Below are 57,274 nucleotides of genomic sequence, written 5' to 3' on the forward strand. Positions count from 1 at the left end.
GTCCTGATGTCGGCCGGCGGCCTCGCCACCCGGTTGCTGCCCAAGCTCCCGCCGCGGGCGCTGATCGTGCCCGGCATGCTCATCAGCTGCTGCGGCATGCTATGGATGCTCACCCTCGACGCCGGCACCGGCTACGCCGGCGGCATACTGGTCGCGCAGCTTCTGCTCGGCTTCGGCGCGGGCATGATCATGCCGGTGGCCCTCAACTACGCCACCCACGGCATCGACCAGGGCGACTCGGGCGTGGCCTCGGCCAGCTTCAACACCGCGCAGCAGATCGGCAGTTCGATCGGCACCGCGCTGCTCAACACCATCGCCACCGGCGTGACCGTGGACTACCTGGCCTCGCACGGCTCGGGCCCGGCCGTCGCCAGGCAGGCCATGGTGGAGGGCTTCGGGGCGGCCAGCGCCTGGGCCGCGGGGATCATCGCGGTTGGCGCGCTGATCGTCGCCGTGCTGATGAACGCCACACGCCCCGGTCGCCACGCAGCCACCGAAGGCGCCGGGAGCGCCGAGCCGCTGCTCGTATCCGCCTGAGGGCCCATCCGGGTCGCCCCGCGTGCCGGCGCCGCACGAGCTGGGGAGGTAGCGGGGCTCGCCGGTGCTGGGGATGCGCAGCACGCGGGCCAGCGCGTCGAGGGCGGCCGGATAGGCGTGCGAGGGCGGGGTGGCGTAGCCGACGACCAGGCCCTGCGGGTGCTCCCCGGGGGCGTGCCGGTGCCGGCCGAGGGCATCCAGCGCCAGTCCGTGGCGGGCGGCCTCGGCCAGCACCTCCGCCTCGGCCGGCCCGCGTCCCGCAGCACGGCGACCAGCAGGACGAGCGCCTGCGCGTACCCGGTGGTGACCACGATCCGGTCAGGGTCGGCCAGGACGCCCCGGGCGCGGCCCAGGTAACCGGCGGGCGCGGTGCGCAGCTCGACCCGCCCGCGCGGGTCGCCGTAGCCGTAGGCGCTGACCGTGCCCCGGGACAGGCCGAGCTGCGCGGCGAGCGCCCGGGTGGCGGGCAGCCGGGTCGACGGGCCCAGCCGCCCGTCCCGGACCGCGTCGCGCAGCGCCCGCTCCAGCCCGGCCCGGCGGCCGGTCGACGCGTCCAGCTCCAGGTGCAGGTCGACGCCGAAAGCGGCCCAGTCCATCGGCACGGGATTGGAGCTTAGAGCCGGGCCACCGCCGGCCGAGAATGGGCGCATGATCGACACCCTCGCCGGCCGGGCGGCGGCGCTGCGCGCGCTGCACCGGCCCGGAGACCCGCTGGTCCTGCCCAACGCCTGGGACGCCGGCTCCGCCCGCCGGGTCGCCGCCGCGGGCTTCCCGGCCGTCGCCACCAGCAGCAGCGCCGTCGCCGAGTCGCTGGGCCACGCCGACGGCGAGGCCACCCCGCCCGGGGAGATGTTCGCCGCCGTGGCCCGCGTCGCCCGCGCGGTCGCCGTCCCGGTCACCGCCGACCTGGAGCGGGGGTACGGGCTGCGCCCGGCCGAGCTGGTCGAGCGGCTGCTCGACGCCGGGGCGGTGGGGCTCAACCTGGAGGACTCCGACCCGCGCACCGGCGGGCTGGTCGACGCCGGGGAACAGGCCGACCTGCTGGCCGCGGTCCGGGCGGCGGCCGACGTGATCGGGGTCCCGGTGGTGCTCAACGCCCGGATCGACGTCTTCCTCCGCCCCGCGGAGGACCTCGCCGGCCCGCTCGACGAGGCGGCGCGCCGTGCCGCGCGCTACCTGGCCGCCGGCGCGGACTGCGTCTACCCGATCCTGCTCGCCGACCCGGCGGCGCTGTCCTCGCTGGTGGAGGCCGTGCCCGGCCCGCTGAACGCGTTGGCCCGCCCCGGCGCGCCGGCGGTGTCGGAGCTGGCCGCGCTCGGGGTCGCCCGGGTCAGCTACGGCGGTGGCGTGTACGACGCCGCCCGCGCACACACGGCCCGGCTGCTCGACGTCGTCCGGGCCGGCGGCGACCCGTTCGTCGGGGATCACCCCGCCGCGTCCGGTTGACCGCCGGCCGCCGGGCCGGGAAAGTAATCGGATGAGTCGCGCTGACGAGACCCGGGACGGCGTGTCGCTGACCAACCTCGACCAGCCGCTGTCCGATGGCGACGACGCGACCAAGCGGGACCTGGTCGACTACCTCGACGCCGTCCACGAGCGGATCCTGCCGCCGCTGCGGGGCCGGCCGCTGTCGGTGATCCGGGTCCGGCCCGGGCAGCCCGCGTTCATGCAGAAGAACCTGCCGAAGTACACCCCGGACTGGGTCCGCCGCACCTCCGTCTGGGCCGAGGCGTCCCACCGCGAGGTCTCGTACGCGCTCTGCGACGACCGGCGCACCCTGCTCTGGTTCGCCAACCAGCGAGCCGTGGAGTACCACCCCACCCTCGCCACGGTGGACGATCTGCACCGCCCCACCCATCTGGTGCTCGACCTCGACCCGCCCGAGGGAGACTCGTTCGGGCTGGCGGTGGCCGCCGCCCTGCTGGTCCGGCAGGCGCTCGCCGACGCCGGGCTCACCGGCGCGGTCAAGACCAGCGGCGCCAAGGGCGTGCACGTCTTCGTGCCGGTCGCGGCGGGCGCCGCCGTGGAGGACATGGCCGCCGCCACCCGGGCGGTCGCCGCCCGCGCCGAACGGCTGGACCCGGCGCTGGCCACCACCGCCTTCATCCGGGAGGACCGGGGCGGCAAGGTGTTCGTGGACTCGACGCGGGCCGGCGGGGCGACCGTGGTGGCCGCCTACAGTCCCCGGCTGCGGCCGGGCGTGCCGGTGTCCTTCCCGGTGGACTGGGCCGACCTGGGCGACGTCTCCCCGGCGGACTTCACGATCCGCACCGTCCCGGCGCTGGTCGCCGACCGCGACCCGTGGGCCGAGCGGATGCCCGCGCCGCAGCAGCTCCCGGCGGACCTGGTCGCGGAGGGGCACACCATCCCGATCGCGCGGGTGCAGGCCATGCACGAGGGCAAGCGCCGGGCCCGCGCCCGCCGCGCCGCCGGCTGACGTACGCGTGCATCCCCGGCGGCTGACGTGCGGCCGCCGCGCCGGCGGCTGACGTGCGTGCGTTTCCCCGGCGGCTGACGTGCGGCCGCCGCGCCGCCGGGGCCTGTGGGCCCGCCGGGGCGCCTCCGCCCGCGCTACCGCTCGCCGGGTCGGACGAGCCCGCTCTCGTAGGCGATCACGACGAGCTGGGACCGGTCCCGGGCGTGCAGCTTGGCGAGCAGGCGACTGACGTAGGTGCGGGCGGTGTCCGGGCTGAGGTGCAGGGCGGCACCGATCTCCGCGTTGGACCGCCCGGCGCCGACCTGGGCGAGGACGTCGCGTTCCCGCTCGGTGAGCCCGGCGAGCCGGGTGCCGTCGGGCACGGGGGAGCGGGCGGCGGCGGCGAGGACCCGGCGGGTGACGGCGGGCGACAGCAGCGCGTCCCCGCCGGCCACGGTGCGTACGGCGGCGCGCAGGGCGTCGGGCGCGGTGTCCTTGAGCAGGAATCCGGCCGCCCCGGCGCGGATGGCGTCGAAGAGGTACTCGTCGTCGTCGAAGGTGGTCAGCATGACCACCTGTACGTCGGCGAGGCCGGGGTCGGTCAGGATGCGCCGGGTGGCCTCGATGCCGTCGGTGCCCGGCATGCGGACGTCCATGAGGACGACGTGCGGCCGGTAGGCCCGGACGGCGGCCAGGCCGGCGGCGCCGTCGGTGGCCTCGGCGACGACGGTGATGTCCGGGTCGCGTTCGAGCAACGCGCGAAGCCCGGCGCGGATGAGATGCTGGTCGTCGACGAGGACGACGCGGAGGGTCGTCACGGCGGGGGCCCGGACAGGGGCAGGCGGACGGACACCCGGAAGCCGCCCGTCCCGGCGGTGCCGGTGTGGACGGTCCCGCCGAGCAGGGCGACCCGCTCGGACATCCCGCGCAGCCCCTGGCTCCCGCCGCCCCGCTGGCTCAAGCCGCCCGGTGCCAGCCCCCCGCCGCACAGCCCTTGGCTGCCACCGCTCCGCACCGGGCCCCCGCCGCCCGGTGCCTGGCTCCCACCGCCCTCCCCGGGCGGCGCGGCGGCGCCCCGGCCGTCGTCGACGACCTCCAGCGCCAGGTGGGAGCCGGTCGCCCGGACGGTGACGTCGACCCTCGTGGCCCGCGCGTGTCGCAGCGCGTTTGTCAACGCCTCCTGCACGACCCGGTAGGCGGTCGTGCCCACGACCGCCGGCAGCGCGCCGACGTCGCCGTCGACGCGCAGGTCGACGGCGAGCCCGCTGCGGCGGACGCCCTCCGCCAGGGCGGCGAGCTGGTCGACCCCCGGCGGTGGCCGGCGGACGCCGGTGTCGCCGCGCAGGGTGCCCAGCGTCGCGCGCAGCTCGGCCATCGCGCTGCCGCCCGCCGACCGGATCGCCGCCAGCGCCGCGTCCACCCGCTCCGGTGCCCGGTCGGCGAGCGCCTCCTGCGCCACCGCCGACTGGAGTGTGACCACGGACATCGTGTGCCCGAGGGTGTCGTGCACCTCCCTGGCGATGCGCAGCCGCTCGGCCTCGACCTGCCGGGCGGCCTCCCGCCGCCGCTCCTCGGCGGCCGCGACCACCTGCCGGGCCAGCTCGGCCCGCAGCGAGCCGCGGTGACGGACGGCGTCGCCCAGCGCGACGACGGCCAGCATCAGCGCCGCCTCGGACCCGAGGCCGAAGCCCAGGACGATGCCGGCGTCGTCGCCCTCGGCCAGCCGCGATGCCACCGACGCCGCCAACAACGCCCCGCCGACCACCGCCGCCCACAGCGCCCGGCCCCGTTCCGCCGCCGCGTACAGGACGGCGGCGGCCGGCGCGGCCAGGCCGATCGGCGGCAGGTCCAGCGTGTAGTACGCCGTGATGCCGAGCGCGGTCGCCAGCAGCGCCGGCACGGGCCGGGCCCGGGCGGCGAGCAGCAGAGCCCCGAAGCCGACCGCGAATCCGTACGCCGCCGGGGCACCCGGCGCGTCGCCGGTGGCCACGGCCGCCGCGACCAGGCAGAAGGTGGACAGGCCGAGCAGGGCGTCGGTGCGGTTGGGGCGGGATACCGGCACGCCACGAGCGTAGGACCAACCGGGCGCCGGCACTGTCGCCCGGGCGCGTCCGATCGCGGCCGCCGGCTACGTCGGGAAGCGACCGCGATCGCGCGGACGGGCGACCGGCCGGCGCCGGCGCACGCCGGGAAGCGACCCGGATTCGCGCTTCCGGGCGGCAGACCGGTGGCGGCAGCCGGCCTAGCGTCGACGACGACCACGCGGACGGCGCCGGGACGGCGCGGCGGATCGGCAGGAGGAACCATGACCCGCAACAGGCTGACCTGGACGGTGCTCGTCGCTCTGGTGTGGGCGTCGATGCTGTCGTTCGGCGGCGTCGCCGCCGAGACCGTGATGCTCTACCCGAACATCTTCGACGACCCGCCGGCGTCGCTGGACCGTGCCCGCGAGTTCCTCGTGGCGGGCGGGCCGAGTGACTACTTCCCGCCGCTCGGCGCCGCCGTCGTCCTCACCTGTCTCGCCGCGGTGGTGCTCACCTGGCGGAACCCCCGGCTGCGGTGGTGGATCGGCGGCGCGGCGGCGGTGTTCGTCGGCTGTGAGTTCCTGTTCTCCGTGTTCTTCTTCTGGCCGCGCAACGAGATCATGTTCGTCGACCCGGTCGGCACGCATTCCCCGGAGTACCTGCGCCAGGTCGCCGCGGAGTTCGTCGCCGGGCACCGCGTGCGTCTCGTGGGCGGCGCGGTGACGTCCGCGTTGGCCTTCACCGCGCTGCTGCGCTGGGCTCGGGACACCGCGCCACGGACCTGAGCGGGACGACCACCGGGGCGGACGCGTAAGCGTCCGCCCCGTTCGTGTTCGCGTGCCCCGGCAGGATCCGAACCGGCCTCCCCGTACGGCCGGCACGTGTCCTGTGTCGACCATGATCCGTTAGGTAATGTCCCGCTCATGATCGCGCGGCCCCTCGCTTCGCGTTCATGGCGATTCCGCGCCGCAGCGGCCCTCGCCGCCGTCGTGTCACGCCTCGCGGACCCGGTCGGGCGCGGGCGGCGAGCCCGATCTTGAGGAGGATTTTGGTGACCAGAGCCAGTGCGAGGATTCTCGCCTTGATCGTTGGTGTGCTCTTCGTCCCGTTGAGCCTGGTCGGATGCGCGGGGAACGAGGATTCGGGGGAGACCAGGATCTTCGAGATCGAGAACACGGAAGAGGTCTTCGGCAGAGCGGATGAGAAAGAGGTGACCGTCAGGAAGCACTACATGATCCTGAACCCACCCGAAGACCTGACCGAACTGAAGGAGTTGGTGGACAAGTACGGTGAGGAGCACCCGATCGAAGAGGGAATCAAATCAGCAGAGGGAAAGACCCGGTTCTTCCACATGTACTTCTACCGGGAGAGCGACGACTTGCCGAGGGACTGGCAGCCCGATGAAGGTTATATGAGCACGGACCGGCTGGAACATCACAGGAACGATCTCATAGCGGCAACGAAGTGGTCGGACACCGACCCGCAGAAAAAGTACGACATCTACGACAAGAGCAAGGAAGGAAAGGTGCTCAAGAGGCTGCAGTTCGTCGAGGATCGGCTTGTCGAGTGAGGCCCGTGCCCGCCTCCCGGGCGCCGGCATCGCGGCGCCATGCCGGCCTCGGCTTCCCTGGGATCGCCTGATGTTCCGGCCGACGTACCCGATTCGTACCGCGCGGCTCACCCTCCGCCCGGTCACGCTGGACGACCTCGACGACGTGTACGCGTATCAGCGCCGACCCGACGTCGTCCGCTGGATGCTCGGCGCCGAGCCGCGTACCCGCGAGCAGTCGCGGGCGTCGGTGCTCGCCATGGCGGGCGAGGACGCGCTGCGCGCGGAGGGAGACTGCCTGACTCTGGCCGTGGCCACCGATGGCGGGGTGATCGGGACCGTGGAACTGGTCTGGCGCAGCCGGCGCGACCGCACGGCGGAACTCGGGTACGTCTTCCACCCCGACCACGGGGGTCGCGGGCTGGCCACGGAAGCCGCTACGGCTCTCGTGGACTGTGGTTTCAACGAGTTCGGGCTGCACCGGATCTACGCCCAGTGCCACGGCCGGAACGAGGCGTCCGCCCGCCTGACGATCCGGCTCGGCATGCGCCAGGAGGCGCACCACGTCGACAGCTACCTCTTCCGGGGAGAGTGGGCCGACCGGCTCGTCTTCGCCGTCCTGGCCCGCGAATGGCGGTCACGCGCCGCGAATCCAGGCGGCTGAGGCCGTCATCTGGGCGGCGCCGTCATAGCCCCCCGCATGCGTCCTCAGCGGATCATGATCCGATCGTTAGTCTCGGCGCATGATCGCGCTGCCCCTTGCCTCGCGTTCCTGGCGACTCCGCGCCGCTGTGGCCGCTGCAGCCGTCCTGACGCAAGGGGCGTAACCCCTGAGGTTCTCGACCTGGAGGTCCGTAAGCTGCTTCCGCGCCTCGCTGAGACGACCGACTACCATGTGCGGAATGATGCTCCGTAGCGCGTAGACGTGGCGGGGGAATGCGATAGCGGCGGCATTGTTTGTTGCTGCCGCCGCAGTCGCGTTTCTCTCTTGGGTCGTGCCCGTCGTGGTGTGGCCCGAGAATCGGCAGATTGCGGCCGAGGATTTACTTGTTCCGGCGGAGACCATCGACGAGTTCGTGCCGGAGGCGCTGACGCGGGAGGAAATTTCGATCTGCCGACTGACGCCGACACGCAGGTTCGGCGGTGGCAGGTCGGTGACAGGAGTGTCAGTGTCCGGCTCGAAATCACCAAGGCAAGGAACCCGTTTTGGGGCCGAGTCGCGTGGTTGCAGGACAGTCCGGAAAGCGGCTACCGGGATGACTTCCCTCATACTTCCTCATCTATGATCCAGCTGGTTGACGCCGATGATGCGGCCTCTATCTGCGTTCATGGTCGAGGCGCTGATTGCAGAATTTCTTCCTACTGGCTCAGATTCGGTCAGTATCTCGTTCAGATGGCCATCACCAACCAGGGCTCCGGGGCCTCTCACGCCGATTTTCGGAAGGATGAGATGCTGGTGGCGGTTGCGCGCCACCTGCGGGGCAAGCTGGAATCCTGAGACGATCCGCAGACGTACTGCCGCAGGCGAGGTCTGCGACCGGACGTCCGACGCCATCCGGCACCGTTCGTGAGCTGCGGCGAAGCCCTTGTAAGGACGCAGGCGAACGCCGCACGACCTGCGGCACGCCGCCGTGTCGACGTGGCTCAACGGGGGTTTGCCGCCGACCGGGTAGCCGAGTGGGCCGGGCAGTCCGTCGAGGTGCTGTTTGAGGAGCTACGCCAAGTGCCTGGACGGCGGTGACGCAGCTCTCCGGCAGCGCATCGAGCGAGCCCTAGGCCACGACCGACCCGCGCCGAGACTTCGGCACGCATGTGGCACAGACGCCTGCCACGGGCCGCTGACGGCCGGACATGGCCGGACATACGATGAAGGCCGCTGACCGGGTTTTCCTGGTCAACGGCCTTTTCGTGCTGGTCGCGGCTTCCTTAGCAAGTGTGCCCCCGGCAGGATTCGAACCTGCGCCCCCGCCTCCGGAGGGCGGTGCTCTATCCCCTGAGCTACGGGGGCTCAGCGACTTGAGAAGACTAGCAAATGCCTCCCCGGAACGCCGAATCGGTATCCGGTGATCGTCCTCGTGTCGCCGACCCGGGTGGGAGCGGGACCGAAAGGCCTGGCCGGCGCGGGTCAGGCGGCGACGGCGCGGCCGCAGCTGGGCAGCGGGTGCAGCACGATGCGGCGGGGCAGCCGGCGGGGCCACTCGTTGCGGGGCCAGGAGCCGTCGACGATCAGGTGCACCGTCCGCTGCTCCTCGCCGCTGAGCCGCAGCACGAAGTCGCGGGGGAGCGGCGGGTCGACCGACGGCGTGGTGATCATGAAGCGCACCCGGCCGCGGGACGAGACGGCGGAGATGACGTCCGCCGCCGGCATGGTGCCGCGCAGGCGTACCCGGCCGATCCAGTAGACCTCGGCGAGGTGCTCCTGGGCGGCCCGGGTGATGGCCGGGTACTCGCTGCGCACCCAGCGCTCCACCGCGCCCACGCAGAGCCCGCAGGCCCGCTCCCGGGGCTCCCGCGGGCCCAACCCCCAGGCCCGCAGGTACGCCCCGACCGCCCCGGCGTCCATCGGCAGCTCGAAGCGGCGCTGGATGAGGGTGTGCAGGCTCTGCCGCGTCCACAGTTCCTCGTCCAGGCCCAGCTCGTCGGGGTAGACGCCCCGCAGGGCGTCGATCAGTTCGAGTTCCTGTTCGCGGCTGAGCGTTCCCGGCTCGCCCTGCCGCTGTCCGCGACGGACGGCTGCCACCGCCCCGTCACCGCCGATGGTGTGGCGTCGGCACCAACTGGTGACCGAACGCCGTGCGTCTCTCAGTGCAACCCCCACGTCCTGCGCAACGAGCCCGAATCGCAACTGGTCACGATATGTGTGGAGAAAACTCCCTTAGTGAGGCAATCGGTCATGCCGGTCGCTAGTTCGCGTATAATGCCAAACCGGGCACGGGCTCCGGCGGGAACGGCGAGAGGTCCGGGTCGGCCGGGTGAACCGGCGCGACGCGGACCTCTCGACGGATGAGCGGTGCGGCGGGGGCGGGTCAGCCGCCCAGGCGCTTCAGCGCGTTCTGCAGGTTGGTCAGGTCCTTGCGCTGGGTGTTCTTCATGGTCTGGGCCGTCCGGACGACGTCGGGCTCGTCGCTGGCGTCGAGCACGCCGTCGATCATGTGGATGCCGCCCAGGTGGTGCTTGATCATCATCTGCAGGAACAGGACGTCCAGTTCCCGGCCGTCGGCCGCGCGCAGCTTCGCCATCTCCTCGGGGGTGGCCATGCCCGGCATCAGCCCGTTCTTGACCAGGCCGGCGCCGTCGGACATCCAGGACATCGGCGGCTCGCTGCCCGCCGGGTCGAGCCCCCACGAGCGCAGCCACGCCTGCATGATGCCGAGCTCGCCCTGCTGGGCGGTGGCGATGTCGCCGCCGATGCTGCGGACCTCCGGGTCCGTGCCCCTGTCGAAGGCGATCAGGCCCATCTCCACCGCCTGCGCGTGGTGGGTCGTCATGTCCCGGGCGAAGCCCGCCTCCGCCGAGGTCTCGCCCGGCCGGGTGAGCCCGGGCGTCAGCAGGCCGCCGGCGTACCCGAGGAGCAACCCGACCACGACGGCGAGAGCCAGCGCGGCGGTGCCCCAGCGGCGCGCGGACGGCCGCCGCTCCTCCGGCGCGGCCGGCTCGGCGGTATCGATCATGGTCGGGGTGCTCATCGTTCTCCTCAGCCCATCTGGTTGCCGTCGCGCGGCGCGGTGCCGGTGGCGGTGATGCCCTGGCTGCACAGCGCGGTCGGCCCCTCGACCGAGGCGTTGACCCGCAGCGCCTTGATGAAGTCGTCGATCCGGCTGTCGCCGGCGTTGTCGACCTTGAGCTGGTAGCCCCAGGCCTGCAGGGAGATCGGCTTGTCCAGCCCCTCGAACGGGCTGAGCATCATCTTCTCCTTGCCCTGCACCTTCTCGGTCAGCTTCGCCACCTGGTCGGCGGGCAGGTCGGGACGGTAGGTGATCCACACCGTGCCGTGCTCCAGGCTGTGCACCGCGTGCTCGTTGGCGACCGGGGCGTCGTAGACGTCACCCATGCAGTTCTGCCAAGCCGCGTTGTGCGGGCCGGCCACCGGCGGCAGGATCGAGTAGGTGATCGGGCCGGTCTGGTGGTTGCCGCCCGTGACGAGGTCCTTGTCCTTCTCGCGGAAGTTGACGATGCCCTGGATGTCGGCCGCCCGGTCCTCCCAGGGCTTGGAGCCCTGGAACGACGCCCAGGCGCCGTAGCCGATGATCGACACGGCGAGCACGCCCACGGCGACGAAGAGCGCGATGGGGCCCCAGGAGCGGCCCTGGCTCACCTTCACCGGCGTGACCGGCTTGCGGCCCTTGCCCCCGGCGCCCGGGCGGGGACCCGTCGGCTTGCCGGACCCGGCCTTGTTGCCGGAGTCGGCCTTGGCGCTGCCGGACCCGGCCTTGCCGGCGCCCGCGGCCGGCCGGCCCGCCGCCGGCTTCTTGCCGGTGCTGACGGTGGTCGGACGGCGCTCGGGGCCGCCACCCGGTGTGCTGATGCTCATCGTGCCTCGTCAGGTCGGTCGGTCAGGGGATCCGGCGGGCCGGTTTCACACTCTGGGTCGCCGCCGCGGGTGCCGAGTCTACCCCCGATAACATGGATCGGTGACTCCCGCAGAACTCGCCGAGGTCGTCCTCTCCGCAGCCCACGCCGTCTTCACCAAGCGGGGCCTGGACCGCTCCGCCCTGCCGGACTCCACGGCGGTGGAGCGACCTCGCAACCCCGAGCACGGCGACTACGCCTCGACGCTGGCGCTCCAGCTCAGCAAGAAGGTGGGCGTCCCGCCGCGCGAGCTGGCCACCGCCCTCGCCGAGCAGCTCGGGCGGGCTCCGGGGGTCAAGTCGGTGGAGATCGCCGGCCCGGGCTTCCTCAACATCCGGCTCGACGCGGCCGCCGCCGGCCAGCTCGCCCGGACGATCGTCGAGGCCGGCGAGGAGTACGGCCGCGGCGAGCGGCTCGCCGGCCAGCGGATCAACCTGGAGTTCGTCTCGGCGAACCCGACCGGCCCGGTGCACATCGGCGGCGTCCGCTGGGCGGCCGTCGGCGACGCGCTCAGCCGGCTGCTGCGCGCCACCGGCGCCGACGTCGGCACGGAATACTATTTCAACGACGCCGGCTCCCAGATCGACCGGTTCGCCCGTTCCCTGCTCGCCGCCGCGAAGGGCGAGCCGGCCCCCGAGGACGGCTACGCCGGGGCGTACATCACCGAGATTGCCGACGCGGTCCGGGGCATCCGTCCGGACGTGCTGGAGCTGGACGACGCCGCCGCCCAGGAGGTCTTCCGGGTCGAGGGCGTCGCGCTGATGTTCGAGGAGATCAAGACCTCGCTGCGCGGCTTCGGGGTGGAGTTCGACACCTACTTCAACGAGAAGGACCTGCACGACCGGGGCGAGCTGGACCTCGCCCTCGAGCGGCTGCGCGCGCAGGGCCGGGTGTTCGAGAGCGACGGCGCGACCTGGCTGCGCACCACCGACTTCGGCGACGACAAGGACCGGGTGCTGCGCAAGTCCAACGGCGAGTGGACGTACTTCGCCGCCGACTGCGCCTACTACCTCGACAAGCGCGAGCGCGGCTTCGAGCGGGTCGTGATCATGCTGGGCGCCGACCACCACGGCTACATCGGCCGGATGAAGGCGATGGCCGCGTGCTTCGGCGACGACCCGGAGCGCAACCTGGAGATCCTGATCGGCCAGATGGTCAACCTGGTCCGCGACGGCGCCCCGGTCCGGATGAGCAAGCGGGCCGGCACGGTGGTGACCCTGGAGGACCTGGTCGACGCGATCGGCGTCGACGCTTCCCGCTACGCGCTGGCCCGCTACTCCAGCGACTCCCCGATCGACATCGACGTCGAGCTGTGGACCCGGGCCACCCGCGACAACCCGGTCTACTACGTCCAGTACGTGGCGGCCCGGACGGCCAGCGTGGGCCGCAACGCGGCCGAGGTGGGGCTGACCCGGGGCGACGCCGAGGCGTTCCGCCCCGAGCTGCTCGGGCACGAGAAGGAGAACGAGCTGCTCAAGGCGCTCGCCGAGTTCCCCGCCGTGGTCGCCACGGCGGCCGAGCTGCGGGGGCCGCACCGGGTGGCGCGCTACCTGGAGGAGCTGGCCGGGGCCTACCACCGGTTCTACGACGAGTGCCGGATCCTGCCGCGCGGCGACGAGGAGGCCAGCGACCTGCACCGCGCCCGGCTCTGGCTGAACGACGCCACCCGCACCGTGATCGCCAACGGGCTGCGCCTGCTGGGCGTCTCCGCTCCCGAGAGGATGTGACATGCGCGCACACGAGGCCGGTGCCCTGCACGGGGACATCGGCAGCCGGGGACCGGCGTGGCTGCGTACGCCGGCCGACGTCAACGCGCTGGTGCCGCAGCTATGGCCGCGCAACGTGACGCGCGGCGGCGACGGGGTGCTCACCGTGGCCGGGCTCGGCGTCGGCGACCTCGCGGCCGAGTTCGGCACGGCGGTGTACGTCCTCGACGAGGACGACCTGCGCTCGCGCTGCCGCGACTTCCGCACCGCCTTCGACGGCGTCGACGTCTACTACGCGGGCAAGGCCTTCCTCTGCCGCGCCGTGGTCCGGATGATCGCCGAGGAGGGACTGCACCTCGACGTGTGCACCGGTGGTGAGCTGGCCACCGCGCTGTCAGCCGGAATGCCGCCCGAGCGGATCGGCTTCCACGGCAACAACAAGTCGGTCGGCGAGCTGACCCGGGCGCTGGACGCCGGGGTCGGGCGGATCATCCTCGACTCGTTCCACGAGATCGACCGGCTCACCGCGCTGGCCCGGGAGCGGGGCGTCCGGCCGAAGGTGATGATCCGCGTCACCGTCGGCGTCGAGGCGCACACCCACGAGTTCATCGCCACCGCGCACGAGGACCAGAAGTTCGGCTTCTCCCTCGCGGGCGGGGCGGCGGCCGAGGCGGCCTTCCGCGTGCTCGACGAGGGCGTGCTGGAGCTGCGCGGACTGCACTCGCACATCGGCTCGCAGATCTTCGACGCCAGCGGCTTCGAGGTCTCCGCCCGCCGGGTGCTCGGCCTCCAGGCGCAGATCCGCGACGCGCGCGGGGTGGAACTGCCCGAGCTGGACCTCGGCGGCGGCTTCGGCATCGCGTACACGACGCAGGACGACCCGGCCGCGCCGCAGGACCTGGCGAAGCGGATGCGCCGGATCGTCGAGTCCGAGTGCGCCGCCGAGCGGCTGGCGGTGCCGCACCTGTCGATCGAGCCGGGCCGGGCGATCGTCGGGCCGGCCGTGTTCACCCTCTACGAGGTCGGCACGGTCAAGGACGTGGACGGGATCCGGACGTACGTGAGCGTGGACGGGGGGATGAGCGACAACATTCGCACCGCGCTCTACGACGCGTCCTACTCCGCGACGCTGGCCTCCCGGGCGTCGGCCGCCGAGCCGATGCTCGCCCGCGTGGTGGGAAAGCATTGTGAGTCCGGGGACATCGTGGTGAAGGATGAATTCCTGCCCGCCGACGTGCAGCCCGGAGATCTTGTCGCGGTGCCCGGCACCGGCGCCTACTGCCGGAGCATGGCCAGCAACTACAACCACGTGCCCCGGCCCCCCGTGGTCGCGGTGCGGGCCGGCCAGGCACGTCTGATCGTCCGGCGGGAAACCGAAGAGGACCTGCTCGCATTGGATGTGGGATGACGTCACCTGTGCGCCTGGCGCTGCTCGGCTGTGGCACGGTCGGTAGCGAGGTGGTCCGGCTGCTGCACGAGCAGTCGGCCGACCTCGCCGCCCGGATCGGCGCCCCGCTGGAGATCGCCGGCATCGCCGTACGCCGTCTCGGCCGCGACCGGGGCGACCTGCCCGTCGACCCGGCCCTGTTCACCACCGACGCGCTCGGCCTGGTCAAGCGCGACGACGTGGACGTGGTCGTCGAGGTGGTCGGTGGCATCGAGCCGGCGCGGAGCTGGCTCGTCGAGTCGCTGCGGGCCGGCAAGAGCGTGGTCACCGCCAACAAGGCACTGCTCGCGGAGGACGGCGCGGCCCTGCACGACGCGGCGGCCGAGGGTGGCGGCGACCTCTACTACGAGGCGTCCGTCGCCGGGGCGATCCCGCTGCTGCGCCCGCTGCGGGAGTCGCTGCACGGGGACCGGATCAACCGGGTCACCGGCATCGTCAACGGCACCACCAACTTCATCCTCTCCGCCATGGACGCCACCGGCGCCGGCTTCGCGGAGGCGCTGGAGGAGGCCACCGAGCTGGGGTACGCCGAGGCCGACCCGACCGCCGACGTGGAGGGCTTCGACGCGGCGGCCAAGGCGGCCATCCTCGCCTCGCTGGCGTTCCACACCCGGGTGGGCGCGGCCGACGTGCACCGGGAGGGCATCACCGAGGTCACCGCCGCCGACGTGGCCAGCGCCAAGGCGATGGGCTGCACCATCAAGCTGCTCTGCATCGCCGCCCGGGGCGTCGACGCCGCCGGCCGGGAGACGGTCAGCGTGCGGGTGCACCCGGCGATGATCCCGCTGACCCACCCGCTGGCCGGCGTCGGCGACGCGTTCAACGCGGTCTTCGTCGAGGCCGAGGCGGCCGGGCAGCTGATGTTCTACGGGCGGGGCGCCGGTGGGGCGCCGACCGCCAGCGCGGTCCTCGGCGACGTGGTGGCGGTCTCCCGCAACCGGCTCGCCGGGGTGCGCTCGGCCAGCGAGTCCGCGTACGCCGACCTGCCGGTGCGGCCGATGGGGGAGGCGCTCACCCGCTACCACATCAGCCTGGACGTGGCGGACCGGCCGGGCGTGCTGGAGGCGGTGGCCGGCGTCTTCGCCCGGCACGACGTCTCGATCGCCACCGTGCGGCAGGGTCCGGCGGGCGGCGACGCGGCCGGCCGGGGCGAGGACGCGGACCTCGTCATCGTCACCCACGTGGCCCCGGACGCGGCGCTCGCCGCCACCGTCGGCGAGCTGCGCGGACTGGAGATCGTCCGGTCGGTGGCGAGCGTGCTGCGGGTCGAGGGCGGGGCGTGACGGCGTTCGCGTCTCGCCAGATGGTTAACGACGGGTGCGCCGCGGGCGGGCCGGGCAGGCTGGTCCACGCTGACGGTGCCCCCGGCCCAGCGGGGCGATAGAGCGAGGAGAGCGACATGTGGCGGGGTCTGATCGACGCGTACCGGGACCGGCTGCCGGTCACCGACGTCACGCCCGTCGTGACCCTGCACGAGGGGAACACCCCGCTGCTGCCCGCGCCGGTGCTCTCCGCCCGGCTCGGCTGCGACGTCCACCTGAAGGTGGAGGGGGCCAACCCCACCGGCTCGTTCAAGGACCGGGGCATGACGCTCGCGGTCTCCAAGGCGGTCGAGGCCGGCAACAAGGCGATCATCTGCGCCTCCACCGGCAACACCAGCGCGTCCGCGGCGGCGTACGCGGCCCGCGCCGGCCTGACCTGCGCCGTGCTCGTGCCGCAGGGCAAGATCGCGCTGGGCAAGCTGGCCCAGGCGCTGGTGCACGGCGCGAAGCTGCTCCAGGTGCAGGGCAACTTCGACGACTGTCTGTCGCTGGCGGCGAAGCTCGCCCAGGACTACCCGGTGGCCCTGGTCAACTCGGTCAACATCGACCGGCTGCACGGCCAGAAGACGGCCGCGTTCGAGATCGTCGAGGCGCTCGGCGACGCGCCCGACATCCACTGCCTCCCGGTCGGCAACGCCGGCAACGTCTCCGCCTACTGGATGGGCTACTCCGAGGAGCTGCGGGACGGCAACGCCACCCGGGCCCCGAAGATGTACGGCTTCCAGGCGGCCGGCGCGGCGCCGATCGTCACCGGCCAGGTGGTCCGCGAGCCGTCCACGATCGCCACCGCGATCCGGATCGGCAACCCGGCGAGCTGGACCAGGGCGCTGGACGCCCGGGACTCCTCCGGCGGCCTGATCGCCGCCGTCACCGACCGGGAGATCCTGGCCGCGTACCGGCTGCTGGCCCGCGAGGTCGGGGTCTTCGTCGAGCTGGGCAGCGCGGCCAGCGTGGCCGGCCTGCTCCAGCAGGCCGCCGCCGGCAGGATCCCGGCCGGCTCGACGGTCGTCTGCACGGTCACCGGGCACGGCCTGAAGGACCCGGAGTGGGCCATCTCCACCGCTCCCGCTCCGATCACCATCGCCAACGATCCGCTGGCCGCCGCCCGCTCGCTCGACCTGGCCTGAACCACGCCTGGTCCCGCCCGTCCTGTGGGCGGGACCGGGCGCGGGGGCGGCCGGTGCGCGCCGCAGCGGGTGCGGGAGACTTCTCCTGCCCCGCAACCGTCCTCTCTCCAGGAGTGAGCCACGCCGATGTCGGTGCTCGCCAGATTCAGCCTCGCCAATCGGGGGCTGATCGCCCTCATCGCGGTGGTGACCACGGCGTTCGGAGCGTTCGCCGTTCCGTCGCTGAAGCAGCAACTCCTGCCGTCGCTGGAGTTCCCGGCCGCGTTCATCGTGGCGGCGTACCCGGGCGCCGGCCCGGAGGTCGTCGAGTCGCAGGTCACCGAGCCGATCGAGAACAGCCTCCAGGGCATCCCCGGCCTGGACAAGGTCACCTCGACCTCGCGCGAGGGCTCGACGACCGTCCAGGTGCAGTACGAGTTCGGCACCGACCTGGACGACGTGGTCAACAAGATGGAGACCGCGCTCAACCGGATCGACACGCAGCTGCCGGAGGGGGTCGACCCGCAGGTCATCGCCGGCAGCACGGACGACCTGCCCGCCGTGGTGCTCGCCGCGTCCGGCGGCGCCGACCAGCGCGCCCTCGCGGAGAAGCTGCGTGGCACGGTCGTGCCGGAGCTGGAGGCGATCGAGGGGGTCCGGTCGGTCGACGTGACCGGCGCCCGGGACGACGTCGTGGTGGTCACCCCGAATCCGGCGAAGCTGGCCGCGACGAAGCTCCAGCCGGCCGCGATCGGCGCCGCGTTGAAGACCAACGGCGTGACGGTGCCGGCCGGCGCGGTGGCCGACGGCACCCGGGCGCTGCCGGTGCAGGTGGGGACCCCGCTCGCCACGCTGGACGACCTGCGCGGCATCGTCGTCGCGCCGTCGGCCGGGAAGGCCGCCCCGGTCCGCCTCGGCGACGTGGCCACCGTCGAGCAGCAGCTCGCCCCGGCCACCGCGCTCACCCGGACCAACGGCAGGGACAGCCTCGGCATCGCCGTCACCGCGGCCCCCGACGGCAACGCGGTGGAGATCTCCCACGAGATCCGGGACCGGCTGGCCGAGCTGCGGGAGGCCTCCGGCGCCGAGCTGACCGTGGTCTTCGACCAGGCGCCGTTCGTCGAGAAGTCCATCGAGAGCCTGACCACCGAGGGCCTGCTGGGCCTGGTCATGGCCGTCATCGTCATCCTGGTCTTCCTGCTGTCGATCCGCTCCACCGTGGTCACCGCGGTCTCCATCCCGCTCTCGGTGGTGGTCGCCCTGATCGCGCTCTGGATCGGCGACTACTCGCTGAACCTGCTCACCCTCGGCGCGCTCACCATCGCGGTCGGCCGGGTGGTCGACGACTCGATCGTCGTGTTGGAGAACATCAAGCGGCACCTGGAGTACGGCGAGCCGAAGCGCGAGGCGATCCTCGCCGCAGTCCGCGAGGTGGCCGGCGCGGTGACCGCGTCCACCCTCACCACGGTGGCCGTCTTCGCGCCGATCGCGCTGGTGGGCGGCTTCGTCGGGCAGCTGTTCGCGCCGTTCGCGATCACCGTCACCGTGGCCCTGCTCGCCTCGCTGCTGGTCTCGCTGACCGTCATCCCGGTGCTCGCGTACTGGTTCCTCAAGCCCACCGGCGGCACGATGGACGACGCCGCGGTGCGCCGGGCGGCGGAGGAGAAGGAGCTGCGCAGCCCGTTGCAGCGGGCGTACCTGCCGGTGATCGGGTTCGCCACCCGCAAGCGGGCCACCCGCTGGATCACCCTGGGGCTCGGCGTGCTCGTGCTGTTCGGCACGTTCGGCCTGTCCCGTCAGCTGGAGACCAACTTCATCGACGACTCCGGCCAGGACACGCTGAGCATGACGCAGGAGCTGCCGGCGGGCACCGGGCTGGCCGGCACCGACGCGGCGGCCCGCCAGATCGAGGCGGTGCTGGAGCGGACCGACGGCATCGAGACGTACCAGGTGACGGCGGGCGGCGGGGACAACCCGTTCGCGGGCGGCGGCAACAACGTCGCCACATGGTCGCTGGCCCTCGGCGGCGAGACCGACGCCAAGGAGATGCGGGAGGTCCTGCGCCGGGAGATCGACGCGCTCGGCGCGGCCGTCGGCGAGGTCAGCTTCGGGGCCGGGCAGGGCGGTGCCGCCGCCAACCAGTTGGAGGTGGTCGTCCAGGCCACCGACCCGGAGGCGCTGAACCGGGCAGCCGAGGAGGTCCGGGCGGCGATGGCCGGGGTGGCGGGCGTGGCGGACGTCTCCACCAGCCTCGCCACCCGGGTGCCGCGCGTCGACGTCACCGTCGACCGGGTCGCCGCCGGCCGGGCCGGGCTCACCGAGGCCGCCGTCGGCCAGCTGGTGGCGCAGGCGTTCCGGGGCGCGCCGCTGGGCCAGGTGACCCTGGACGGCGGGCAGCGGGACGTGGTGCTGCGGTTCGCGGGCAAGGTGCCGGTCTCCGTCAAGGAGTTGCGCGCGCTGCCGGTGGGGCCGGTGAAGCTGGACGACATCGCCGACGTCACCGTGGCCGAGGGGCCGCAGCAGGTGACCCGGATCGAGGGTGAGCGCAGCGTCTCGGTGACCGGTACGGCCACCGCCTCCAACCTCGGCGCCACCACCCAGGAGTTGCAGAAGAAGCTGGACGCCATCGACGTTCCGGGGGCGACCTTCGCCATCGGCGGCGTCAGCGCCGACCAGGAGGAGGCGTTCGCCGACCTGTTCCTGGCCGTGCTCGCGGCCATCGCCATCGTCTTCCTGATCATGGTGGCGACGTTCCGTAGCCTGACCCAGGCGCTGATCCTGCTGATCTCCATCCCGTTCGCGGCGACCGGCGCGATCGGCCTGCTGCTGGCCACCGGCACCCCGCTGGGCGTGCCGGCGCTGATCGGCGTGCTCATGCTGGTCGGCATCGTGGTGACCAACGCGATCGTGCTGCTCGACCTGATCAACCAGTACCGGGCGCAGGGCATGGGGGTCCGGGAGGCGGTGGTCGAGGGCGGCCGGCGCCGGCTGCGGCCGATCCTGATGACCGCGGTCGCCACCATCTTCGCGCTGCTGCCGATGGCGTTCGGCCTCACCGGGGAGGGCGGCTTCATCTCCAAGCCGCTGGCGATCGTGGTGATCGGCGGTCTGCTCAGCTCGACGCTGCTCACCCTGATCCTGGTGCCGACGCTCTACACCATGGTCGAGCACGCCAAGGAGAGCATCCGCTCCTGGCGGGCGCGCCGGTCCGGCGGCGCGACTCCGGCGGCCCCCGCAGCCGGCGTCCGGGACGCCGGGGCGGAGCGGGCCGGCGAGCTGGTCCCGGTGCCCGCGGCGCCGTCGGCAGGCGCGGAGGGGGCCGCCCGGCCGGCGCCGTCGGCCGCGCTGGTGGACGGCACGGACCAGTTCGAGGTGCTGCGGCTGCCGAAGAGCCGCAGGTCGCCGCTGCCACCGGCCGAGTAGCGCCCGTACGTCCGTGGACGCCCCCGGCCCGTTCCGTCCGCCGGGGGCGTCCGCGTTCGGTCAGGTAACCGCCGGACGCCGTGGCGCGCCGGCCACCGCCCGGTAGGGTCCGGACGTGCCGTCCACCGTCTCGGTCCTCGCCCGCAACCGGAACTTCCGCAACCTTGTCCTGGCCGAGCTGGTGGTCTTCGGCGCCGACTGGTTCGTCATGGTGCCGCTGCTGGTGCTCCTGCCGGACCTGACCGGCAGCGGCGTGTGGGGGGCCCTGGTGCTCGCCGTGGACACCGGCGTCGTGGCGTTGCTGCTGCCCTACACGGGCACGGTCGCCGACCGGTTCGACCGGCGCAAGATCATGATCGCGGCCAACGTCGCGGCCCTGTTCGGCGTGCTCCTGCTGCTCGGGGTGCGCAGCGCCGGCACGGCCTGGCTGGCGATGGTGGGGATCGGCGTGGTGGCGGTGGCCAAGGCGTTCTACTCCCCGGCGGCGCAGGCCGCCCTGCCCAACGTCCTCGACCCCGACGAGCTGGCCGCGGGCAACGCCGTCGCCGGATCGGCCTGGGGCACCATGACCATCGTCGGCGCCTCGCTCGGTGGCGTGCTCAGCGCCGCCGTCGGACCGTACGCCTGCTTCTGGGTGGGGGTGGTCGGCCTGGCGGCCGCGGCGGGCCTGGCCACGCTGATCCGCCGGCCGTTGCAGGCCCCGCGCGACGCCGGGCGACCGGCGCAGCAGACCTGGGCGGCGATCCGCGAGGCGCTGGGCTACATCGGGCACCGGCCGAGGGTGCTGGGGCTGGTCACCGTCAAGAGCGCGGTCGGCCTGGGCAACGGCGTGCTGACGGTCTTCCCGCTGCTCGCCGCGGTGTACGGCGTGGGGCCGGTCGGCACCGGGCTGCTCTTCGCGGTCCGCGGGGCGGGTGCGCTGGTCGGGCCGATCCTGATGCGTCGGGTGCTGAACAACCGGGCCTGGCTGCTGTCCGGGCTGGCGCTGTCCATGTCCCTCTACGGCCTGGCCTACCTCGGCATCTCGGTCGTCGACTGGTTCCCGCTGGTGCTGGCCCTGGTCTTCGTCGCCCACTTCGCCGGCGGCAGCAACTGGGTGATGTCGAACTTCGCCCTCCAGGGCGAGGTGCCCGACCGGTTGCGGGGCCGCGTCTTCGCCACCGACATGATGCTGGCGACCCTGGCCATCTCGGTCAGCCAGCTCGTGGTGGCGGCCGTGGTGGACACGGTGGACGAGCGGGTGGTGCTGGCCGGCTGCGGCCTGGTCACGCTGGTCTACGCGGTCGGCTGGCGGATCGCCACCCGCCGGCTCTCCCTCACCGACCCCGTCGCGGAGCCGGACCCGACCCCGGCCCGCTGACCCGCCCGCCGGTCAGCGCTGTCCCGCCCCGCCCGTGGGCGCGTCCGGCCGGGTCAGGCCGTCCCACCGTGTCGGCGCGTGACCGGGGGCCGCCGTGGGCCATCCGGGCGCGGGCTGCCCGGCTGCGGTCGGCGCGGGCCCGGGGGTCGGCGCGGGCCCGGGGGTCGGCGCGGGCCCGGCGGGCGGCCAGCCGCCCGAGGGGACGGCCGCCGGGCCGGTCGCCCGCCGCCCGGCGAGCACCGCCGCGATCACCAGGCCCAGCCCGAGGGGGTACGCCAGGGCCATCACCACGCTGTACGCCGTGTTCACCAGCTGGAACTCGCGCCACCCGAAGCCGGCGTCGTCGGAATACCCGAACCATCCGAAGTCCTCGCCGTCGGAAGATCCGAAGCTGCCGTCGATCAGGCGGGGAGCCAGCAGGCCCCAGGCGAGGGTGAGCGCCGAGCTGACGAGCAGCACGCCGAGGCCGAACAGGGCCAGCAGCCGAGGCCGGCGGGGCAGCCGACGCCCCGCCGCCACGGTCAGCACGAGGCCGACCAGCAACACCAGCACCGTGGGCACCTGCATGGCCAGCATCGTCGCCAGGTGTCCGAGCACTCTGTCTCCCGTCGTCGTCGGTCGGGTCAGGCTAGCGGAACAGCGCCGGGCTGGATCGCCCACGCGGTGCCGCCGGCGGCGGCCCCGTCCCACCCGGCGGGCGGACGGCCGCGACGTCGGTGCGGAGCCCTAGCATGAGCCAGTGCCGACGACATTCGCCTCCGGTCCGGTCCGGGTCCGGGTCCCCGCCACCAGCGCCAACCTGGGGCCGGGCTTCGACGCCCTGGGGCTCGCCCTGGCCCTCTACGACGACGTGGCCGCCGAGGTCACGGCGGGGGGCGTCACGGTGGTCGTGACGGGACAGGGCGCCGGGGAGTTGCCGACCGACGACCGGCACCTCGTGGTGCGCGCCATGCGGGCGACCTTCGAGGCGCTGGGCGGCCAGCCGGCGGGCCTGGCGGTGGAGTGTGTCAACCGCATCCCGCAGGCCCGGGGGCTGGGCTCCTCGTCGGCCGCGATCGTCGCCGGCGTGCTGCTCGCCCGGGCACTGGTGACCGACGGGGAGAGCCGGCTGGACGACGCCGCCGTGCTGCGGCTCGCCGCCGGGATCGAGGGCCATCCGGACAATGTGGCGCCCTGCCTGCTCGGCGGCTTCACACTGGCCTGGACGGAGCCGTCCGGGGCCCGGGCGGTGTCGCTGCCGGTCGCCGCCGGCGTACGGCCGACGGTCTTCGTGCCTCAGGAGCGCGGCCTGACGGCGGCGGCGCGGGCCGCGCTGCCGGCCGCCGTGCCGCACGGAGACGCTGCGCTGAACGCCGGACGCGCCGCGCTGCTGGTGCACGCGATGACCGCCGAGCCGGCGCTGCTGCTGCCGGCCACCGTCGACCGGCTGCACCAGGACTACCGCGCGGAGGGGATGCCGGGCAGCGCCACCCTGGTCAGGGCGTTGCGTGAGGTCGGTGTGGCGGCTGTGATCAGTGGGGCCGGGCCGACCGTCCTGGCCCTGGACGGGTTGCCGGAAGGCTATGATCCGGGAACAGACTGGCAGGTCTGGCGGTTGGACCCGGACGGGCACGGAGCACGGGTTGCCCGGGGTAGACTCGGACACGCGGAGCGGGACCCTGTTGCCGCAGGTCGGAAGAGTTGATTACGCTCTAGACTTAGCACAGCCGCGAAGCATGCGATCTTCCTGCGGGTCGGCGCACCCCCGAAGCTTTCGGCGGTCAGCCCGTCACCCCTGCTTAGGCCCACGCCGCACCGCAGTCTTCACAGGTCGCCGCAGACGGCGAGACCTGCTCACCGACGTCGGTGAGTCGGGAAACCGACCGGCTGCTGTGTCACAGACTCCCGCGACGCGTCCATGCGAGGCGGGTGCACCGAGGCCGCCCGGCCACCTTGTTTCGACCCGGGCAGTCCCGGCCTATCGAGGGAAGGAATCCATTGAGCGACACCACCGACGTGACGTCGGATGTTTCCAACGTCGCTGGCGATGCCACCACCGCCGCCGCCCCCGCCCGTCGTCGGCGCAGCGGCACCGGCCTGTCGGCGATGCTGCTGCCGGAGCTGCAGAGCCTGGCTGCGTCGCTCGGCATCTCGGGCACGGCTCGGATGCGCAAGGGCGAGCTGATCAGCGCGATCTCCGAGCGGCAGGGCGGTGCCACCGCCGGGACCCCTCGACCGCGGGCCGAGGTCGCGGCCGCCGCCGCTCCCGCCCGTGAAGAGGTCCACGCCGAGGTCCGCGAGACCACCGAGCGGCCCGAGGCCGAGCGGCGGGCCGCGGAGCAGGCCCCGGCGGAGCCGGCGCCCGTCGAGACCGAGGCTCGTCCCCGGACCCGGCGTAGCCGGGCGGCCGCCGCCGAGGCGCGGGCCGCCGAGGCTCGTCCCGCGGAGACCCGCGCGGAGGAAGCCGAGGCCGGCGAGCGTGCCGACCGGAGCGAGGGCCGTGGCCGCGAGCGCGTTGAGCGGGCCGAGCGTGCGGAGCGCGGCGAGCGTGCGGAGCGCGGCGACCGTGCCGAGCGCGGCGACCGTGCCGAGCGGGCCGAGCGCGGCGACCGGGCCGAGCGTGGCGACCGTAACGAGCGGGCCGAGCGTGGCGACCGGGGCGACCGTAACGAGCGGGCCGAGCGTGGCGACCGGGGCGACCGCAACGAGCGGGGCGACCGAGGTCAGCGCGCCGAGCGCGACGCCGACGGTGACGACGACGGCGAGGGCGGCGGCCGGCGCGGCCGGCGCAGCCGGTTCCGGGACCGTCGCCGCGGCCGTGGCGAGCGGGCCGAGGGCGGCGGCGACGGCGGGCGCGAGCCGCAGGTCGGCGAGGACGACGTGCTCGTCCCGGTGGCCGGCATCATCGACGTGCTCGACAACTATGCCTTCGTGCGGACCACCGGCTACCTGGCCGGCCCGAACGACGTCTACGTCTCGATGTCCCAGATCAAGAAGTACGGTCTGCGGCGCGGTGACGCCATCACCGGTGCGGTGCGCGCCTCGCGCGACGGCGAGCAGCGGCGGGACAAGTACAACCCGCTGGTGCGGCTGGACACCATCAACGGGATGGAGCCGGACGAGGCGAAGCGCCGGCCGGAGTTCTACAAGCTCACCCCGCTCTACCCGCAGGAGCGGCTGCGGCTGGAGACCGAGCCGCACATCCTCACCACCCGGGTGATCGACCTGGTCATGCCGCTCGGCAAGGGCCAGCGTGCGCTGATCGTGTCCCCGCCGAAGGCGGGCAAGACGATGGTGCTGCAGGCCATCGCGAACGCGATCACGCACAACAACCCGGAGTGCCACCTGATGGTGGTGCTGGTGGACGAGCGCCCCGAAGAGGTCACCGACATGCAGCGGTCGGTGAAGGGCGAGGTCATCGCGGCGACGTTCGACCGTCCGCCGCAGGACCACACCACGGTGGCGGAGCTGGCGATCGAGCGGGCGAAGCGCCTGGTCGAGCTGGGCCACGACGTGGTCGTGCTGCTCGACTCGGTGACCCGGCTCGGTCGGTCGTACAACCTGGCGGCGCCGGCCAGCGGCCGGATCATGTCGGGTGGTATCGACTCCACCGCGCTCTACCCGCCGAAGCGCTTCCTGGGTGCGGCCCGCAACATCGAGAACGGCGGCTCGCTGACCATCCTCGCCACCGCGCTGGTGGAGACCGGGTCCATGGCGGACACGGTCATCTTCGAGGAGTTCAAGGGCACCGGCAACGCGGAGCTGAAGCTGGACCGGAAGATCGCCGACAAGCGCACCTTCCCGGCCATCGACATCCACCCGTCCGGCACGCGCAAGGAGGAGATCCTGCTCGCGCCGGAGGAACTGGCCATCATCCACAAGCTCCGCAAGGTGCTGCACTCGCTGGACTCGCAGGCGGCGCTGGACCTGCTGCTCGACAAGCTCAAGCAGACCCGCACCAACATCGAGTTCCTGATGCAGATCGCCAAGTCGACGCCGGGGGAGTGACCCTCCCCGGGTGAGACCGACGAGAAGGGCACGGCCACCGCGGCCGTGCCCTTCTCGCGTTCCCGAGCACCCCTTGCCGTTCGCCCGCCCGCCGTCCGTCTGCCCCGGCGGTTGCTTCGGACCGGGCGACGAGGGGGTGGAGTTTTCCTTCGGTTTGGCTAACAGGTATTGAAACTTCTATTCACAGTCCGGTTGACTGTGGCCCATGCGTACCCGCAGACGATCTGCCCGTCTTGCCGGCGTCCTGCTGTTGACGCCGCTGCTCACCATGGCCGGCACCGTGCCGGCGACCGCCGGTGCGCCGGATCCGGCCACCGACCCCTCCGCCACCGCGGCCGAGGATGCGCCCCGCGCATCCTCGTACCCCGCCGACTCCGTCACGCTCTCCGGCGGCATCGAGCCGGCCGGCGGCCTGGAGACCGCAAAGACCACCCGCCCGGTCGCCCCGGGCCTCCAACTCACCTCCTTCGACCGGTACGACGCCGACGGCTGGCTGCGCGCCGACGCGCTCACGGCCGACCTCACCGGCGGCGTCACCGTCGACTACGTGAACTCCGGCGCGGTCAGCCGGGCCGAGCCGCTGCGCCGCGCCGTGGACGCCTCCCGCGCGGTCGCCGCGGTCAACGGCGACTTTTTCGACATCAACAACTCGGGTGCCGCCCAGGGCGTCGGCATCCGCGACGGTGAGCTGGTCCAGTCCGCGGTCAGCGGGCACCGCAACGCCGTCGCGATCACCACCGAGGGGCTCGGCCGGGTCATCGAGGTCAACTTCGACGGCACCGCGACGCTGCCCACCGGCCCGGTGAAGCTGACCCAGTTCAACAACATGATCCAGGCGAACGGGATCGGCGTGTTCACCGCGCTCTGGGGGTCGTACACCAGGGAACGCGCGGTCACCGGCGCCGCCCGCGTCACGGAGGTCACGGTGGTCGACGGTCGCGTCGCCACCGTCGGCACGACGGCCGGCAGCGGGCCGATCCCGGCCGGCGCCACCGTGCTGCTCGGCCGCGACGCCGGCGCGGACGCCCTCGCCGGGCTGCGCCCCGGCGACCCGGTGACGGTCGCCTGGCAGCCCAAGCCCGCCGACGGCAGCACCCTGCACGCGGCGGTCGGCGGCGGCAACGTGCTGGTCCGTGACGGCGTGGTGCAGAACATCGCCGACGCGTCGCTGGCCCCGCGCACGTCGGTCGGCTTCTCCGCCGACGGCCGGCGCATGATCCTGCTGACCGTGGACGGCCGGCAGGTCGACAGCCGCGGCGTCACCCAGACCGAGATGGGCCGGATGATGGCCGAGCTCGGCGCCCACCACGCGCTCAACCTCGACGGCGGCGGCTCGTCCACGCTGCTCGCCCGGGAGCCGGGCGCGGCGGCCGTGCAGGTGGAGAACAGCCCGTCCGACGGCACGGAGCGCGCGGTGCCCAACGGCCTTGCCCTCTACGCGCCCCAGGGCAGCGGCCAGCTCACCGGGTACTGGCTGGAGACCGCCAGCGACCCGACCAGCGCACCCGGCGTCGCGCCGGTGCGCGGCGGCCGCCCCGACCGCGTCTTCCCCGGCCTCACCCGCCGGCTCACCGCCGCCGGCCACGACGAGACGTACGGCCCGGCGGCCGGCGCGCCGAAGTGGCGGGCCAACCCGGCGGCGCACGGCACCGTCGACCCCGAGGGCATCTTCCGGGCCGGCCTGCCCGGCCGTACCACCGTCACCGCCTGGCGGGACGAGGCCAGCGGCACCCTCGACCTCACCGTCCTCGGCCCGCTGGCCCGGATCGACTCCACCGTGGACCGGGTCGGCCTGGACGGGGCGCAGGGCAGCGCGCTGTTCGGCGTGGTCGGTTACGACGCCGAGGGCAACACCGCCCCGATCGAGCCCGCCGACCTGAAGCTCGACTACGACCGGGACCTTCTCAAGATCACCCCGACCGCCGACGGCAACCTCGCCGTCACCGCGCTGCGGGACACCGGCTCGGCGCTGGTCACCGTGCGCGTCGGCGGCAGCAGCACCGTGCTGCCCGTCACCGTCGGGCTCACCGACGTCCCGGTGGCCACGTTCGACGACGCGGCGGCCTGGAAGTTCAGCCAGGCCCGGGCCAGCGGTGCCGTCGCCCCGGCGCCGGGGCGCACCGGCACCGGCCTGAAGATGACGTACGACTTCAGCCAGTCGACCGGCACCCGGGCCGCGTACGCCGACCCGCCGGCCTGGATCGAGGTGGCCGGCCAGCCGCAGGCGTTCGGCATGTGGATCCACGGCAACGGCACCGGGGAGTGGCCCAGCCTGCACCTGCACGACGCGCAGAACACCCAGCACGTCCTGCGCGGGCCACTGATCACCTGGAAGGGCTGGAAGTACGTCGAGTTCGCCGTGCCCGCCGGGGTGCAGTACCCGGTGCGGATCCGCCGGTTCTACGTGGCCGAGACCAACGCCGCCGCCCAGTACCGCAGCGAGGTGGTCATCGACGACCTGGTGGCGAAGGTGCCGCCGACGGTCGACGCCCCGGCCGAGGCGCCGCGCACCGACCGGGTGGTGCTCCGCGACGGCACGGTCGACGGCGCGCCCTGGCGCTTCGCGGTCATGTCCGACGCGCAGTTCGTCGCGGCGGACCCGGACAGCGACCTGGTCGCCCAGGCCCGCCGTACGCTCCGCGAGGTCAAGGCCGCGAAGCCGGACTTCCTCGTGATCAACGGCGACTTCGTGGACACCGCGTACCCGGCCGACTTCGCGCTGGCCAAGCGGGTGCTGGACGAGGAGCTCGGCGGGGAACTGCCGTACTACTACGTGCCCGGCAACCACGAGATCATGGGCGCCCCGATCGCCAACTTCCGGGCCGCGTTCGGCGACACCGAGCGGGTCTTCGACCACAAGGGCACCCGGTTCGTCACGCTGAACTCGTCGACCGGCTCGCTGCGCGGCGGCGGCTTCGACCAGGTGCGGATGCTGCGCGAGGCGCTCGACTCGGCGGCCGGCGACCCCGCCGTCGGCTCGGTGGCGGTGCTGCACCACCACCCGCCGCGCGACCCGAGCCCGGCCAAGGCCAGCCAGCTCGGCGACCGCAAGGAGGCCGCGCTGCTGGAGCAGTGGCTGGCCGACTTCCAGCACCGCACCGGCAAGGGGGCGGTCTTCGTCGGCGGGCACGTCGGCACGTTCCACGCCGACCGGGTCGACGGGGTGCCGTACCTGATCAACGGCAACTCGGGCAAGAACCCGTCCACCCCGGCCGACCAGGGCGGATTCACCGGGTGGACCGAGTTCGGGGTGGACCCGGTGAGCCCCGCCGAGGCCGACCGGGCCCGGCGCAACCCGCTCGTGGAGGGCCCGCGCTGGGTCGCCGCCGAGTTCCACGCGCACGTCGACGGGCTCGCGTTGGCCGCCCCGGCCAGCGTCGCCGTCGACGCCCCGGCGACGGTCACCGCCACGGTGACCCAGCCGGGCGGGCGTACGGTGCCGGTGGCGGCGCCGGTGAGCGCGGACTGGTCCGCCTCGCCGAACCTGCACGTCGGCTCGGCCGCCGGGCTGAAGCCTTGGCACGTGGCCCGCTTCGACCCGGCCACCGGCACGCTCACCGCCCTGCGCCCCGGCGCACAGGTCAAGCTGGCGGTGGAGGTCAACGGCGTCCGGGCCGAGGCGACCGTCACCCTGACCGCCGCCGCCCAGGCCCCCGCCGCCTGACGTGTAAGGAAGGGCACCTTCCTATCGCCTGGTGCATAGGAAGGTGCCCTTCCTAACGCCGATCTGAGGCCCGCACCGATTTCCGGTGCGGGCCTCAGAAGTCGCCCTCGGCGACCTGGAAGACGGTGAGGCCGAGGTCGCGCCACATCCGTACGACCTGCTGGCGGTCGTCGAAGACGCCGACCACCCGGTAACGGTCCCTGACCTCCTGCTCGTAGATCTCCTGCTTGACCACCGAGTCCTTGCGGTTGTCGCCGACGGCGCGCAGGTGCAGGTCGAGGTAGGGGACCCGGACGTGCCGGGCCAGCCACGCCTCAGTGGCGGGCCGGGCGGTGGCGTCGCGGCCCGAGCAGAAGACCACCCCGTACCCGGCCGCGTGCATCGCCCGGACCGCCGCGATCACCGCCGGGTTCGGCTCGTCCTCGTCGACCCGGGTCATGTCGTACGGGCTGCGCGAGACGTTCAACGCGACCGTCCCGTCGATGTCGACCAGCACGATCTCCGGTGGTCCGGTCGACGGGGCGTGCACCGTGGCCGGCCGCCCTGTGCGGGCCTGCGGCACCGGCAGCGGCAGCGCGCGCCCCTCCAGGTAGCGCTCGTGCAGCCGGCGGATCCACGCCTCGCCGACCCGGTCGGCCTCCGGGCGGGCGGCGTCGCGGCGCAGGCACTCCGCCAGCGGCACGTCGGTGAAGTCGTGCACCTCGAACTCGGCGCCGTGCCGGGCGGCCAGGTCGGCCCAGTCCCGCAGGGTCCGCGACCGCAGGTTGGTGTCGTCGACGCAGACGTCCGCCCGGGCCCGCAGCAGCGCCTCGACCTGCGCCCGCTGCACGACGGTCACCTGCCACTCCGCCCACTGGGTGAACAGCCGCTCGCCGTGCAGCATCCGGCGCAGGTCGTCCCGGTTGACCCGGACCACGGACGGTTGCAGCGTCCGGGCGAACGTGGTCTTGCCGGAGGCGGGGAGTCCCCGGGTGGCGATCAGGCGGGCCATGGCTCCTCCGTGTCGTACGTCTCGGTGGCCGGCGGCGTCGCCGCCGTACCCCGGGCGGGGCACGACCGGCGGGCGGCCGTACCGGGGTGAATGCCCGGCCAGGCGGCGGGAATGCGGGAGACGAGGCGCGCGTTGTCGATGCCGGACCAGCTGTGCGGCCCGATTGCCGGGCCGGCGCCGGCCCATGGCACACTGGTCAATCGGCCACCGGTTCCGGTTCACGCCCGAGCCCGTCGCGCACGAGGCGACGGACACCGACGGCGACCCGGCGACCATCCACGAAAGGACCGAGGCGACATGAAGCCCAACATCCACCCGGAGTACGTGACCACCGAGGTCACCTGCTCCTGCGGCAACACCTTCAGCACCCGCAGCACCGCCAAGGGCGGCTCGATCCACGTCGAGACCTGCAGCGCCTGCCACCCGTTCTACACGGGCAAGCAGCGTGTCCTGGACACCGCCGGGCGGGTCGCGAAGTTCCAGCAGAAGTACGCCAAGGTTCAGGCCAAGAAGGCCAAGTAACTCCTCGTTCGGCGCCCGCGCCCGGTTTCGTGCCGGTCGCGGGCGTCGTCCGTATCCGCCCCGGTTCCGCCTCCCGTCCCGCCGTCGTCGAAGGAGCTTCCCCCGCATGAGCAGCGAGCGCCTGGCCGCCCTCCTCGACGAGTACGCCGAGCTGGAGAAGCGGCTGGCGGATCCGGCCATCCACGCCGACCAGGGCACCGCCCGGCGGGTCGGCCGTCGGTACGCCGAGCTGGTCCCGCTGCACAAGGCGGCCGGGGAGCTGGAGCAGGCCCGCGCCGACCTCGCCGCCGCCCGGGAGCTGGCCGCCGAGGACCCGTCCTTCGCCGCCGAGGCGGAATCGATCGCGGCGACCCTGCCGCCGATCGAGGAGCGACTGGCCGAGCTGCTGATCCCGCGCGACCCGCACGACGCCAAGGACGTGATCGTCGAGATCAAGGCCGGCGAGGGCGGCGAGGAGTCCGCGCTCTTCGCCGGCGACCTGCTGCGGATGTACACCCGGTACGCCGAGCGGCGCGGCTGGCTCACCGAGGTGATCGACGCCCAGGACTCGGACCTCGGCGGGGTGAAGGACGTCTCGCTGGCGATCAAGACCAAGGGCGTGCCCGAGGGCGGCAACGGAGTCTGGTCCCGGCTCAAGTGGGAGGGCGGCGTGCACCGGGTGCAGCGTGTCCCGGTCACCGAGTCGCAGGGCCGGATCCACACCAGCGCCGCCGGCGTGCTGGTGCTGCCCGAGGCCGAGGACGTCGACGTCACCATCGACCCGAACGACCTGCGGATCGACGTGTTCCGCTCGTCGGGTCCCGGCGGCCAGTCGGTGAACACCACCGACTCGGCGGTGCGGATCACCCACGTCCCGACCGGCATCGTGGTCTCCTGCCAGAACGAGAAGTCCCAGTTGCAGAACCGAGAGCAGGCGATGCGGATCCTGCGCGCCCGGCTGCTGGCGGCGGCCCAGGAGCAGGCCGACGCAGCCGCCTCGGACGCCCGCAAGGCGCAGGTGCGCACCGTGGACCGCTCGGAGCGGATCCGCACCTACAACTTCCCGCAGAACCGGATCACCGACCACCGGATCGGCTACACCGCGTACAACCTGGACCTGTCCCTCGCCGGGGACCTGGACGGCGTCCTCGACGCCCTGGCGGAGGCCGACCGCGCCGCCCGCCTGGCCGGCGACACGGAGCTGACCCGCCGCTGACCCGCCGGGCGGCCGAAGAGAAGGCGGGGTCAGGAGGCGCGGGGGCGGGTCTTCGCGCGGAGCATCTCGCGGTCGGCCGCCTCGAAGGCGGCGCTGAGGGCGTCGCGCAGGCCGGGGCCGGTGGCGCCCACCTCCGCGAAGCCGACGCTGACCCCGACCGGGGTGCCGGGCACCAACGACTCCCAGTCCTCCGCCCGCACCGCGGCGTCGATCCGGCGGCCCACCTCGGCCGCCTCGGCCATCCCGGCGTGGGGGAGCACCACCACGAACTCGTCGCCCCCGTAGCGGGCCACGAAGTCGCCCCGGCGCATCACCCGGTTGATCACCCCGGCGACGCGCTGGAGCACCAGGTCGCCGGAGTGGTGCCCGTGCCGGGTGTTGACCGCCTTGAAGCCGTCCAGGTCGCAGACGCCGATCACCACCCGGTCGCCGCCGGCGACCACCGTGGCGATGTAGCGCTCCAGCCGGCGCCGGTTGGGCAGCCCGGTCAGCGGGTCGGTCAGCGCCTCGCCCTCGAAGCGGGCCGCCTCGCGGCGCATCTCCTCGTGGTCGATGCGGGCGGCGATGCCGTCGATGTAGACGTCCCGGAGCCGGTCGTTGCGCTGGGCGGCCAGCCGGAACGCCAGCCGGTCGGCCCGGTGGGCCGCCGCGTGGTCGCCGGAGCGGGTCAGGGCGATGCTGCGCAGCCGCGCCGGCTCGGCCGCGCCCAGTGTCTCGCTGGAGACCTGGACGGTGTCCAGCCGGGTGACCGCCTCGATCGGCCGGCCCTCGGCGACGGCGAGGCAGACCTGGCCGAGCTGGCGCATGTCCCGGGCCCGGGCGCTGTCCCCGCCGTGGCCGAGCAGCCGCGCCGGGGCGGCGTCCGTGCCGACCTCCAGCCGGTCGCCCAGGGCCCCCCGCCGGGCGGCGGCGTAGCCGTACGCGGCCAGGCTGCTGGGGCGCAGCCTCCCGGCCCGGCCGCTGCGCAGGAACCGGTCCAGGTCGGCGGCGACGTCCCGCAGCACCCGCAGGCAGCCGTCGCTGTCGCCGTTGTGGTCCAGCGCCACCGCGTTGCGCAGCCGGATGCCGGGGGCGGCGAACGTCTCCTCCGGGATCCCGGCGGCCGTCCCGAGCTGCCGGGCCCGCTCGATGGCGCCGAGGGCGTAGCCGTGGAAGCTGAGGTAGGAGTAGGCCATCGCGAGGTCGTGCCAGCCCCACGCGGTGTCCCGGTCGGGATCCGGCACCGCGCCCAGCGCCCGGGCGGCCTTCACCAGGTGCGTGACGCAGCGGTCCAGCGCGCCCTGGTGGTGCGCGGCGAGCGCGGCCAGCGCGTTGAGGTGCCCGTGCAGGTAGGGCTCGGCGAGGTCGCGGACCGCGGTGGAGGCCTCCTCGACCGCCCGCGTGTACTCGGCCGTCCGGCCCAGGTTGATCACCGCTGAGAGGCGCTGCACCAGGGCGTCGGCCCGCGCGTACGGGTCGTTGGTGGTGCCGATGACGCGGTCGAGGATCGCGTACGCCTCGGCGGAACGGCTGGACTCCTGCAACGCCCGCGACCGCGTGAGGGCGTCAACCTGGTCGGTGACCCGGTCGAGCCAACCCACCCGCGACCTCCTGTCGGTGTGCGCCCGGACGCATCCGCTCGTGATGTCCGGCGCGACGCCTCATGATTATCTCGTGACGACCGCGCCGCAACAGCCGTCCGAAGGGACGAGACGACAACGCCCTTCCGTGGCGGTGTCCCGGGCGGCCCGGGCGCTGGCCGAGGCCGGCGTCGAGGCGGCCCGCGCCGAGGCGGAACAGTTGGCCGCGTACGTGCTGGGGGTGCCCCGGGGGCGGCTCGCGCTGGCCGACGACCTCACCGCCGACCAGCTCGACCGGTTCGACGGGCTGGTCGCCCGGCGGGCCGACCGGGAGCCGTTGCAGCACCTCACGGGCGTCGCCGGCTTCCGGCACCTGGAGTTGGCCGTCGGGCCGGGTGTCTTCGTGCCGCGGCCCGAGACCGAGCTGCTCGCCGGCTGGGGGATCGCGCGGGCCGGGCGCTTGGCCGCCCCGGTGGTGGTGGACCTGTGCAGCGGCTCCGGCGCGATCGCCCTGTCGGTCGCCCAGGAAGTGCCGACCGCCCGGGTGGTGGCGGTGGAACGCTCGGCCGACGCGCTGCCCTGGCTGCGGCGGAACGCGGCGACCCGGGCGGCGGCGGGGGACCGGCCGATCGAGGTGGTGGCGGCGGACGTCACCGCCCCGGACCTGCTGGCCGACCTCGTCGGCCGGGTCGACGTGCTGCTCTGCAACCCGCCGTACGTGCCCTCCGACGTGCCGGTGCCGCCGGAGGTGGGCCGGCACGATCCGGCCAGCGCGGTCTTCGGCGGGGCGGACGGCCTGGCGGTGATCCGCCCGGTGGTGGCCCGGGCGGCGGCCCTGCTGCGCCCCGGCGGGGCGCTCGGCGTCGAGCACGACGACACGCACGGCACGGCGATGCCCGACCTGCTGGCGGCGGACGGCCGGTTCGAGGCGGTGGCCGACCACCCGGACCTGGTCGGGCGGCCCCGCTTCGCCACCGCGTCCCGCCGGGCGGACGGCCCGCACGCCGCCGCCCACACGGCGTGGCAGACTGACTCCTCGTGATGCTCTACGACTGCCGGTCGCCCGCCGACCGGGACCGCGGCATCGCTGCGGCCATCGAGGCGGTCAAGAACGGCGAACTCGTCGTCCTGCCGACGGACACGGTCTACGGGATCGGCGCGGACGCGTTCACCCCGTACGCGGTCAAGGCCCTGCTGGACGCCAAGGGCGGCCGGCACGTGCCGCCGCCGGTGCTGATCGGCTCCCGGCACACCCTCGACGGCCTGGTCTACTCGCTGCCCCAGGCCGCGCGGGACCTGGTGGAGGCGTTCTGGCCCGGCGCGCTGACCATCGTCGTCGAGCACTCGCCGAGCCTGCGCTGGGACCTCGGCGACACGTCCGGGACGGTGGCGGTGCGGATGCCGCTGCACCCGGTGGCGCTGGAGGTGCTGCGCGAGACCGGCCCGATGGCGGTCGCCTCGGCCAACAAGACCGGCCAGCCGGCCGCGCTCACCGCCGAGCAGGCCCGCGACCAGCTCGCCTACTCGGTGCGGGCGTACCTGGAGGCCGGGCCCTGCCCGGACCCGGTGCCGAGCACCATCGTCGACCTCACCGGCGAGGTGCCGCAGGTCCTCCGCCAGGGCGCCGTCCCGCTGGAGAAGCTGCGCGACGTGGTGCCGGACATCCTCGCCGGCCAGGGGGTCTGAGTGCCGCCGTTCACCGTGTTGCATGTCTGCATGGGCAACATCTGCCGGTCCCCGATGGCCGAGCGGCTGTTGGCCCTCGCCGTCCGGGAGCGGCTGGCCCGGCGGGAGGCCGACCCGGGCCGCGCCGACGAGCTGGTGCACAGCCACAGCGCGGGCACCGGCGGCTGGCACGCCGGTGAGGAGATGAACCCGCCGGCCGCCCGCCAGGTCACCACCCGGGGCGGCAGCACCGACAGCTTCGCCGCCCGCAAGCTCCGCTCGGACCACATCGACGCCGCCGACCTCGTGCTCACCGCCACCGCGGACCAGCAGGAGTACGTGGTGGCGCTGCGTCCCGACGCTGCGGCGCGCACCTTCGTGCTGGGCGAGTTCGGCCGGCTGCTCGCCGCGGTGGACGCGGCCGGGCTGCCCCCGGCCGAGGCCACCCCGGAGGGGGTGTACGCGCGCGGCGTGGCGCTGGTGGCGGCCGCCCACGCCGCCCGGGAGGGCACCGCCCTGCCCACCGACGATCTCGACGACCCGTGGGGGCGCGGCGACCAGTGCTTCAGCCGGGTGGCCGACGAGATCGAGGAGACCGTCCACCCCCTCGCCGCCGCGCTCCTGCCGTAACCGCCCGCCTCGCCCCGGGCAGGCTCCCGCCGTGGCCGCCCACTCGCGCCGCCGGGCTCGTGCCGTAATCCGCCGGAGTTACCCTCGCGCGTGAGTTTCCTGCGGGTTTGGGGGAAAGGGGCGGTGGAGGGGGCCTTTCGGGTCATTCTGGGTGGGTCCTGACCGGCTCCTGCGGGGAGAGCTGATGACCCGGGCACACCTCGAAAGACTGTTCACCGTGCTGCTCGCCGGCGTGCTCGCCGGCGTGGCGCTCGCGGCGGCGGCCCTGCCGACCGCGCTGGTGTTCGGCATCGGGTTCTCGGCGCTCGCCGCGCCGTACTCGGAGCTGCCCAACACGCTGCGCACGCCGCCGACGGCCCAGCGGTCGAACCTCTACGCCGACGACGGCACCACCCTGATCACCTCCTTCTACCAGGAGGACCGGGTGGACGTGCCGCTGGCCGAGGTGGCGCCGGTGATGCGGCAGGCGATCGTCGCCGCCGAGGACGTCCGGTTCCACGAGCACAGCGGGGTCGACATGCGCGGCGCGGTGCGGGCCTTCACGGTCAACCAGGGCAGCGGGGAGACCCGGCAGGGCGCGTCCACACTGACCATGCAGTACGTCCGCAACGTGCTCAGCAACGACCCCCGACTCAGCGAGCGGCAACGCGCCGCCGCCACCGAACTCACCACCGCCCGCAAGATCCAGGAGATGCGGTACGCGCTGGCCCTGGAGCGGGAGCTGACCAAGGACGAGATCCTCGCCCGCTACCTCAACATCGCCTACTTCGGGGCCGGGGCGTACGGGGTGGCCGCCGCGAGCAAGCGCTACTTCTCCAAGGCGCCGGCGGATCTCACCCTGGCCGAGGCCGCGCTGCTGGCCGGGCTGGTCCGCTCCCCGCACACCGACGACCCGATCAACGGCGACGCGGACGCGGCGCTCGCCCGCCGGGGGTACGTGCTGGACCGGATGGTCGAGTCGGGGCAGGTCCCGGCCGCGGCGGCGGACCAGGCCCGGGCCGAGCAGTTGCACCTGCGCCCCAGCCAGACCCCGAACGACTGCACGGCGGTGCCGGAGGAACACGCCGACTGGGGCTTCTTCTGCGACTGGTTCACCCGCTGGTGGAACGCCCAGCCGGCGTTCGGCGCGACGGTCGACGAGCGGCAGCTCACGCTGCGCCGGGGCGGGTTCACCATCGTCTCCTCGCTCGACCCGGTCGTGCAGCGCGCCGCCACCGAGCAGGTCCGCCGGATCTACTCCCTGGACGACCGCCGGGCGGCGCCGACGGCGGTGGTCCAGCCCGGCACGGGCCGGGTGCTCGCGATGGCGGTGAACCGGAACTACAGCGTGGCCGGCAACCCGCCCGGGCAGAAGAACCACCCGAACACGGTCAACCAGTTGGTCGCCGGGGGAGGGGCGATCGACGGCTACCAGGCCGGCTCGACGTTCAAGATCTTCACCATGCTGGCCGCGTTGGAGTCCGGGCTGCCGCTGGACACGGAGTTCGACGCGCCGGAGCGGATCGTGACCGACTTCCGGGCGAGCGGGGCGGCGAGCTGCGACGGGTACTGGTGCCCCCAGAACGCCAACAGCGACATGGACGGCGACCACACCATGTGGACGGCGTTCGGCAACTCGGTCAACACCTACTTCGCCTGGCTGGCCGAGCGGGTCGGCGCGGACCGGGTGGTGGAGATGGCCGAGCGGCTCGGGATCGTGTTCCGGGCCGAGGACGACGCGCGGCTGGCCCGCCACGGGGCGCGCGAGTGGGGGCCGTTCACCCTCGGCGTCTCCGCCACCACCCCGCTCGACCTCGCCGGCGCGTACGCGGCGGTGGCGGCCGAGGGGACGTGGTGCGCGCCGCTGCCCGTCGTCTCGGTGACCGACGCGGCGGGCCGGCCGGTGGCCGCCGCGCGGCCGGACTGCCGGCAGGTGGTCGACACGGACGTGGCCCGGGCGGCGGCCGACGCCGCCCGCTGCCCGGTGGGCGACCAGTCGATGTACCGGGAGTGTGACCGCGGCACCGCCGAGGGGCTGCGCCAGCAACTCGGCCGCCCGGTGGCCGGCAAGACCGGCAGCTCGGACGGGTACGCGACCGAGACCGTGGTCGCCTTCACCCCGCAACTGGTGGTCGCCTCGATCGCCACCAACCCCGACGACCCGCGCGACGCGGTCGGCCAGCGGGTGCAGGGGCAACTGGTCGAGGCGGTGGGCGAGGTGCTCTCCCTCGCCCTGCGCGACCAGCCGGTCCGGGACTTCGTGCCGCCCAGCGAGGCGACCGCCTTCCGGGTCACCGGCGCCCGCACGGGCAACTGACCCACCCCACTCCCTCCCGCCCCGCCCGCGCTTCCCTCACGCGATCTTGCACTTTCGGCCCCCGACAAGTGCGGACAAGAACCGCGAATCCCGGGCCACAACTGCAAGATCGCGTGATGGGGGAGGGGGAGGGGGTCAGGGGGTCTGCTCGGCGCCCCGGGCGATGTTGCGGGCCATCCCGCCGAAGACCACCGCGTGGAAGGGCGCCACCGCCGCCCAGTAGGCGTGCCCGGCCAGGCCGCGGGGCAGGAACACCGCCCGCTGGTGGTAGCGGCTGCGATCGCCGTCGAGCGGGGCCACCCGCATCTCCAGCCAGGCCCGGCCGGGCAGCCGCATCTCGGCGCGCAGCCGCAGCAGCTCGCCCGGGACGATCTCCTCCACCCGCCAGAAGTCCAGCGCCTCGCCGACCCGCAGGCGGTGCGGGTCGCGCCGGCCCCGGCGCAGCCCCACGCCGCCCACCAGCCGGTCCAGCCAGCCCCGTGCGGACCAGGCCAGCGGGAACGAGTACCAGCCATGCTCCCCGCCGACGCCCTCGACGACCCGCCACAGGGCCTCCGGCGGCGCGTGCACGGCCCGCTCCCGAACGTCGGTGTAGGCGGTGCCGCCGGACCACTCCGGGTCGCTGGGCAGCGGCTCGGCGGGCGCGTCCGGGCCGCTCGCCGTCGACCAGCGGGTCTCCACCTCGCCGTCGCGGACCTTGGCCAGGGCCAGCGCGACCGCCTGGTCGAAGCCGGTCAGCCCCTCCGGCGGGTCCGGGACGTGGGCGGCGATGTCGTGCTCGCGGGCGACGGCCTCGTGGACCAGGCTCTCCACCAGCGGCCGGGCGATCGCGTTCGGCACCGGGGTGACCAGCCCGACCCAGTACGAGGAGAGCGACGGGGTCAGCGGTCGCACGGGCACGATGATCCGGCGGCGCAGCCCGGCCACCCGCGCGTAGCGCTGCATCATGTCCTGGAAGGTGAGGACGTCCGGCCCGCCGACGTCGAAGGCGCGGTTGACCTCCGGCGGCAGGCTCGCGCAGCCGACCAGGTAGCGCAGCACGTCCCGGACGGCGATCGGCTGGATCCGGTTGCGGACCCAGCGCGGGGTGACCATGCCCGGCAGCCGCTCGGTCAGGTGGCGCAGCATCTCGAACGAGGCCGAGCCGGACCCGATGATCACTGCCGCCCGCAGCACCGCCGTCGGCACCCCGCTGTCCAGCAGGATGCGTCCCACCTCGGCCCGGGAGCGCAGGTGCGCCGACGGGACCTCGCGGTGCGCCGCCGGCTCCGGCCCGCCGAGGTAGACGATCCGGCGTACGCCCGCGGCGCGGGCCGCGGCGGCGAAGTTGGCCGCCGCCTCCCGGTCGGCGGCCTCGAAGCCGGCCTGCCCGAGCGAGTGCACCAGGTAGTACGCGACGTCCACGCCCTCGAACGCGGCCGTCAGGGTCTCCGGCCTGCGCAGGTCGCCCTCGGCGATCTCGGCGCGCGCCGCCCAGGGCACGTCCCGCAGCCGGCTGGCCCTGCGGGCGAGGCAGCGCACCGTGTGCCCCTCGGCCAGCAGCCGGGGCGCGAGCCGCCCGCCGATGTAACCCGTGGCTCCGGTGACCAGGCATCTCACGGCTTCCAGTGTGCGGCCCAATAGACTCTGGCGCTGTGGCTACTGAGACGGGCACCTTTTGGGGGCCGGACTTCGACCAGCTCCGCGCGACGGACCCGGAGATCGCCGGGGTGGTGCTGGGCGAGCTGGACCGGCTCCGGGGCGGCCTCCAGCTGATCGCCAGCGAGAACCTCACCTCGCCGGCGGTGCTGGCGGCGCTCGGCTCGACGCTGACCAACAAGTACGCCGAGGGCTACCCGGGCCGGCGCTACTACGGCGGCTGCGCCGAGGTCGACCGGGCCGAGGAGATCGGCATCGCCCGGGCGAAGGAGCTGTTCGGCGCCGAGCACGCCAACCTCCAGCCGCACTCCGGGGCGAGCGCCAACCTGGCCGCGTACGCCGCGCTGGTGCAGCCGGGGGACACGGTGCTCGCCATGGACCTGCCGCACGGCGGCCACCTCACCCACGGCAGCCGGGTGAACTTCTCCGGCAAGTGGTTCCACACCGTCGGCTACACCGTCCGGCGGGACACCGAGCTGATCGACTACGACGAGGTGCGCGACCTGGCCCTCGCCCACCGCCCCAAGATGATCATTTGCGGCGCGACGGCCTATCCCCGGCTGATCGACTTCGCGCGGTTCCGCGAGATCGCCGACGAGGTCGGGGCGTACCTGATGGTGGACGCGGCGCACTTCGTCGGGCTGGTCGCGGGGAAGGCCGTCCCGTCGCCGGTGCCGCACGCCGACGTCGTCTGCTTCACCACGCACAAGGTGCTGCGCGGGCCGCGCGGCGGCATGATCCTCTGCCGGGAGCCGCTGGCCCAGCGCATCGACAAGGCGGTCTTCCCGTTCACCCAGGGCGGGCCGCTGATGCACGCCGTCGCCGCCAAGGCCGTCGCGCTGCGCGAGGCCGCCCAGCCCGAGTTCCAGGCGTACGCGGCGCAGGTGGTGAGCAACGCGCAGGCGCTCGCCGCAGGTTTGGCCGCCGAGGGCATGCGCCCGGTCTCCGGGGGCACCGACACCCACCTCGCCCTGATCGACCTGCGCGAGGCCGGGGTGACCGGCGCGGACGCCGAGGCCCGCTGCGACGCCGCCGGCATCACGCTGAACAAGAACGCCGTGCCGTACGACCCGCAGAAGCCGATGGTGGCGTCGGGTATCCGCGTCGGCACCCCGAGCGTGACCACCCAGGGGATGCGGGAGGGGGAGATGCACCGGATCGCCGGGCTGATCGCCCGTGCGGTGCGCACCGATCCCGCCGCCCCCGGGGGCGCCGACGAGCTGACCCGGATCGCGTCCGAGGTGACCGCGCTGGTCGCCGACTTCCCGGCGTACCCCCGTGGCTGAGCCCGGGGTGCGCGAGCCGGCGGCGACCGCGGCGGCCGACCGGCGCTGGCGGCTGCGGCACCTGCCGGTCCTGCTGGCCGCCAGCGGCCTGCTGGTCGCGGTGGCCGCGCTGGCGGGGGCGCTGGCCGGCGGCGCGGACGCGGCGCTGGGCGCGGCGGCCGGGGTGGGTGTCACGGCGGCCAGCTACACCCTGACCACGGTGGTGCTGGCCTGGGCCGACTCGGTGAACCCGCAGCTCGTGCTCCCGTTCGGCCTCGGCCTGTACGCGGCCAAGATGACCCTGCTGGGCGTCGTGATGGTGGCCGTGGCGTCGACCGGCTGGCCCGGGCTGATTCCGCTCTGCCTGGGCATCGCCGCCGGCGTGGTGGTCTGGACCGGCGTGCACATCTGGTGGCTCACCACCGTGTACGCCCGCCGTCCCCGCTGAGCCCGCCGCAGGTGGCGGGCACGGTGGTGTCCCACAGCCCGGACGGCGCGGAAATGTGTCCGCCACCGGTCATTTGCACGCTGGCGGAAGGGGAGTAGCGTGCCCACAGAAGACGCTGCCCGCCACCGGCCCACACAACGACGGTTGTGCGGGGGGCGAGGCACAGCCTGGTATTCCCGGCTGATATCGTTCGCCCCGTCATGGCTGGTGACCAACCCCCCCGACCCAGCGGCGGCCCGGACGACGTTCCGACCGGAGCCGGCCAGGGTTGGACCGCGCTCACATACCTGATCGCGGGCATGCTCGTGTGGGGCTTCATCGGCTGGCTGGTCGACCAGTGGCTCGACACCGGCGGCATCGCCACCGGGATCGGCGTCGTGCTCGGCATGGCCGGGGGGATCATCCTGGTCGTCCGTCGACTCGGCACGCCTACTTAGGAAGGGACGCGGTGTTCGGACAGGCGAACGTCCTGGCAGCGGGCCAGGCGGCATTCCCACCCAGCGTGGAGGACTTCTACCTGCCCAGCATCCTGCCCTGGGGTGCGCACGACTCCTACTGGTTCACCAAGATCACGGCGATGGTCTGGATCGCCGTCGGCGTCCTGATCATCTTCTTCCTGGCCAGCTACCGTAAGCCGCAGCTGGTGCCGACCAAGAAGCAGTGGCTCGCCGAGTCGATCTACGGCTTCGTGCGCAACAACATCGCGGTCGACATGATCGGGCACGCGGGTGTGCGGTTCGCGCCGTACTTCACCACGCTGTTCTGCTTCATCCTGCTGACCAACCTCTTCGCGATCGTGCCGCTGTTCCAGATCTCACCGAACTCGCACATCGCCTTCCCGGCCTTCCTCGCCGTGATCAGCTACGTGCTCTTCATCTACGCCGGCATCAAGCACCACGGCGCCGGGAAGTTCATCAAGAACTCGCTCATCCCGCCGGCGCCCTGGTACATCCTGCCGCTGCTGATCCCGATCGAGTTCTTCTCGACCTTCCTCGTCCGGCCGTTCTCGCTGGCCGTGCGTCTCTTCGCGAACATGTTCGCCGGCCACATGCTCCTGCTGGTCTTCACGCTCGGCGGCTTCGCGATGCTCAACGCCAACGCCTGGCTCGCACCGGTCTCGGTGCTGTCCTGGGCGATGACCGTCGCGCTCACCTTCCTCGAGTTCCTGGTGATCGTCCTGCAGGCCTACGTCTTCACCGTGCTGACCGCCAGCTACGTGCAGGGCGCGCTCGCCGACGAGCACTGATCCACCTCGCACCAACAGTTGTCGTCCCGCGTGACCGTCACGCGTGATAACCAGGAGGAACCCACTAATGGACATCTACGCCGCGGTAGAGGGCAGCACCGCCGCCATCGGCTACGGTCTCGCGGCCATCGGCCCGGGCATCGGTGTCGGCCTGGTCTTCGCCGCCTACATCCAGTCGACCGCCCGCCAGCCGGAGTCGTCCCGGATGACCCTGCCGTACGTCTGGATCGGCTTCGCCGTCATCGAGGCGCTCGCGCTGCTGGGCATCGCCTTCGGTTTCATCTGGCAGGGCCCGATTCAGTAATTCCGCCCCCCTCGGACCGGGAGGTCTTCCATGTTCCTGCTCGCCGCTGAGGGTGGTGAGTCGACCCACAACCCGATCGTGCCGATCTGGCAGGAGATCGTGGTGGGCGGCATCGCCTTCGCCCTGCTCTGCGTCGTGCTGATGAAGTTCGTCTTCCCCCGCATGGAGCAGACGTTCCAGGCTCGGGTGGACGCGATCGAGGGCGGCATCAAGCGCGCCGAGGCCGCCCAGGCCGAGGCCAACCAGCTCCTCGAGCAGTACCGCGCGCAGCTCGCCGAGGCGCGCACCGACGCCGCCAAGATCCGGGACGACGCCCGGGCCGACGCCGAGGGCATCCGGCAGGACATCCTCGCCAAGGCACGGGAGGAGTCCGACCGGATCATCGCGGCCGGCAAGGAGCAGCTCGCCGCCGAGCGGGCCACCATCGTGCGCGAGCTGCGCACCGAGGTCGGCACGATCGCGGTGGACCTGGCCAGCAAGATCGTCGGTGAGTCGCTCGCCGACGAGGCGCGTCGCAAGGGCACCGTCGACCGGTTCCTGAGCGGTCTCGAGAGCGCGGGGGCCCGCTGATGCAGGCCGCCAGCCGGGAGTCGTACAAGGTCGCGGCCGAGCGCCTCGACGCGTACGTCCGCGGCGCGGAGCCGTCGGCGGTGGCCACCACCGCCGACGACATCCTCTCCGTCGCCGACCTGCTGCGGCGCGAGCCGCGGCTGCGCCGGGCGCTCTCCGACCCGGCCCGCTCGGGTGCGGACCGCACCGCACTGCTCGGCGAGCTGCTGCGCGGCAAGATCGGCGCCGAGGCGCTCGACCTGGTCGCCTCGCTGGTCGCCGGCCGCTGGTCGGCGCCGTCGGAGCTGCTCGACGGTGCCGAGCGGCTCGGCGTGGAGGCGCTGCTTGCCAGCGCCGACTCGGCCGGCGACCTCGGCGAGGTCGAGGACGAGCTGTTCCGCTTCGGTCAGGTGGTCTCCGGTCAGTCGGCGCTCTCCAACGCGCTGTCGGACCCGATCGCCCCGGTCGGGCACCGGGCCGCCCTGGCCCGCGAACTGCTCGCCGGCAAGGCCCGCCCGGTCACCCTCCGCCTCGTCGAGGCGGCGCTGGGCGGGTTCGGGGGACGCTCCTTCACCGGGGCGCTCACCCGGCTGGTCGAGCTCGCCGCCGACCGGCGGGACCGGCAGGTGGCGTACGTGACCGTCGCGGCCCCGTTGAGTGACGAGGACGAGCGCCGGCTGGGCGCGAGCCTCTCCGCGATATACGGTCGAGAGGTTTCCGTCAAGCAGACGGTGGACCCCGGAGTTCTCGGTGGCGTGAGCGTGCGGGTCGGCTCCGATCTGTACGACGGCACCGTCCTGCGCCGCCTCAACGAGAGCCGCAACGCGCTCGCGAAGCGCTGAGGTGGCACCGCCGCCCAGCGCCTGTGAATAGACGCCATTCGGACCGGTCGGTACTAGGTATCCCGGGCCCCTGATACTTAAGGAAGCAGAGGATGGCCGAGCTGACCATCTCGACGGAGGAGATCCGCGGCGCCCTGGAGCGCTACGTCTCCTCCTACTCGTCCGAACTCTCCCGCGAGGAGGTCGGCACCGTCGCCGACACCGGCGACGGCATCGCCCACGTCGAGGGCCTCCCCTCGACCATGACCAACGAGCTCCTGGAGTTCGAGGACGGCACCCTGGGTGTGGCGCTGAACCTCGACGTCCGGGAGATCGGTGTCGTCGTTCTCGGTGACTCCGCCAAGCTCGAAGAGGGGCAGCGCGTCAAGCGCACCGGCCGGGTGCTCTCCGTGCCGGTCGGCGACGCCTTCCTCGGCCGCGTGGTCAACGCGCTCGGCCAGCCGATCGACGGCCTCGGCGACATCGCCAACGAGGGCTTCCGCGAGCTGGAGCTCCAGGCCCCGAACGTGATGGCCCGGCAGTCGGTCGACGAGCCGCTGCAGACCGGTCTCAAGGCCGTCGACGCCATGACGCCGATCGGCCGCGGTCAGCGTCAGCTGATCATCGGCGACCGGAAGACCGGCAAGACCACCGTCGCGCTGGACACCATCCTCAACCAGCGGGACAACTGGCGTTCCGGCGACCCGAAGAAGCAGGTCCGCTGCATCTACGTCGCCATCGGCCAGAAGGCCTCCACGATCGCCTCGATCAAGGGCATCCTGGAGGAGGCGGGTGCGATGGAGTACACCACCATCGTCGCCTCCCCGGCCTCCGACCCGGCCGGCTTCAAGTACCTCGCCCCCTACACCGGCTCCTCCATCGGGCAGCACTGGATGTACGGCGGCAAGCACGTCCTGATCGTCTTCGACGACCTGAGCAAGCAGGCCGAGGCGTACCGCGCCGTGTCGCTGCTGCTGCGCCGCCCGCCGGGCCGCGAGGCGTACCCGGGTGACGTCTTCTACCTGCACTCCCGGCTGCTGGAGCGCTGCGCGAAGCTCTCCGACGAGCTGGGCGGGGGCTCGATGACCGGCCTGCCGATCATCGAGACGAAGGCCAACGACATCTCGGCCTTCATCCCGACCAACGTCATCTCCATCACCGACGGCCAGATCTTCCTGGAGACCGACCTGTTCAACCAGGGCGTCCGGCCGGCCATCAACGTCGGCACCTCGGTCTCCCGGGTCGGTGGCGCCGCGCAGGTGAAGCCGATGAAGAAGGTCGCCGGGTCGCTGCGGCTGAACCTGGCCCAGTTCCGCGAGCTGGAGGCGTTCGCCGCCTTCGCCTCCGACCTGGACAAGGCCTCCCGTGCCCAGCTGGAGCGCGGTTCCCGCCTGGTCGAGCTGCTCAAGCAGTCGAACTACTCGCCGTTCCCGGTGCAGGAGCAGGTCGTCTCGGTCTGGGCCGGCACCGAGGGCAAGCTGGACGACATCCCCGTGGGTGAGGTCCGCCGCTTCGAGTCGGAGTTTCTCCAGTACCTGCGCCACAAGCACGAGGGTGTGCTGGCCGGGATCGCCGACAACAAGTGGGACGACGAGATCGTCGGCTCGCTCGACCGCGCCATCACCGAGTTCAAGCAGCTCTTCCTCGGCAAGGCCGACGAGCGTCGGATCAACGAGGCCCCGGCCACGCCGCTCGAGGGCGAGGAGAACCGCGAGACGGTGACCCGCTTCCGCGACGGCACGACCGACCGCCCGGTCGAGAACCAGTAAGGGCTGATTCATGGCGGCCCAGGTACGCGTTCTTCGTCAACGGATCCGCTCGGCGAAGGGGATGAAGAAGATCACCAAGGCGATGGAGCTCGTGGCGACGAGCCGGATCGCCAAGGCCCAGGCCCGGGTGGAGGCGTCCCTGCCGTACGCCCAGGCCATCACCGGTGTGCTCACGGCGCTGGCGTCCAACGCGCGGATCGACCACCCGCTGCTCACCCCGCGTCCGCGGGTGCGGCGGGCGGGTGTCCTGCTGGTCACCTCCGACCGTGGCCTGGCCGGCGGTTACAGCTCCAACGCGATCAAGATGGCGGAGTCGCTGATCGCCCGGCTCCGCGCCGACGGCAAGGAGCCGGTGCTCTACGTCATCGGGCGCAAGGGCGTCGGCTTCTTCCGGTTCCGTGACCGGCCGATCGAGGAGAACTGGACCGGCTTCTCGGAGCAGCCGACGTTCGCCGACGCCCGCGCCGTGGGCGAGACGCTGATCAAGGCGTTCACGGCCGGCGCGGACGACGTCGACGGCGGCGCCGGGCCGGACGGGGTGCTCGGGATCGACGAGTTGCACATCGTCTACACCGAGTTCCACTCCCTGATGACCCAGACCCCGGTCGCGAAGATCATCGGGCCGATGGAGGTGGAGGACCGTCCCCGGTCCGAGGGCCTGCTGCCGGCGTACGAGTTCGAGCCGGAGGCGGAGGCGCTGCTCGACGCGCTGCTGCCGAAGTACATCAACACGCGGATCTACGCGGCGTTGCTGGAGTCGGCGGCGAGCGAGTCGGCGGCCCGTCGGCGGGCGATGAAGAGCGCCACCGACAACGCCGAAGAGATGATCGAGAAGTACACGCGTGAGATGAACTCGGCCCGTCAGGCCGGGATCACCCAGGAGATCAGCGAGATCGTCGGCGGCGCGAACGCGCTGGCCGCGTCGGGAAGTGAAGTGTGATGACTGCCCCAGTAGAGACCAAGACGGCCACGGGTCGCGTGGTCCGGGTCATCGGCCCGGTCGTCGACGCCGAGTTCCCGCGCGACGCCATGCCGGCCCTGTTCAACGCCCTGCACGTCAACGTGACGCTCTCCGGCGGCGAGAAGACGCTGACCCTGGAGGTCGCCCAGCACCTGGGTGACAACATGGTCCGTGCCATCTCGATGCAGCCGACCGACGGCCTGGTCCGCGGCACCGAGGTGCGCGACACCGGCTCGCCGATCACCGTTCCGGTGGGCGACGCCGTCAAGGGCCACGTGTTCAACGCGATCGGCGAGTGCCTCAACCTCACCGAGGGCGAGACGCTCAGCCCGGACGACCACTGGGGCATCCACCGCAAGGCCCCGGCCTTCGCGGACCTGGAGCCGAAGACCGAGATGCTGGAGACCGGCATCAAGGTCATCGACCTGCTCGCCCCGTACGTCAAGGGCGGCAAGATCGGCCTGTTCGGCGGCGCGGGCGTGGGCAAGACGGTGCTCATCCAGGAGATGATCACCCGTGTCGCCCGGAACTTCGGTGGTACCTCGGTCTTCGCCGGCGTGGGTGAGCGCACCCGTGAGGGCAACGACCTCATCGCCGAGATGACCGAGTCCGGCGTCATCGACAAGACCGCGCTGGTCTACGGCCAGATGGACGAGCCGCCGGGCACCCGGCTGCGGGTGGCGCTCTCCGCGCTCACCATGGCGGAGTACTTCCGCGACGTGCAGAAGCAGGAGGTGCTGCTCTTCATCGACAACATCTTCCGCTTCACCCAGGCGGGTTCGGAGGTCTCCACCCTGCTCGGCCGCATGCCGAGCGCCGTGGGTTACCAGCCGACCCTGGCCGACGAGATGGGCGAGCTCCAGGAGCGGATCACCTCCGTCCGGGGCCAGGCCATCACCTCGATGCAGGCGATCTACGTGCCGGCGGACGACTACACCGACCCCGCCCCGGCCACCACGTTCGCCCACCTCGACGCGACCACCAACCTGGAGCGGTCGATCTCCGACAAGGGCATCTACCCGGCCGTGGACCCGCTGGCGTCCTCGTCCCGGATCCTTGCCCCGGAGTTCGTCGGCGCCGAGCACTTCGCGGTGGCGACCGAGGTGAAGCGGATCCTGCAGAAGTACAAGGACCTGCAGGACATCATCGCCATCCTCGGTATCGAGGAGCTCTCCGAGGAAGACAAGATCACCGTGCAGCGCGCGCGGCGGATCGAGCGCTTCCTGTCGCAGAACACCTACGCCGCCGAGCAGTTCACCGGCGTGCCGGGCTCGACGGTCCCGATCAAGGAGACCATCGAGGCGTTCAAGAAGATCAGCGAGGGTGAGTACGACCACTTCCCCGAGCAGGCCTTCTTCATGTGCGGCGGTCTGGAGGACCTGGAGCGCAAGGCGGCGGAGCTGATGAAGGGCTGACCTGTCGTCCTGAAAAAGGCCGCCCCGGCAATGCCGGGGCGGCCTTTTGTTCATCTTCGGGCCTTATGATCGCCGCTGCCCGGTTCCGCGCGGTCGGCGATCAAGCCGAACGCGAGGTACCGTCGATCCGCGCGCTCGCCGGAAGCGAGCGTCGATCTGTGCAACCAATCGGCTGCGTGCGCCCGTCTCCTGATCGTGGGCGTGACGAACGGAGATGATCGTGGGTAAGGCCGGCAAGCGCGGCGGCAAGTCGTCCGTGTGGTCGGGGGTGCCGCGATGGGCCCGGGCCTGCACGGTGTTCGGTGCCGTTCTGATGCTGCTCAGCGGCGTGGTCCTGGTCGGCGCCGAGGCGCTGATGGCCCGCTACGAGGGCGCGGTGGGCAAGGCCGACCTCTTCGGCGACCAGGCCGCCGGGGCGAAGGAGCGCAAGAGCGACATCAAGGGCCCGCTCAACATCCTGCTGGTCGGCATCGACCCGCGCAACCCGGAGGCGCCGCCGCTGGCCGACTCGATCATGGTGCTGCACGTGCCCGCGGAGATGGACCGCGCCTACCTCTTCTCGATGCCGCGCGACCTCCTCGTGGAGATCCCCAAGTTCAGCCGGGCGGAGTTCAACGGCGGCACCGACAAGCTCAACGCGGCGATGTCGTACGGCAGCCGGGTGCCGGGCGGGAACCCGGACGCCGCCCGGGGCTTCGAGCTGCTGGCGACGACGGTGCAGAAGGTCACCGGCATCAAGCGCTTCGACGCCGGCGCGATCATCAACTTCAACGGCTTCCAGAAGATCGTCGACGCGATGGGCGGCGTCGACATGTACATCGAGCGCGAGGTGCGCTCCGAGCACCGCGAGCCGGACGGCAAGCACCGCAAGGGCAACCCGCACGGCGACGGCTACGTCGGCCCGCAGGCGGTCTACAAGAAGGGCAACCAGCACCTCAGCGGCTGGCAGGCGCTCGACTACGTCCGGCAGCGCTACCCGAAGAACGGCGTCCCGGACGGCGACTACGGCCGGCAGCGCCACCAGCAGCAGTTCGTCAAGGCCATGGCCGGCCAGGCGCTGAGCGCCGACGTGGTGACGAACCCGATCAAGCTGGACCGGGTGCTGCGGGCGGCCGGGCAGTCGCTGATCTTCAGCGGCCGCGGCAACAGCGTGATCGACTTCGGCATCGCCCTGAAGAACATCCGCCCGGAGACGATCCAGATGGTCAAGCTGCCCGGCGGCGGGGTCACCGAGAACGGGAAGTACCGGGGCGAGCGGTTCGAGCCGGCCGTGGAGGACTTCTTCACCGCCCTCAAGAACGAGCAGCTGGACGCGTTCCTGTTGGAGCACCCCGACTTCCAGAACAAGGCCAAATAGCCGTGGCGCAGGTCTCGCCACCCGCGTTGGGGGCGCGTCCGCGGCAAGACTAGACTTTCGACAATCCGCCGCCGCAGCAAGGAGACAGCGTGGCACAGCAGCTTCACGTCGAGCTCGTAGCCGTCGAGGAGAAGGTCTGGTCCGGTGACGCCGAGATGGTCGTCGCCCGGACGACCGAGGGTGAGCTGGGTGTGCTGCCGGGGCACGCGCCCCTGCTCGGCCAGCTCGCCGAGCCCGGCCAGGTACGCATCAAGCTCGCCGGTGGCGAGCAGGTCTCCTACGAGGTCGCCGGTGGCTTCCTCTCGGTGACCGCCGGCGGCGTCACCGTCCTGGCCGAGAGCGCCACCCCGGTTTCCGCCGCACAGAGCCGCTGAGCCGCACCGCCGATGGGGATCGTCGAAGGGATCGGAATCGGCGTAGCCGTCATCCTCGGCGCGCTCCTGATCCTCTTCGCCCGGCGGGCCGTCGTCACGCGTAGCGGAGGCATCATCCGGCTCGGCGTCCGGACCTCCACGATGCTCGACGGCCGCGGCTGGTCCCCCGGCTTCGGCCGGTTCGTCGGCGACGAACTCCGCTGGTACCGGGCCTTCAGCCTCGCCATCCGTCCCACGCGGGTGCTCTCCCGCAAGGGACTGGCCGTGGAGCGCCGGCGGCTTCCGGAGGGGCAGGAACGCCTCTCCATGCCCGCCGACTGGGTCATCCTCCGCTGTACCAGCAGCCACGCTCCGGTCGAGATCGCCATGGCGCGATCCACCGTTACCGGGTTCCTCTCCTGGCTCGAGGCCGCCCCTCCGGGGGCGGCCTCGCCGCGTCTGGCCTCCCAGGACTGGCCCGCCGCCTGACCACGCCCGCTTCAGACATCTCCCCACGCCGTCGAACCGCCTGCTCCGCGACGAGAGTGACCCCGACGGTGTCTCCGGGGAGCCCGCTCGTGGAGGGATCAAGCCTGACCGCCCGGAGCGAGTGGGCTCCCCGGAGACACCCCACCGCAAGCTGAGAGACGCCTCAGGCGGCCGAAGCCACCAGTTCCACTTCGTAGCCCTGGTCGTCGGCCAGGTAGGCGGCGTACGTCCCGGGGCCGCCGGCGTGCGGGTGGCGGTCGGGGAAGAGCAGCGTCCAGCCGTGTGCCGGCGCCGCCGCGACCAGCCGGTCCACCGCAGCGGGCGGGCCGGCGTGGAAGGCCAGGTGGTTGAGGCCCGGGGCGAGCCGGTCGTGCCGCCGCCCGCGCAACGCCGGTGAATGCTCCACCACCAGGTACGTCGGGCCGAGCCGCCAGGAGCGGCCGGCCGGCCACTCCTGGAACGGCGTCCAGCCCAGCTCGCCGAGCAGCCAACCCCAGCCGCGGACGGCGGCGGCCAGGTCGGGCACCCAGACCTCGACGTGGTGCAGCGCGCCCACCGGGGTGTCCGACGGGAGGGGATGCTGCGCGGTCAGCGCCTACCGCCCGGCACCCATAGCACATCTCCGCCCGGATTGGCCGTTCTTGCCAGGATGAACAGCAGGTCAGAGAGCCGGTTGAGATACTTTGCCGGGAGCGAGCTGGTCCGCTCAGGGTCGTGCGCGACCAGGGCCCACGCCGCCCGCTCGGCGCGTCGGGCGACCGTCCGCGCCACGTGCAGCAGCGCCGCACCCGCGGTGCCGCCGGGGAGGATGAAGGAGTCGAGCTTGCTCAGGCGTGCGTTGTACCCGTCGCACCAACCCTCGATGCGCTCGACGTACTCCTCGGTGACCCGCAGCGGCGGGTACTTCGGATCCGGCTCGACCGGGGTGGCCAGGTCGGCGCCCACGTCGAACATGTCGTTCTGGATCGACGCCAGGACGCCCCGCAGCTCGTCGTCGAGCTGCCCCAACGCGAGCGCCACGCCGATCGCGGCGTTGCACTCGTCGACGTCCGCGTACGCGGTGATGCGCGGATCGGTCTTCGGCACTTGTTCGTTGTTGCTCAGCCTGGTCATGCCGGCGTCGCCGGCCTTGGTGTAGATGCGCGTGAGGTGGACGGCCATGACGCACAGCCTACGGATACCGGACCTGCCGATCCCGGTGCGCCCGGGCACACTCCGGCCGGGCGGGGTGGGCCCCGGGGACGCCGGTGACCCGGCGGTCAACGACGTCGACGTCATCCGGGTGCGCGGCGACGCCCGCCTGGCCGGCACGGTGCACGTCGTCGGCGCGAAGAACTCGGCGCTGAAGCTGATGGCCGCCGTGCTGCTCGCCCCGGGGCGCAGCGTGATCACCAACGTCCCGCGGATCACCGACATCGCGATCATGGGCGAGGTGCTCCGCCGGCTCGGCTGCGGCATCCGCTTCGACGCCGACGACCCGGTCGACCCGATGGTCGCGCACGGCGGGGTGGCCCGGTCCCGGTCGGTCGTCATCGACGTGCCCGAACAGCCCGGCACCGAGGCCGACTACGACCTCGTCCGCCGGTTGCGCGCCTCCATCTGCGTGCTCGGCCCGCTGTTGGCCCGCCTTGGGTACGTGCGGGTGGCCCACCCCGGCGGGGACGCCATCGGCTCGCGGGGGCTGGACATGCACATCTCCGGGCTGACCCGGATGGGCGCGGAGATCTCGGGCGAGCACGGCTTCGTGATCGCCTCGGCGCCGCACGGGTTGCACGGCGCGGAGATCATGCTCGACTTCCCCAGCGTCGGAGCGACGGAGAACCTGGTCATGGCGGCGGTGCTGGCCCGCGGGGCCAGCGTCATCGACAACGCGGCCCGCGAGCCGGAGATCGTCGACATCTGCACCATGCTCAACCAGATGGGCGCGCGGATCTCCGGCGCCGGCACGTCGACCCTGCACATCGAGGGGGTGCCCGGGCTGCGGCCGGTGCGGCACGCCACGGTGGGGGACCGGATCGTGGCCGGCACCTGGGCCTTCGGCGCGGCGATGACCCGGGGGGACGTCACCGTGACCGGGGTGGAGCCGGGGTTCCTGGAGGTCGCGCTCGACAAGCTGATCTCCGCCGGTGGCCTGGTGGAGACCAGGGGCGACGCGTTCCGAGTCCGGATGGACGACCGGCCGAAGGCGGTGGACGTGGTCACCCTGCCGTACCCGGGCTTCGCCACCGACCTGCTGCCGATGGCGATCGGCCTGGCGGCGGTCAGCGACGGCGCGTCCCTGATCACCGAGAACATCTTCGACGGCCGGTTCATGTTCGCCAACGAGATGATGCGGCTGGGCGCGGACATCAAGACCGACGGGCACCACGCGGTGGTACGCGGTCGCGAGCGGCTCTCCGGCGCACCCGTACGCGCCACCGACATCCGGGCCGGCGCGGGGCTGATCATCGCCGGGCTCTGCGCCGAGGGGGTCACCGAGGTCTCCCACGTGCACCACGTGGACCGGGGCTACCCGGACTTCGCGGCGGACCTGCGGGCGCTCGGCGTCGAGGTGGAGCCGGGCACCGCACCGGAGGAGCCGGACCTCACCATCTGAAGGCCCCGCCGCTGCCGTCCGCCGCCCGGGCGACACGCCTTAGCATCCGTTCAGGCGTGCCGACTAGGGTGCTGGCAGACACTCATTCAGGCGAGGGAGAAGCAGATGGCGGGTCGACTCGCGGTCGTCGGGGCCGGGCTGATGGGCTCGGGCATCGCCCAGGTGGCGGCGCAGGCGGGCTGGCAGGTGACGCTGCGGGATCTGGACGACGCGGCCACCAAGCGGGGCGTGGACGGCATCCGGAAGTCGCTGGAGAGGTTCGCCGAGAAGGGGAAGATCGAGGCGTCCGACGTCGAGGCGACGCTCGGCCGGATCACCCCGACCACCGACCTGGAGGCGGCGGCGGACGCGGACATCGTCGTCGAGGCGGTCTTCGAGAAGATCGAGATCAAGCACGAGGTGTTCCGGGCGCTGGACAAGATCTGCCGGCCCGACGCGATCCTGGCCACCAACACCTCGGCCATCCCGGTGACCCAGATCGCCACGGCGACCGAGCGGCCGGAGGCGGTCGTCGGCACCCACTTCTTCTCACCGGTGCCGATGATGAAGCTCTGCGAGCTGGTGCGCGGCTACAAGACCAGCGACGAGACCCTGGCGACGGCGAAGGCGTTCGCCGAGGGGATCGGCAAGACCGTCGTGGTGGTCAACCGGGACATCGCCGGCTTCGTCACCACCCGGCTGATCAGCGCGCTCGCCATGGAGGCGGTCAAGCTGGTCGAGTCCGGCGTGGTCTCCGCCGAGGACCTGGACACCGCCTGCAAGCTCGGCTTCGGCCACGCCATGGGCCCGCTGGCGACGATCGACCTGACCGGCGTGGACGTGCTGCTCAACGCCACGAAGAACATCTACACCGACACCGCGGACGAGAAGTTCTTCCCGCCGGAGCTGCTCCAGCGCATGGCCACCGCCGGCGACCTCGGCCGCAAGTCCGGCAAGGGCTTCTACACGTACTGAGCGCGGACGCGGCGGGGGCGGGCACCACGGGTGGCGCCCCGCCGCGCCTCAGCCGTCGCGCTTGGTCGTCCAGCGGAACGTGGTCAGGCAGAGCACTAGGCCGACCACGCACCAGGCGACGAGCACGAGGGCGACCCGGTCCAGCTCGAACGAGCCCGCCGGCTCGCGGGCGCCGAAGCTCTCCGGCAGGAAGACCGAGCGCAGGCCCTGGCACATCCACTTCAGCGGGAAGATCGCCGCCACCTGCTGCATCCAACTCGGCAGCTCGGTGAAGACGAAGAACACGCCGGAGATGAACTGGAGCACCAGCGCGACCGGGGTGACCACGGCCGAGCCGCTGCGGGCGGTGCGGGCCAGCGACGAGATGGCGATGCCGCACAACGTGCAGGCGGTGACGCCGAGCACCGACACCCAGCCGAAGGTGAGCCACTTCGCGGCGGTGCCGGGCAGCTCCAGGTCGAACAGCGCCACCGAGACGGCGAGCAGCAGCACGGTCTCCGCGATGCCGATGGCGACGACCATCAGGACCTTGCCGGCGAACCAGACCCACTTCGGCATCGGCGTGCCCCGGTAGCGCTTGAGCACCCCCCGGTCCCGCTCGATCGGGATCCAGATGCCGAGGTTCTGGAAGCTGACGGTCATCAGGCCGGTGGCGATCATGCCGGTGATGAAGTATTGGGTGTAGCTGACCCCGGGCGCGATCTGGTCGTCGAAGATCGCCGCGAAGATCACGATCATGATGACCGGGAAGCCCATCGTGAAGACGACGGACTCCCGGCTGCGCAGGAACTGGGTGATCTCCAGCCGGCCCTGCCGCAGGCCGAGGGCGACCGGACCGGGCCGTCGGGCCGGGGCCGTGGTGGCCGGTGGGGCGGGCTTGGTCGTGGTGGTCATCGGTGTCCGATCATCCGCAGGTAGACGTCCTCCAGGGTCGGCCGGGTCACCGTCAGGCCGGGGACCTCGCCGCCGAAGCGCGCGGCCAGCTCGGCCACCAGCGCCGTCGGCGTCGCGCTCTCCGCCGTCTCCAGCGACCCCTCCGGCGTACGCCAGGAGACCGTCGCGAGGGCCGCCTGCCGGTTGCCCAGCCGGTCGGGTGCGGCGACCTCGACCAGCCGTCCGCCGGCGATCACGCCGACCCGGTCGGCCAACGCCTCGGCCTCGTCGAGGTAGTGGGTGGTCAGCACGATGGTGGTGCCGGCGGCGGCCAGGTCCCGGATCAGCTCCCAGAACTCCCGGCGCGCCTCCGGGTCGAAGCCGGTGGTCGGCTCGTCCAGGAAGAGCAGCTCGGGTCGGCCGACGATGCCGAGCGCCACGTCGAGCCGGCGCTTCTGCCCGCCGGAGAGAGTGTGCGTACGCGCCTTCGCCTTGCCGGCCAGCCCCACCCGCTCGATGACCTTGTCCGGGTCGTCCGCCCCGGCGTAGAAGCCGGCGAAGTGGCGCACCACCTCCGCGACGGTCAGCTCGTCGAACTCGCCCGTGCCCTGGAGCACGATGCCCATCCGGGAGCGCCAGCCGGCGGCCGGCGCGGCCGGGTCGCTGCCGAGCACCGAGACGTCGCCGGCGTCGCGCCGACGGTAGCCCTCCAGGATCTCCACGGTGGTGGTCTTGCCGGCGCCGTTGGGGCCGAGCAGGGCGAACACCTCGCCGCGGCGGACGTCCAGGTCCAGGCCCGCCACGGCGACGTTGTCGCCGTACGCCTTGCGTAGCCCCCGGACGGAGATCGCGAGCTCGTCATCCATGTCGTCAAGTGTGCGTCCTGGCCGTGGCCGTGACCCGGCCGGGGTGTGGCGGTCCGACCCATGTCGGGAGCTTCGCACCCGGGCGTCCGCTCCATGGAGCTGTGTGGTTTTCCACAGCTCCGGTGACTGAACGGTAACTTAGACTCCCGCCATGGACGAGAAGGCTCTCCCGGGTCGGCTGCCCGAACGCGACCGCCCGTGGGTGATGCGCACGTACGCCGGGCACAGCTCGGCCGCCGCCACGAACGCGCTCTTCCGCCGCAACCTGGCGAAGGGGCAGACCGGCCTGTCGGTCGCCTTCGATCTGCCGACGCAGACCGGCTACGACCCCGACCACGAACTCGCCGCCGGTGAGGTCGGCCGGGTGGGCGTCCCGGTGGCGCACCTCGGCGACATGCGGGCCCTCTTCGAGGGCATCCCGTTGGCCGAGATGAACACGTCCATGACCATCAACGCGCCCGCGATGTGGCTGCTCGCCCTCTACGGCACGGTCGGCGCGGAGCAGGGGGCCGAGCTGGCCCGCTGTGCCGGCACCACGCAGAACGACATCATCAAGGAGTACCTCTCCCGGGGCACCTACATCTTCCCGCCGGCGGCGTCGCTGCGGCTCACGGCCGACGTCATCGCGTACACGCTGCGGGAGATGCCCCGGTGGAACCCGGTGAACATCTGCTCGTACCACCTCCAGGAGGCCGGCGCGACGCCGGTGCAGGAGGTCGGTTTCGCGCTCTCCACCGCCGTCGCGGTGCTCGACGCGGTCCGCGACTCGGGCCAGGTGCCCGCCGAGCGGATGGGCGACGTGGTGCAGCGGGTCTCCTTCTTCGTCAACGCCGGCGTGCGCTTCGTCGAGGAGATCGCCAAGATGCGGGCCTTCGGCGCGCTCTGGGACGAGATCACCCGCGAGCGCTACGGGGTGGCGAACCCGAAGCAGCGCCGGTTCCGCTACGGCGTGCAGGTCAACTCGCTGGGCCTGACCGAGGCGCAGCCGGAGAACAACATCCAGCGCATCGTGCTGGAGGTGCTGGGCGTGACCCTGTCCCGGGACGCCCGGGCCCGCGCCGTCCAGCTGCCCGCCTGGAACGAGGCCCTCGGCCTGCCCCGGCCGTGGGACCAGCAGTGGTCGCTACGCATGCAGCAGGTGCTCGCGTACGAGTCGGACCTGCTGGAGTACCCGGACCTCTTCGAGGGCTCACACGTGATGGCCGCGCTGGTCGACGAGATCGTCGCCGGGGCCCGGGTCGAGCTGGAGAAGGTGCTGGAGATGGGCGGCGTGGTGGCCGCCGTGGAGACCGGCTACCTCAAGAGCGCGCTGGTCGCCTCGCTGGCCGAGCGGCGGCGCCGGATGGAGGCGGGCACCGACGTGGTGGTCGGGGTCAACCGGTTCGCCGAGACCGAGCCGTCG

51 protein-coding genes and 1 tRNA gene (2 of these 52 running past the window's edge) are annotated in these 57,274 nt (G+C 72.9%); 38 read left to right on the forward strand and 14 right to left on the reverse strand.

The window, feature by feature from the left end; all coding sequences use genetic code 11:
* The 3 genes from ACGF5C_RS18910 to ACGF5C_RS18920 all read left to right on the forward strand — a co-directional run.
* A protein-coding gene (locus ACGF5C_RS18910) for an MFS transporter (protein ID WP_393303244.1) crosses the window boundary here: on the forward strand, positions 1 to 537 show its final stretch. It extends 954 nt beyond the left edge of the window; only the last 537 of its 1,491 coding nucleotides appear in the window; its start codon lies off the left edge, out of view; it ends in the stop codon at positions 535 to 537.
* A 648-nt stretch (positions 538 to 1,185) separates the two neighbouring features.
* Entirely contained in the window at positions 1,186 to 1,983 is a 798-nt protein-coding gene (locus tag ACGF5C_RS18915; RefSeq protein ID WP_393303246.1) for an isocitrate lyase/phosphoenolpyruvate mutase family protein, read from the forward strand.
* A gap of 31 nt (positions 1,984 to 2,014) precedes the next feature.
* Positions 2,015 to 2,974, forward strand: a complete 960-nt coding sequence (locus tag ACGF5C_RS18920) for a DNA polymerase domain-containing protein (RefSeq protein ID WP_393303248.1) — start codon at positions 2,015 to 2,017, stop codon at positions 2,972 to 2,974.
* A gap of 134 nt (positions 2,975 to 3,108) precedes the next feature.
* Here the strand turns inward: ACGF5C_RS18920 and ACGF5C_RS18925 are convergent, their stop codons facing one another.
* Complete coding sequence (locus ACGF5C_RS18925) at positions 3,109 to 3,771, reverse strand: response regulator (protein ID WP_393303250.1); 663 nt, start codon at positions 3,769 to 3,771, stop codon at positions 3,109 to 3,111.
* Positions 3,768 to 5,015, reverse strand: coding sequence for a sensor histidine kinase (locus tag ACGF5C_RS18930; protein WP_393303252.1), 1,248 nt, complete (start codon positions 5,013 to 5,015; stop codon positions 3,768 to 3,770). Before ACGF5C_RS18930 ends, ACGF5C_RS18925 begins: the two co-directional genes overlap by 4 nt.
* Positions 5,016 to 5,258: 243 nt before the next feature.
* Here ACGF5C_RS18930 and ACGF5C_RS18935 point away from each other — a divergent pair, with 243 nt between their 5' ends.
* The 4 genes from ACGF5C_RS18935 (at position 5,259) to ACGF5C_RS18950 (ending at position 8,024) form a co-directional block, all read left to right on the forward strand.
* A complete protein-coding gene (locus ACGF5C_RS18935; protein ID WP_393303254.1) occupies positions 5,259 to 5,762 on the forward strand; it encodes a DUF1772 domain-containing protein in 504 nt (167 codons plus the stop codon).
* A gap of 266 nt (positions 5,763 to 6,028) precedes the next feature.
* Positions 6,029 to 6,547, forward strand: coding sequence for a hypothetical protein (locus ACGF5C_RS18940; RefSeq protein WP_393303256.1), 519 nt, complete (start codon positions 6,029 to 6,031; stop codon positions 6,545 to 6,547).
* 70 nt (positions 6,548 to 6,617) lie between these two features.
* Positions 6,618 to 7,190, forward strand: a complete 573-nt coding sequence (locus tag ACGF5C_RS18945; protein ID WP_393303258.1) for a GNAT family N-acetyltransferase — start codon at positions 6,618 to 6,620, stop codon at positions 7,188 to 7,190.
* Between the two features lie 618 nt (positions 7,191 to 7,808).
* The gene (locus ACGF5C_RS18950) at positions 7,809 to 8,024 is read left to right on the forward strand and encodes a hypothetical protein (protein ID WP_393303260.1); all 216 of its coding nucleotides are present in this window, start codon (positions 7,809 to 7,811) and stop codon (positions 8,022 to 8,024) included.
* A gap of 438 nt (positions 8,025 to 8,462) precedes the next feature.
* Here ACGF5C_RS18950 and ACGF5C_RS18955 read toward each other — a convergent pair.
* The 4 genes from ACGF5C_RS18955 to ACGF5C_RS18970 form a co-directional block, all read right to left on the reverse strand.
* A tRNA-Arg gene (locus ACGF5C_RS18955) sits at positions 8,463 to 8,534 on the reverse strand.
* A gap of 117 nt (positions 8,535 to 8,651) precedes the next feature.
* Positions 8,652 to 9,344, reverse strand: a complete 693-nt coding sequence (locus ACGF5C_RS18960) for a winged helix-turn-helix domain-containing protein (protein ID WP_393303483.1) — start codon at positions 9,342 to 9,344, stop codon at positions 8,652 to 8,654.
* A gap of 208 nt (positions 9,345 to 9,552) precedes the next feature.
* Entirely contained in the window at positions 9,553 to 10,212 is a 660-nt protein-coding gene (locus ACGF5C_RS18965; RefSeq protein WP_393303262.1) for a DUF305 domain-containing protein, read from the reverse strand.
* A gap of 8 nt (positions 10,213 to 10,220) precedes the next feature.
* Positions 10,221 to 11,057 carry a DUF3105 domain-containing protein gene (locus ACGF5C_RS18970; protein ID WP_393303264.1) on the reverse strand — a complete coding sequence of 279 codons (837 nt, stop codon included), beginning with the start codon at positions 11,055 to 11,057 and terminating at the stop codon, positions 10,221 to 10,223.
* Between the two features lie 100 nt (positions 11,058 to 11,157).
* Between ACGF5C_RS18970 and argS the strand changes: the two genes are divergently transcribed.
* The 6 genes from argS to ACGF5C_RS19000 all read left to right on the forward strand — a co-directional run bounded on the left by argS (position 11,158) and on the right by ACGF5C_RS19000 (position 21,459).
* On the forward strand, positions 11,158 to 12,822 hold the full coding sequence (gene argS, locus ACGF5C_RS18975) for an arginine--tRNA ligase (protein ID WP_393303266.1): 1,665 nt from the start codon (positions 11,158 to 11,160) through the stop codon (positions 12,820 to 12,822).
* Position 12,823: 1 nt separating this feature from the next.
* Positions 12,824 to 14,209: a diaminopimelate decarboxylase gene (gene lysA, locus ACGF5C_RS18980; protein ID WP_393303268.1), complete on the forward strand. Its 1,386-nt coding sequence runs from the start codon at positions 12,824 to 12,826 to the stop codon at positions 14,207 to 14,209.
* A gap of 8 nt (positions 14,210 to 14,217) precedes the next feature.
* Complete coding sequence (locus tag ACGF5C_RS18985; RefSeq protein WP_393303485.1) at positions 14,218 to 15,531, forward strand: homoserine dehydrogenase; 1,314 nt, start codon at positions 14,218 to 14,220, stop codon at positions 15,529 to 15,531.
* A gap of 116 nt (positions 15,532 to 15,647) precedes the next feature.
* Positions 15,648 to 16,697 (forward strand): threonine synthase, encoded by a 1,050-nt coding sequence (thrC, locus tag ACGF5C_RS18990; RefSeq protein WP_350703632.1) that lies wholly within the window; start codon positions 15,648 to 15,650, stop codon positions 16,695 to 16,697.
* A 126-nt stretch (positions 16,698 to 16,823) separates the two neighbouring features.
* On the forward strand, positions 16,824 to 20,099 hold the full coding sequence (locus ACGF5C_RS18995; RefSeq protein ID WP_393303270.1) for an efflux RND transporter permease subunit: 3,276 nt from the start codon (positions 16,824 to 16,826) through the stop codon (positions 20,097 to 20,099).
* Between the two features lie 115 nt (positions 20,100 to 20,214).
* Entirely contained in the window at positions 20,215 to 21,459 is a 1,245-nt protein-coding gene (locus ACGF5C_RS19000) for an MFS transporter (RefSeq protein WP_393303272.1), read from the forward strand.
* Between the two features lie 12 nt (positions 21,460 to 21,471).
* Here ACGF5C_RS19000 and ACGF5C_RS19005 read toward each other — a convergent pair whose 3' ends face one another.
* On the reverse strand, positions 21,472 to 22,056 hold the full coding sequence (locus ACGF5C_RS19005) for a hypothetical protein (protein WP_393303274.1): 585 nt from the start codon (positions 22,054 to 22,056) through the stop codon (positions 21,472 to 21,474).
* A gap of 142 nt (positions 22,057 to 22,198) precedes the next feature.
* Between ACGF5C_RS19005 and thrB the strand changes: the two genes are divergently transcribed.
* From thrB to ACGF5C_RS19020, 3 genes are all read left to right on the forward strand, one after another.
* The gene (gene thrB / locus ACGF5C_RS19010) at positions 22,199 to 23,143 is read left to right on the forward strand and encodes a homoserine kinase (RefSeq protein WP_393303276.1); all 945 of its coding nucleotides are present in this window, start codon (positions 22,199 to 22,201) and stop codon (positions 23,141 to 23,143) included.
* Positions 23,144 to 23,436: 293 nt separating this feature from the next.
* Positions 23,437 to 25,446 (forward strand): transcription termination factor Rho, encoded by a 2,010-nt coding sequence (gene rho / locus ACGF5C_RS19015; protein ID WP_393303278.1) that lies wholly within the window; start codon positions 23,437 to 23,439, stop codon positions 25,444 to 25,446.
* Positions 25,447 to 25,651: 205 nt separating this feature from the next.
* Complete coding sequence (locus ACGF5C_RS19020; protein WP_393303279.1) at positions 25,652 to 29,110, forward strand: phosphodiester glycosidase family protein; 3,459 nt, start codon at positions 25,652 to 25,654, stop codon at positions 29,108 to 29,110.
* 94 nt (positions 29,111 to 29,204) lie between these two features.
* On the opposite strand, the gene ACGF5C_RS19025 is transcribed toward ACGF5C_RS19020, so the two are convergent.
* Positions 29,205 to 30,101 carry an AAA family ATPase gene (locus ACGF5C_RS19025; protein ID WP_393303281.1) on the reverse strand — a complete coding sequence of 299 codons (897 nt, stop codon included), beginning with the start codon at positions 30,099 to 30,101 and terminating at the stop codon, positions 29,205 to 29,207.
* 297 nt (positions 30,102 to 30,398) lie between these two features.
* Between ACGF5C_RS19025 and rpmE the strand changes: the two genes are divergently transcribed.
* Both rpmE and prfA read left to right on the forward strand, forming a co-directional pair.
* A complete protein-coding gene (gene rpmE, locus ACGF5C_RS19030) occupies positions 30,399 to 30,623 on the forward strand; it encodes a 50S ribosomal protein L31 (protein WP_350686436.1) in 225 nt (74 codons plus the stop codon).
* A gap of 106 nt (positions 30,624 to 30,729) precedes the next feature.
* Complete coding sequence (gene prfA, locus ACGF5C_RS19035) at positions 30,730 to 31,818, forward strand: peptide chain release factor 1 (RefSeq protein WP_393303283.1); 1,089 nt, start codon at positions 30,730 to 30,732, stop codon at positions 31,816 to 31,818.
* 29 nt (positions 31,819 to 31,847) lie between these two features.
* Here the strand turns inward: prfA and ACGF5C_RS19040 are convergent, their stop codons facing one another.
* Positions 31,848 to 33,398 carry a GGDEF domain-containing protein gene (locus tag ACGF5C_RS19040; RefSeq protein WP_393303285.1) on the reverse strand — a complete coding sequence of 517 codons (1,551 nt, stop codon included), beginning with the start codon at positions 33,396 to 33,398 and terminating at the stop codon, positions 31,848 to 31,850.
* Positions 33,399 to 33,441: 43 nt separating this feature from the next.
* On the opposite strand from ACGF5C_RS19040, the gene prmC reads away from it, so the two are divergent.
* The 4 genes from prmC (at position 33,442) to ACGF5C_RS19060 (ending at position 37,968) form a co-directional block, all read left to right on the forward strand.
* Positions 33,442 to 34,419: a peptide chain release factor N(5)-glutamine methyltransferase gene (prmC, locus tag ACGF5C_RS19045; protein ID WP_393303287.1), complete on the forward strand. Its 978-nt coding sequence runs from the start codon at positions 33,442 to 33,444 to the stop codon at positions 34,417 to 34,419.
* Positions 34,419 to 35,063: an L-threonylcarbamoyladenylate synthase gene (locus ACGF5C_RS19050; RefSeq protein ID WP_350686441.1), complete on the forward strand. Its 645-nt coding sequence runs from the start codon at positions 34,419 to 34,421 to the stop codon at positions 35,061 to 35,063. The genes prmC and ACGF5C_RS19050 overlap by 1 nt, the downstream gene beginning before the upstream one ends.
* Positions 35,064 to 35,672: a phosphotyrosine protein phosphatase gene (locus ACGF5C_RS19055; RefSeq protein ID WP_393303289.1), complete on the forward strand. Its 609-nt coding sequence runs from the start codon at positions 35,064 to 35,066 to the stop codon at positions 35,670 to 35,672. It begins immediately after the preceding gene.
* 184 nt (positions 35,673 to 35,856) lie between these two features.
* Positions 35,857 to 37,968, forward strand: coding sequence for a transglycosylase domain-containing protein (locus ACGF5C_RS19060; protein WP_393303291.1), 2,112 nt, complete (start codon positions 35,857 to 35,859; stop codon positions 37,966 to 37,968).
* Positions 37,969 to 38,103: 135 nt separating this feature from the next.
* Here the strand turns inward: ACGF5C_RS19060 and ACGF5C_RS19065 are convergent, their stop codons facing one another.
* Positions 38,104 to 39,567: an SDR family oxidoreductase gene (locus ACGF5C_RS19065; protein WP_393303293.1), complete on the reverse strand. Its 1,464-nt coding sequence runs from the start codon at positions 39,565 to 39,567 to the stop codon at positions 38,104 to 38,106.
* Positions 39,568 to 39,602: 35 nt separating this feature from the next.
* Between ACGF5C_RS19065 and glyA the strand changes: the two genes are divergently transcribed.
* The 13 genes from glyA to ACGF5C_RS19130 all read left to right on the forward strand — a co-directional run bounded on the left by glyA (position 39,603) and on the right by ACGF5C_RS19130 (position 50,583).
* Positions 39,603 to 40,892, forward strand: coding sequence for a serine hydroxymethyltransferase (glyA, locus tag ACGF5C_RS19070; RefSeq protein WP_350703606.1), 1,290 nt, complete (start codon positions 39,603 to 39,605; stop codon positions 40,890 to 40,892).
* On the forward strand, positions 40,885 to 41,319 hold the full coding sequence (locus tag ACGF5C_RS19075; RefSeq protein WP_393303295.1) for a hypothetical protein: 435 nt from the start codon (positions 40,885 to 40,887) through the stop codon (positions 41,317 to 41,319). Before glyA ends, ACGF5C_RS19075 begins: the two co-directional genes overlap by 8 nt.
* Before the next feature lie 200 nt (positions 41,320 to 41,519).
* Complete coding sequence (locus tag ACGF5C_RS19080; RefSeq protein ID WP_350703604.1) at positions 41,520 to 41,756, forward strand: AtpZ/AtpI family protein; 237 nt, start codon at positions 41,520 to 41,522, stop codon at positions 41,754 to 41,756.
* An 11-nt stretch (positions 41,757 to 41,767) separates the two neighbouring features.
* Positions 41,768 to 42,565, forward strand: coding sequence for a F0F1 ATP synthase subunit A (gene atpB / locus ACGF5C_RS19085; RefSeq protein WP_350703602.1), 798 nt, complete (start codon positions 41,768 to 41,770; stop codon positions 42,563 to 42,565).
* A 67-nt stretch (positions 42,566 to 42,632) separates the two neighbouring features.
* Positions 42,633 to 42,869 carry an ATP synthase F0 subunit C gene (locus tag ACGF5C_RS19090; RefSeq protein ID WP_357698819.1) on the forward strand — a complete coding sequence of 79 codons (237 nt, stop codon included), beginning with the start codon at positions 42,633 to 42,635 and terminating at the stop codon, positions 42,867 to 42,869.
* Positions 42,870 to 42,899: 30 nt separating this feature from the next.
* Entirely contained in the window at positions 42,900 to 43,439 is a 540-nt protein-coding gene (locus ACGF5C_RS19095) for a F0F1 ATP synthase subunit B (RefSeq protein WP_350684039.1), read from the forward strand.
* The gene (locus ACGF5C_RS19100; protein WP_393303297.1) at positions 43,439 to 44,260 is read left to right on the forward strand and encodes a F0F1 ATP synthase subunit delta; all 822 of its coding nucleotides are present in this window, start codon (positions 43,439 to 43,441) and stop codon (positions 44,258 to 44,260) included. The genes ACGF5C_RS19095 and ACGF5C_RS19100 overlap by 1 nt, the downstream gene beginning before the upstream one ends.
* Before the next feature lie 92 nt (positions 44,261 to 44,352).
* Positions 44,353 to 46,008, forward strand: coding sequence for a F0F1 ATP synthase subunit alpha (gene atpA, locus ACGF5C_RS19105; RefSeq protein WP_393303299.1), 1,656 nt, complete (start codon positions 44,353 to 44,355; stop codon positions 46,006 to 46,008).
* A gap of 10 nt (positions 46,009 to 46,018) precedes the next feature.
* On the forward strand, positions 46,019 to 46,948 hold the full coding sequence (locus tag ACGF5C_RS19110; RefSeq protein ID WP_393303301.1) for a F0F1 ATP synthase subunit gamma: 930 nt from the start codon (positions 46,019 to 46,021) through the stop codon (positions 46,946 to 46,948).
* Positions 46,948 to 48,384, forward strand: coding sequence for a F0F1 ATP synthase subunit beta (gene atpD / locus ACGF5C_RS19115; RefSeq protein WP_393303303.1), 1,437 nt, complete (start codon positions 46,948 to 46,950; stop codon positions 48,382 to 48,384). The genes ACGF5C_RS19110 and atpD overlap by 1 nt, the downstream gene beginning before the upstream one ends.
* 214 nt (positions 48,385 to 48,598) lie before the next feature.
* Positions 48,599 to 49,741 carry an LCP family protein gene (locus ACGF5C_RS19120; protein ID WP_393303305.1) on the forward strand — a complete coding sequence of 381 codons (1,143 nt, stop codon included), beginning with the start codon at positions 48,599 to 48,601 and terminating at the stop codon, positions 49,739 to 49,741.
* A gap of 89 nt (positions 49,742 to 49,830) precedes the next feature.
* Positions 49,831 to 50,115: a F0F1 ATP synthase subunit epsilon gene (locus ACGF5C_RS19125; protein WP_393303306.1), complete on the forward strand. Its 285-nt coding sequence runs from the start codon at positions 49,831 to 49,833 to the stop codon at positions 50,113 to 50,115.
* A gap of 12 nt (positions 50,116 to 50,127) precedes the next feature.
* Positions 50,128 to 50,583: a DUF2550 domain-containing protein gene (locus ACGF5C_RS19130; RefSeq protein WP_393303308.1), complete on the forward strand. Its 456-nt coding sequence runs from the start codon at positions 50,128 to 50,130 to the stop codon at positions 50,581 to 50,583.
* Positions 50,584 to 50,746: 163 nt separating this feature from the next.
* Here the strand turns inward: ACGF5C_RS19130 and ACGF5C_RS19135 are convergent, their stop codons facing one another.
* Entirely contained in the window at positions 50,747 to 51,139 is a 393-nt protein-coding gene (locus ACGF5C_RS19135; protein ID WP_393303310.1) for a VOC family protein, read from the reverse strand.
* 32 nt (positions 51,140 to 51,171) lie between these two features.
* Positions 51,172 to 51,744, reverse strand: coding sequence for a cob(I)yrinic acid a,c-diamide adenosyltransferase (locus tag ACGF5C_RS19140; protein ID WP_393303312.1), 573 nt, complete (start codon positions 51,742 to 51,744; stop codon positions 51,172 to 51,174).
* Here ACGF5C_RS19140 and murA point away from each other — a divergent pair.
* Positions 51,743 to 53,179, forward strand: coding sequence for a UDP-N-acetylglucosamine 1-carboxyvinyltransferase (gene murA / locus ACGF5C_RS19145; protein ID WP_393303314.1), 1,437 nt, complete (start codon positions 51,743 to 51,745; stop codon positions 53,177 to 53,179). The genes ACGF5C_RS19140 and murA overlap by 2 nt on opposite strands.
* A 105-nt stretch (positions 53,180 to 53,284) precedes the next feature.
* Positions 53,285 to 54,133, forward strand: a complete 849-nt coding sequence (locus ACGF5C_RS19150; RefSeq protein ID WP_357459570.1) for a 3-hydroxyacyl-CoA dehydrogenase family protein — start codon at positions 53,285 to 53,287, stop codon at positions 54,131 to 54,133.
* Between the two features lie 48 nt (positions 54,134 to 54,181).
* Here ACGF5C_RS19150 and ACGF5C_RS19155 read toward each other — a convergent pair whose 3' ends face one another.
* Together ACGF5C_RS19155 and ACGF5C_RS19160 are read right to left on the reverse strand one after the other, a co-directional pair.
* On the reverse strand, positions 54,182 to 55,027 hold the full coding sequence (locus ACGF5C_RS19155; protein ID WP_393303316.1) for an ABC transporter permease: 846 nt from the start codon (positions 55,025 to 55,027) through the stop codon (positions 54,182 to 54,184).
* Complete coding sequence (locus tag ACGF5C_RS19160) at positions 55,024 to 55,872, reverse strand: ABC transporter ATP-binding protein (RefSeq protein WP_393303318.1); 849 nt, start codon at positions 55,870 to 55,872, stop codon at positions 55,024 to 55,026. The genes ACGF5C_RS19155 and ACGF5C_RS19160 overlap by 4 nt, the downstream gene beginning before the upstream one ends.
* Positions 55,873 to 56,023: 151 nt before the next feature.
* On the opposite strand from ACGF5C_RS19160, the gene ACGF5C_RS19165 reads away from it, so the two are divergent.
* Positions 56,024 to 57,274, forward strand: partial view of a protein meaA gene (locus ACGF5C_RS19165; protein WP_393303320.1) — the 5' portion only. Its footprint extends 756 nt past the window's final position; the window shows 1,251 of its 2,007 coding nt (coding positions 1–1,251); the start codon lies at positions 56,024 to 56,026; its stop codon lies off the right edge, out of view.

Source organism: Micromonospora sp. NPDC047620 (assembly GCF_043205005.1).
GTDB lineage: Bacteria > Actinomycetota > Actinomycetes > Mycobacteriales > Micromonosporaceae > Micromonospora.

Coding starts and splice junctions, on each gene's coding strand:
- ACGF5C_RS18920 (WP_393303248.1), top strand. CDS start 2,015: ATGAGTCGCGCTGACGAGACCCGGGACGGCGTGTCGCTGACCAACCTC.
- ACGF5C_RS19095 (WP_350684039.1), top strand. CDS start 42,900: ATGTTCCTGCTCGCCGCTGAGGGTGGTGAGTCGACCCACAACCCGATC.
- murA (WP_393303314.1), top strand. CDS start 51,743: ATGACGCACAGCCTACGGATACCGGACCTGCCGATCCCGGTGCGCCCG.
- ACGF5C_RS19120 (WP_393303305.1), top strand. CDS start 48,599: ATGATCGTGGGTAAGGCCGGCAAGCGCGGCGGCAAGTCGTCCGTGTGG.
- prfA (WP_393303283.1), top strand. CDS start 30,730: ATGAGCAGCGAGCGCCTGGCCGCCCTCCTCGACGAGTACGCCGAGCTG.
- lysA (WP_393303268.1), top strand. CDS start 12,824: ATGCGCGCACACGAGGCCGGTGCCCTGCACGGGGACATCGGCAGCCGG.
- ACGF5C_RS19090 (WP_357698819.1), top strand. CDS start 42,633: ATGGACATCTACGCCGCGGTAGAGGGCAGCACCGCCGCCATCGGCTAC.
- ACGF5C_RS18995 (WP_393303270.1), top strand. CDS start 16,824: ATGTCGGTGCTCGCCAGATTCAGCCTCGCCAATCGGGGGCTGATCGCC.
- ACGF5C_RS19130 (WP_393303308.1), top strand. CDS start 50,128: ATGGGGATCGTCGAAGGGATCGGAATCGGCGTAGCCGTCATCCTCGGC.
- thrC (WP_350703632.1), top strand. CDS start 15,648: ATGTGGCGGGGTCTGATCGACGCGTACCGGGACCGGCTGCCGGTCACC.
- atpA (WP_393303299.1), top strand. CDS start 44,353: ATGGCCGAGCTGACCATCTCGACGGAGGAGATCCGCGGCGCCCTGGAG.
- ACGF5C_RS19050 (WP_350686441.1), top strand. CDS start 34,419: ATGCTCTACGACTGCCGGTCGCCCGCCGACCGGGACCGCGGCATCGCT.
- ACGF5C_RS19020 (WP_393303279.1), top strand. CDS start 25,652: ATGCGTACCCGCAGACGATCTGCCCGTCTTGCCGGCGTCCTGCTGTTG.
- ACGF5C_RS19025 (WP_393303281.1), bottom strand. CDS start 30,101: ATGGCCCGCCTGATCGCCACCCGGGGACTCCCCGCCTCCGGCAAGACC.
- ACGF5C_RS19100 (WP_393303297.1), top strand. CDS start 43,439: ATGCAGGCCGCCAGCCGGGAGTCGTACAAGGTCGCGGCCGAGCGCCTC.
- ACGF5C_RS19150 (WP_357459570.1), top strand. CDS start 53,285: ATGGCGGGTCGACTCGCGGTCGTCGGGGCCGGGCTGATGGGCTCGGGC.
- rpmE (WP_350686436.1), top strand. CDS start 30,399: ATGAAGCCCAACATCCACCCGGAGTACGTGACCACCGAGGTCACCTGC.
- ACGF5C_RS19060 (WP_393303291.1), top strand. CDS start 35,857: ATGACCCGGGCACACCTCGAAAGACTGTTCACCGTGCTGCTCGCCGGC.
- ACGF5C_RS18970 (WP_393303264.1), bottom strand. CDS start 11,057: ATGAGCATCAGCACACCGGGTGGCGGCCCCGAGCGCCGTCCGACCACC.
- ACGF5C_RS18965 (WP_393303262.1), bottom strand. CDS start 10,212: ATGAGCACCCCGACCATGATCGATACCGCCGAGCCGGCCGCGCCGGAG.
- prmC (WP_393303287.1), top strand. CDS start 33,442: ATGTCCGGCGCGACGCCTCATGATTATCTCGTGACGACCGCGCCGCAA.
- ACGF5C_RS19155 (WP_393303316.1), bottom strand. CDS start 55,027: ATGACCACCACGACCAAGCCCGCCCCACCGGCCACCACGGCCCCGGCC.
- ACGF5C_RS19160 (WP_393303318.1), bottom strand. CDS start 55,872: ATGGATGACGAGCTCGCGATCTCCGTCCGGGGGCTACGCAAGGCGTAC.
- ACGF5C_RS19110 (WP_393303301.1), top strand. CDS start 46,019: ATGGCGGCCCAGGTACGCGTTCTTCGTCAACGGATCCGCTCGGCGAAG.
- ACGF5C_RS18935 (WP_393303254.1), top strand. CDS start 5,259: ATGACCCGCAACAGGCTGACCTGGACGGTGCTCGTCGCTCTGGTGTGG.
- ACGF5C_RS19080 (WP_350703604.1), top strand. CDS start 41,520: ATGGCTGGTGACCAACCCCCCCGACCCAGCGGCGGCCCGGACGACGTT.
- atpD (WP_393303303.1), top strand. CDS start 46,948: ATGACTGCCCCAGTAGAGACCAAGACGGCCACGGGTCGCGTGGTCCGG.
- ACGF5C_RS19140 (WP_393303312.1), bottom strand. CDS start 51,744: ATGGCCGTCCACCTCACGCGCATCTACACCAAGGCCGGCGACGCCGGC.
- ACGF5C_RS18950 (WP_393303260.1), top strand. CDS start 7,809: ATGATCCAGCTGGTTGACGCCGATGATGCGGCCTCTATCTGCGTTCAT.
- ACGF5C_RS18945 (WP_393303258.1), top strand. CDS start 6,618: ATGTTCCGGCCGACGTACCCGATTCGTACCGCGCGGCTCACCCTCCGC.
- ACGF5C_RS18915 (WP_393303246.1), top strand. CDS start 1,186: ATGATCGACACCCTCGCCGGCCGGGCGGCGGCGCTGCGCGCGCTGCAC.